Origin of the sequence: Candidatus Filomicrobium marinum (genome assembly GCF_000981545.1) — a bacterium.
In the GTDB taxonomy this organism is placed as follows: Bacteria; Pseudomonadota; Alphaproteobacteria; order Rhizobiales; family Hyphomicrobiaceae; genus Filomicrobium; species Filomicrobium insigne.
Genome location: NZ_LN829119.1, coordinates 3432043 through 3489713, shown reverse-complemented (window position 1 = coordinate 3489713; position 57671 = coordinate 3432043). Strand labels below are relative to the sequence as shown.

Here is a 57671-nt window from a genome sequence, read left to right as displayed (position 1 = left end):
GCCCACCTGAGAGATCGGCTTCATCTTGGCTTCGCGTGCGATCTCAATGTCTGACTTGACGGTCATGCGTTGTCTTCCTCCGCAATTTTTCTTTTCGGAAGGCTGCGCTGAGCGAGCCCTCCAAATCGGTCAAACGAATTTGTCTGTGTTTTAAAGGGTAAGGAATGGTTCGCCCTATGGCAGTCGCGTGCACGACGTAGCTCGTGTGTCGCTTGCCTGCCGGCTATGGTCGCGATCTGCGCCTTGCCAATGTCGCCTGGCACTGGGGCGCGGTGAATTCCGCGCGTCGTGGGGAGCCTTGGTCTGGTGGTGGTGTCGGCGGTGCTCAATTACCGCTTGGGTATTCGCCTTGGCGGGCAGGATGAGGTGGAACGGCACCTTTACGGCAATGGTCTGGCGTTCTGGCGTGCGGACGCCATGCAGGTGGAACACCATCTGCGCGGTTGGGGCGCGGGCGATGTCAGACCCAGTGCGGACGCCGGTTGGCGGCCATCGGTGACGTGATGGTTGGCTCCTGCTGGACGATCACCGCTTACGTCTGCTTATCAGTGCATCGTGTAAAAAGATGCTTCTCAGCATTCTCGACAACAACGGTGTTCCAATCTTCCGGATGACTAGAAGTAATCGGACGGCGCTGAGGCTAGAATGTCACGGCCAAACTTGCGCTGAAGCTGTGATCGTCGGCATCATCGGAGATCTGCCCGAGATAGTGCACGCCGAAGTTAGTCGTTTCACCCAATGCGCCGTCAGCTCCGAGTTCCACCACAAGGGCATCCTGGGCAATCGGAACGCCGGTAACGGCAAAGGGCGTGCCTCCCACAAAGGCCATCTTCGCCTGCGCCACGGTGTCACCGAAGGCGTGCCTCCACCCGATGCCACCGCTCAAGCGGATGTTGGTGTTGGTCCCGAAAGCCGTGAATGTCTCGGCGCGTAGGCCAAGAGTCGTAAAGGTGGTGTCCATGCGGGAACTGGCGGCGGTGAGCGCGGCAGCACCTCCCTGCTCCGTGAATTTTCCGCGGTTCAATTGCACATGGGCGAGCGCCGCATAGGGCTCGTAGTTAGCCCACGGCGTCCTGATCCGATACGCGCTCTCGGCGAAGCCTTGGGCTGTCGCGGCATTCGCATCTCCGGACGGGTTGTCGGAAAATCCGGTGAAGCCGATCCTGCGCCGCGTTTCGAGGTCGTTCCACGTATATGCGCCGCCCGCCCGCACATTGAGGGGCCCCCACGCACCACCTGAGTACACGCCCGCGGACCAGTTTTGAGAGGACGCAGAGGATGCGAGGTCATCGACCGAAACATGCGTGTGTCCATAGCCACCCACGATCCCGGCTCGAATGTTATTTGAGACCGGAACATCCGCGCCGGCAAAAATTCCGCCGGACGAGCGGTCTGCGGAAGCTTTTCCACTTTCGCCCGCGGCCCTACCGAACGCACCAAGCAGCTGCCCCCAGTATTCGATGCTGGAAGTGTTGCGAGACGCAGAATTGTTCTCTGCCTCAGGAGTTGATACGACCCGCGCTCCGACGCCTCCGAAGAGACTGCGCAGCCGATCGATTGCGGCGTCGCGGATATAGCGGCTTTCTTCCATCAAGCTAGCCAAAATCGATGGATGGGCTTCGCCGGAAAGCTGATCCATGGCGCCTGTGACTTCGGCATTCGATAGGTTCGTCACTGCGTTGAAGAGCGCGCCAGAGCCCAAACCGGATAGGCTGTCCGCCACTGCGCATTGGTTGGCTGAGAAATCCGAAAGACACATGTTCGCCAGCTGAGACGTCAGATAGACATTGTTGGCATCGTACGACAGCGCAAAATTCAGAAACGCGAAGTCGTCAGTCAGATTAACGAAGGTGCCCGTGACGCCCCCCGTCGTAGTGACGACTGTGTACGTTGTTCCAGGCGTGTAAGTGGCACCGGTATCCGCGCCATTTTCAGGCTTTACATGCGCGGCAGCACCGTTGATCGTGACCGTTCCGGTTGCGTTGACGAGGTCATTGTTGACGCCCGCGACATTTCCTCCGTCGTTGAGTTCGATCTCATAGGTCGAGCCTGGGGCGAAATTGTAATTGACGGCATTCGTCGTGCCGACTGAGTTTCCCGGAGCGAGTATTCCACCTGCGGCGATATTCAGCGTATCGAGTAGGCCGTTGCCGCCGAGCACCCCGCCGGCAAGTGTCAAGGTGCCCCCAAGTGCCGTGTTGATCACGAGCTTGCCCTCGGAAACCGTGGTTGCTCCGGAAAAGGCCGAATTGTCAGCGGTTAGCTCAAGCGTTCCGTCGCCTCTTTTTTCGAGCGTACCAGTACCGATGATCAACCCGGCGTATCCGCCGTTTGCGAGTTGATTGAAGACAAGCTCGCCATTGTTGACAATGCCCGTGGTCTGGCCCGCTGCGTGCGTAATGAACGTGCCGCCGTTGATGGTCACGCCATCGTTGACAACGCCGGTGTTCGTAAATGTGCCTGCGTCATTGACTAGACCGCCGTCCAGGGTTCCGGCGTTGGTCACGGCGCCTTCATTTTTCATCCCGCCTTCGATGATGCCGTTGTTGACGATCCCGCCAAAGTTGTTGAGCGGGTTGTCCACGCTGAGCGTCCGCTCCTCGGCGACGTAAATTCCGGCTTGAGCAGCCGATGTGTTGGTGAGGTTCCTAACTCCCGTGAAGTTACCCCCGGCGACATTAAGAACCGCGTTACCCTCGTTGGTGAAGGGCGCGCTGATCAGAGGGTCATAGCTGTCGAGGTCGCCCGTAACATTGAAGACGCCACCGCCTTGGTTGGACATTTTGCCGAACAGCTCTCCCGAGGCATTGACGGTGCCCTGGTTGGTGAGCCCCTCGCCCCCGCTAACGGACATCAAGTTCGAAGTGGTGAGCGTGGCGCCTGCCTGGTTCACGAATGCCTTTGCTCGCAGTTCGCCGCGATTGACGACCACGCCGCCGGCCGCGTTGTCGAACGTTTCACCAACCCTGAGATCACCGAACGTGCCAATATCGATGCCAGCCTCACCGTCAGCTTGGTTTCCCGATGATGAGTTCTCCAACGTGCCGGTGACGCTCAGCCAACTGTTTCCGATCCGTAAAACGCCGCTTCCGCGATTGACGAATGTATCGTCGGAACGACCGCCAAAGACGGTGGGAGAGATGCTGTGCGACAGCACCACCGTACGTCCTTCGTTGATAATCTCGGCCGCGTTGAGAGTTGAAATGCCGCCGATGTTTATCCTGCCGCCCTCAAGGTTGGTCACCGTCCCGGCGCTGTTGACATCCGCAAGCTCCATCGTACCCGCATTGGTGATGCCGTCGCTACCCGTCACATTGAGCGTTGACCACCCCATCATGGTGAATGCGCCGTCTGCACCCACCTCAATCGCCGCCGTCGACACTTCGGACGAGAGACCGATGTGGAGGTTGCCGCCGGATACGATAAAGCTGCTGCCGTTGTCACCACCATTGTCATCGCCGAACGCATTCTCAAGATAGAGTTCGCCACCCTCCATCTCCACGGCGCCGATGAAGCCGCTATTGTCGCCAGTAAGGTTCGTTCTGCCGGCAATATGCTGAACGGTGCCGGCTCCGATCAGCGGCGTCGCGAAATCGTAGTAGGGATTGCCGGGCCGAGTGTGGTTGAAGACCACGCGGCCATCACCGAGACCGAATTGGATCTTTCCGGCTTGCAGAGTTCCGGGCGCGACAGCATCGTCGCCCGCGGCCGCGCCGATGTTTAGAATGCCAACGGCGTTCACGGATTCATCGCCTAGAAAGACGGTCCCGTTCCCATCTTCGGTTATGATCGTGCCGCCATTGGCAACGGTTAGAATGCCGGTGCCTGTGCGGCCAATTTTAAGGAACTTTCCGCTCACCCATTTCGAGCCGGCACCATCCACGAGTACTTCGCCATGACCGCCATTGTTGGTCCCCACATGTGAACCGAACGAACCAGCGTCCTGGTCGCTCATCACAACGGCGCCGTCCAGTATGTTGAGGACTCCGGTGCCGAAATCTCCGATCATGAATTGTTGGCTGGCTGTCCACGTCGATCCGTTACCGGAAATGGTCACAACCGCGAAGGATTCGGACGACGTTCCGATATCAGCGTCCTTGCTCATCACAGTCGCGCCGCTTGTGATGTCGAACGTGGTGATGTGGTCTGGATGAGGCGTGTAGTTGTTGTTGGACGACGGGCTATAGTTGCTCTCGACGTTGATGCCGTACAGTGTCGAAAGGGAGGATCCGTCACCGTCAACAGTGACGGTCGCTAGCCCGGACGATGAACCCACATAGCCAAAATTAACATAACCACCGAATTCGACGATGGCGCCGTTCTCTATCGTCAGTGTGCCATCGCTATCCAGTCCGATCCAGAGATTACGGTCTCCAGTCAGTTCGGATCCATCACCGCTGACGGTGACCGTTCCCGTCGACCCAGATCCGACGGTCAACCTCTCTTCAAAATGCGCGGCGCCCCCGTTCTCGATGGTGATCGAGCCTTCGCTATCGCGACCGACGTAGGCGCTGTCCTCCACGGTCCACGGATTTGGCTGAGTGCCGCCTGCGCCACCGGTCACCACGTAATCGCCGTCAATATTTACTGACTGCGCTGATGCCTTTCCCGCGATCCCTGACGCCCCGATTACTACGAGAGCAGCAGTGAACGCGGTTGTGCGCCAACGGTGCCGCCGACCGGGTTTGCCCTCATCGCCGTTAGGGCACTCGGGAGCCACAATCAGTCTTGCGAAGGTTCGTGACCAGATGTTCCGGCAGGTCTGGTCCATACGAGGCGCCCCCTCAAAGAATCCGCGCAACCCAATCAGCAGTCTGCGCACGGTCAAATCACGGGCGCGGGGCAGTGTTCCCCCGATTGCGTCCGTCGCTGCCCTGCAAAATGGAACGCGGGGGCGACACCGGCAATTCGGTTAGGCGTGCTAATTGACCTTTAAGGAATCCGGATTTAGCCCCTGATTCGCCAGCGCTTTTGTTCGGATCTACGTCCTTGTTTCCGGGCTCAAACCATTTCGACTAGCACATGCGTGCTATTGGCCGCCGTTTTACGCCGCTTTAGGACCTTTACTGAATGGGGTGGGGCGGGATGAGTTTGAGGAAGATTGTTATCGCGGACGGCATTCCGCTTTTTCGCGATGGGTTGCGTCGTCTTGTTTTGCGCTATGTGACCGACGCATTCGTGCTGGAAGCAGACGATTTCGACTCCATGTTAAGGGTCGCATCCGAAAACCATCCAGCTCTCTTCGTTTTGGATCTTCTCCTCTGCGGTCACGAATATTGTGCCGCCATCAGTCGATTGCGTCAGCACTGTCCCGATAGTGCGATTTTGGTCATTGCCGCCGACACTCAAAAAGCCCAGATCAAAGCTATCATCGAGCATGGCGCAGATGGGTGTGTCGCGAGGTCGGTGAAACCGGAGGTTATGGTTGAAGTGCTCACTGCCACGCTCGGTGACGAGCCCGTTGGCCGTGTCGAACTTTCCGAGTTATCTCCGCGCCAACGCCAGATCCTGGAGCAGCTTGCTCTGGGGCGAACGAACAAGGAAATTGCACTGGCCCTGGGTATTTCCCACTATACTGTGCGTGTGCATATCTCTTCCCTCTTTAGACTGTTGGGCGTCAATTCGCGGACGGCAGCTGTGGCCGCGGCAAGTGGATTGAGACTATAGGTTTCTCGAAAATTCTCTGTTCAACGTGATCACAGCTGCAATTCAACGCGACGTTCAGCCCATGTCAGACCGGATTCTCATCGCTGACGACCACCCTGTTTTTCGAGAGGGTATGCGGCGCATCGTGCAACGTGCCGTCCCGTCTGCGCACATTATCGAAGTCGGAACGACGGCCGAACTGCTGCGGGAAGCGGGAAACGGTCCTCCTCCTTTTCTGATGCTTCTCGACCTCTGCTTTCCAGGCTTCGAGGGGGAAGACAGTATTCGCACCTTGCGCTCAGATTTTCCTACAACTTCGCTCGTCGTGGTGTCGATGTCTGACGACAGCGAGACGGTCGACGGTGTCATGAAAGCCGGAGCTGATGGATTCATCAGCAAGGCCGTTTCGGGACAGGATATGGCGGCGGCGGTCTCCGACGCCTTAGCAGGCGATATCATCGTGCGCATCGAAAGCACGATCAGCGCCAACGGCCCCTTACCGTCTGATGTGCTCGCGCGACTGTCGGACCGTCAACGAGAGGTCTTGCGTTTGATTGGTACAGGTCTCTCCAACAAAGAGATCGGACGGGAACTCAATATTTCGCCTTACACGGTACGCATTCACGTGTCCGCCGTGTTGCGTTCGCTCGAGGTTTCGACCCGATCAGCCGCGGCGCGGGTCGCAGCTGAACTCGGACTATTGTAGTACTTGCCCGACACCGCCGAGAGCAGCAGCGACCGGAGCTGCGACGGGTTCACGGGCTTTGCCAGGACAACAATGCCTGCCCGCGCCGCGTCGGCTCGTAACTGCTCGCTGTCCGAACCGGTCATGATCGCGGCTCCGATTATCTTTGGCGTCGCGGCGCGCAGACGGGTGACAAGGTCCAACCCGGTCGTGCTTCCGCCGAGATCTTGATCGCATAGAATGAAATCCGTGCTGTCGACCTCCGCTCTGAGACTGTCGATCCGGCCTGTCGCCCGCGACGAGCATCCCCAACGGGCGAGCACTTGCGCAGTGCTTTTTCGCACGGCGCGGTCGTCGTCAATCACAAGTACCCGCAAACCTTCGAGAACGCGGTGATGGTCGCGAGCGAGCTTCACGGCAGCCACTTTCCGACTGGCAATCGGCATGAGTTCCTCGATCCAGAAAGTGGTTCCATGTCCGACGCGTGACTGGACGCGGACAGTGAGATCCATCAGGTGCCCAAGCCTGCGAACGATGGAAAGCCCAAGTCCAAGCCCTTCGATCGGACCACCCCGGTGGACATCCAACCGCTCGAACTCGGCAAAAATCTTTTCGCAACGCTCCTCCGGGATACCCGAACCTTGATCGACAACGGCAAGAGCCAGCTTCCCCTGGCGACGCTTGACGCCAACGAGCAGCTTCGCGTTCGGTGCATACTTAATGGCGTTCGAGACAAGATTTTGCACCATAGCCTGCAACAACGCCGGATCAGCGTGCACCCAATGACGCGTGGACACAAAGCGCAGCTCGGCGGAACTCTTCCTCGCGCTTTCCTGCGACTGGCGCACAACTTCGCCAAGGATGTCGTTCAAGGCGAAGTCCACCGGTTCGGGCTTGACCTGACCTGCTTCAATCGCGGACAGATCAAGTAACGAGCGGCAGAGCCGAGAGAGCGAGCTGACCGACTGGTTGACGCTTGCCAAAATCTCCGACGCGTCCGTTCCCAATCGCATCCCTCTCAGACATTCGACGAAGAGGCCAATTGCGTGGATGGGTTGGCGCAGGTCGTGACTGGCCTGTGCCAGAAAGCGAAGCTTTGCATCATGCGCTTCCTTGAGTTGGGCAGAGGTCGCGAAAAGCTTGGCGTTCTTGCGGGAAAGGTCGCGTGAAATCGCGACATTATCGGACAGAAAATCGAACATGCGATGCATGAGGATTGTGAGCGTCACCCCATAGAGCAGCACCATTGTTGCAATGGCAAACATGGAAGGGTTTTGCGCGTAGACGAGGAACGACGCGGCCAGCTGCGGGACAGACGTCCAGATCGACAGCAAACAACTGCGTGGCAAAGCGTGCTGGGAGCTGACGGCGCCTAATGCGGTCCCTCCAAGCGCCAGGGCATAAAGCACGCTGAGATCCAACTCTCCCTGAGCCGCAGAGGCAAAGGCCCCTGCACCCCATACGAGCCCGATAGCCGCTGTGATTGCCGAATGAGCTTTCCCGAAAGCGCTGCGCGGGACACGGGGAAACCAGCCTTTCGCATAGGTATGACTGAGGCCTGCGAGCGCGAGCGAGAGTGCCGCCATCGCGGAGATCCAAACCAGACTCCATGACCCGACATCCCGACGGATCAGCACCACGAACGTGAGTGCACAGACGGATAAGTGGACAATCCAGCTGGCCCTGCCGATGGAGAACAGATAGTCGAGCTGCCAATCGCTTTGTCCGTTGTCTTGGTTATCAGGTGAATTCGATACGCCCATGACAAAGCCCAATAACCGGCGGCGATAGGATCCACGGAGCCGCAAACATACACCTTTGATATCGAGGCAATCATCCCTGCGATACTAGTTCTCGTTCTTCTTTGTCCATGGGCTAACGAGTGAAAGCTTGGCTACTGCATCGTAAGTGGCACATATGTCGGCTATGGATCGGTGATCGGTATAGTGCCGAAGGGCGCCCAATTCGGCTTAAGATGCACCAAGCACCGTCCGCTTTCTCGGCCTTGCGACGGCAGTGTCGTCCCAATAATAGCCGCCATCGGCAAAGCAAAGCGCCCTTATCTCAAATGTTATATCGACGACGTCCGGATTCTAGGGCATCGCTTTAGCAGGCGCTCTCGTCGTACGCATCCTTTCGGTCGCGCAGTTTGCGCTTCAGATATCATACTTGAATACTAGAGAAACGATTGTTTGGAACATTGCGGTCAATGACGAGGGCTCCTTGGGGAAAGTTTGACGCTTCAGCTGGGACGAGACATCACCTTGCTCACCATTGCGCTGATGTAGCGGCGATCTTTCGCAGACTGGTCATGCTGCCGGCATTCAGCGCCAGGCTGGAGCAGGCAGCCGGAGATGCTATCACTGACATCCAACTTGAGCGGCTGACAGCTCTCGTCTTTCTGCACGACGCGGGTAAATTGCATCCAGGCTTTCAAGCGCGCGGCTGGCCTGGTGAAAGCTGGGGCGTCAATCCCCATGGTCATGTCCACGAGGGGCTAGAAATTTTTCTAGCCAACGACGGCGTCGCCAACCTGCCACTCGCGCGCTCACTCCACATCGACTCACTCGTCGGATGGGGTATCGCTGAAAGCCTGCTACGCGCCGTCATATCGCACCATGGTCGCCCGGCACGAAACCAAGTCCGCAACCTCAGCGACGCGAAGCAGTGTTGGCGGTCTAGAGGACCCTATGATCTCGAAGCGGTAGGGCAAGAGATGGGCCGCATCATGTGCCAATGGTTTCCGGCGGCATTTGAGCATGGCGGCACGGAACTGCCTTGCGATAACGGTCAGTTCGAGCATCTCATATGCGGTCTGACGACGCTGGCCGATTGGCTTGGCTCGTCGGCCCAATGGTTTCCGCACATGGCGCAACTAGACGGGACTTACATCGAGACGGCACAAAAAGGAGCCGAAAGGGCGTGTATTGCGGTCGGGCTGGATGCTTTGCGCCAGCGTAACGCCCGCAACTCGGCCATCTGCTTTAGTGACCTGACAGGTTTCTCGTCACCCAATCCGCAACAAGCGCTTGTCGGCGAGATCGATTTGAACGCGCGGGCCGTAATACTTGAAGCGGAGACCGGGTCCGGCAAAACGGAAGCTGCGCTTTGGCACTATGTGCGGCTGTTTGAGGCAGGCCGCGTCGACGGACTTTACTTCGCGGTGCCGACGCGCGCGGCCGCTGTCCAGTTGCATGCCCGGATCGTCAACGCTGCCAAGCGGGTTTTCGGAAAAGACACGCCTCAGCCGGTACTCGCCGTGCCTGGCTACATCAAGGCGGGCGATGTTGAGGGAACGGCGCTGCCACACTGGCGCGTGCTTTGGGATGATGCCGCGCGTGGTGAGCCGGAAAAGCAGCATGCTCGGTGGGCTGCTGAGCATTCGAAGCGCTATCTCGCCGCGCAGATTGCGGTCGGGACCGTCGACCAGGTCATGATGGGCGCGCTGACGGTCAAGCATGCTCACCTGCGTGCCGCCAGCCTGTCGCGCAGCCTCCTCGTGATCGATGAAGTGCATGCCAGTGACGCCTACATGACCTCTGTGCAAAAGGCGCTGCTTGACAGCCATGTCGCTGTAGGCGGCTATGCGATGCTGATGTCGGCAACACTCGGTTCGACGGCACGGGCCAAGTGGCTCGGACACTCCGCGCCCGATTTTGCAGCCGCCTGCGCCATACCCTATCCAGCTTTATGGACCTCGGAGACAGACACGGCCCAATCACCCGAGGCACCGCCCTACAACTCCAAGCACGTCGCCATGGAAACGCTGGTGACCATGGCCGCCGAGGCGACAGCCGAGCGTGCGCTGACCGCTGCGCGCCGGGGGGCGCGTGTCCTCGTCATCCGCAACACGGTGGATCGCGCGATCGAGACACTGTCGGCACTTGAAGCACTCGCCGAGCCCGTGGATCACGGATTGCTGTTTCGGGTTGGCAATGTTTCGACGCTGCATCACAGCCGGTTCGCACCAACCGACCGCAAGCTCCTCGATCAGGCCGTCGAAGCCGCTTTGAACACGGACAAGCATCGGGCGCCCGAGGGCCGCATCGTCATCGGGACGCAGACGCTTGAACAAAGCCTCGATATCGACTCTGACCTCCTCATCACCGACCTCTGCCCGATCGACGTCCTGCTACAGCGCATCGGCCGACTGCATCGTCACAAGCTTGCCCGGCCCGCTGGCTTTGAAGAGCCGCGCTGCATCGTCATGGTGCCGGAGGGCGGGCTTGCGCTGTTGCTGAAGCCCGCCTTTGAGAACGGTCTCGGTGCGTGGCGTGCCGCGGGAGGGCTGCAAGGCGTGTACCGCGATCTTTCGGTGCTGGAACTGACCCGGCGGCTCGTAGAAGGCGACCCGGTCTGGACAATCCCGGAGATGAACCGGCCATTGGTCGAAAGCGCGCTGCATCCCCAGCAGATCAAGGCTCTGCATGAAGAACTCGGCCCAGCCTGGTCGGCCTATCGAGACGACGTGGTTGGCAGCGAGCTTGGCGACCGGCTTGCCGCAAGCGGCGTCCTCATCGATCGCACAAAGCCGTTCGAAAAGTGCGCCTTTCCTGACGGCGCGGAACAGAAGATCCGCACGCGGCTTGGCGAAGACAACGTCCGGCTGCTCCTCGCAGAGCAAGTTCCTGTCGGCCCGTTCGGCGAGCCAGTTACCGAACTCGTCCTCCCCGGCCGATGGTGCCGCGAAATTTCTGGGGAGGACGCACCGCTAGAACATTCAAAGAACTGCAATGCTATCGTACTCTCCATTGGAGATGCCGCGTTCCGGTATGATCGGTACGGACTGGCACGCCAGAGGGACGGGGATAATGGCTCACAATCTGCTGACGGAATCGCTGATCCGGTTCGAGACGACTGAGGGGCAACAGACGGGGTCCCTACCCGACGTCTACGCTGCGCTGATGGCCGATCGCGTAGAGAGTTTTCCGGCCCTGCGCGCGCATCAGGAGCCGGCCTGGCACTTGTTCCTGGCTCAACTTGGTGCCATTGCCTGTCATCGCGCGGGGCTGGACGCGCCGCCGGACGACGACGCGGCTTGGCAAGACATCATCGGCTGTCTGACGCGGGCGGAGTTTCCCAACGATGAGCCGTGGAGCCTCGTCGTCGAGGACTGGTCGAAGCCGGCTTTTCTGCAGCCGCCGGTGCCTGAGGGTGTTACGCTGAAGGATGATGCGGTACTCGCGCCCGATGCGCTCGACATGCTGATCACCTCGCGCAACCACGATCTCAAGCAGGAAGTGGCGCAAGCTGCTTATGACGATGACTGGATGTTTGCCCTAGTCAGCTTGCAAACCATGGAGGGTTACGGCGGCCCAAAGAATTACGGCATAGCGCGAATGAACGGGGGCTCATCGAGCCGCGTGCTGCTGTCGCTTGCCCCGATGTCGCAAACCGTTGGAGAGCCGAGTGTTCGGTACGGCCGCCGCCTGAAACGTGACCTAACGCAGCTTCTAAGGCGCCGCGAAAGCATCCTGGAGCAAACAGCAATCCCATATCGAGAAACGTACGGTATTGCTCTTACTTGGGCTGTGCCCTGGCCCGAGGGCGAGCAACTTGCACTCGAGGATCTCGACATCTGGTTCATCGAGGTTTGCAGACGAGTCCGCCTCGAAGACTCTGCATCTCGATTGTTCGCCAAGGTGGGAAACTCATCTGCCGAGCGCGTCAGGGCCAAACATCTCAATGGCAACATAGCCGATCCTTGGGCTCCGGTGCATCCAGTCGAAAGTAAAGCGCTATCGATCACTGAAAGGGGCAACTTTCACTACCGGCGCATTGTGGAGCTCACATTATCTGGTGAGTGGCAGTTACCTCCCCTTGCCGAATTGGGTGCAGACGAACTTGACACGACACCGAACTGGTTGCTCGCATTCGCAGCGATTGCGCGCGGAAATACGGTGACTGGGGGTTTCAAGTCCCGGACCATCCCGCTCGATGGACGCACGGCGCGCCGCCTGGGCGCACAACGTCGAGAACTCCACCAACTCGCAACCGAACAGATCAGTGAGATCAAGAAGATCGACGACGCGCTCGCGGGTGCTATCGGCGTCTTTGGACGTAGCGGCGTCTATTGGCGTGACGTTCCCAAGGACCGGCGCAAGAAGGAGGGCGAACGGCAACGCAAACGCGCCCAACCCTACCGAGACCGCCTTGATGTCGTTGCGGATCGCGCCTTTTTCAGAGCGCTTTGGGCCCGCTTCGAAGCGCAGGATCAAGGCTCATCGGAAGCCGTGGAAGACGCCCGTCGCGCGTTCTTGCTGCCGCTGATCGATGCCACTCGCGACCTTCTCGAAGAGGGGCTCGCCGACATCCCGTGCCCGTCGATCCACCGCCCGCGCGCCGAAGCCCGTGCGCGACGTTGGTTTGAAGCTCAAATCCGAAGCGATCGAGAGACGAAAGCAGGTGGCTCCGTTGGCTTCCCCGGCTTGTTCGACAAGCGCAATGACACGGAGGTGGCCCATGCAGCCTGAAGCTCAGGAAAGCCGGTCGAAGACGGGTGACACAATTTTCGCCTTTGGCCGGACCCTGGCCGATCTCGACCCTGGTGCGCTCGCTGACATGAGGCGCATGTCGCTCGACGGTAACGCGCACGGCGCGCCCTATTTCTGGCGGCTCGCGTCGCGACACGGTTTCGGAACGGGGGACCGGCTCGCGACGTGGGCGCGCATCGTCCAGATCATGGCGATCCTCACTGACAAGGGGCAGCCCGAGGGAAAGCGCTCACCGCATGCGCCCGCCACGAAGGACAACGGCTGGCGCGGCCTCGGCCAGGCGCTCTGCGACGGCGCCGATCTAAACTGGCCTGGTGAACTACCCCCGGGGTCAAAGCCACGCCCGATGCTGTCGGAACTGCGCTTCGCCCGCCTGCTGGCCGCCCGCGGCCCAATGCGCGCCGAATTGATGGAACGTGCCGCCCGCGCACTCGCCGCGAAGAAACCACCTGGCGCCCAGGTCAACTGCACCGATCTAGCTTACTTCCTGCTCGATCCCGACAATCCGGCACACGCGCGCAAGCTCGCGCGCGACTACTACGCCCGCCTCGATCGAGCTGGCCGAAATGATGACCAGTCCAACAAAGTTGACGCCACCGGAGATGCCGCATGACCACCTCCCGTTTTCTTCAAATCCATACTCTGCATTCCTATTCCGCCGCCCTCTTGAACCTCGACGACAGCGGACTGGCGAAGCGCATCAAGTACGGCGGCGCCATGCGCACGCGCGTCTCCAGCCAATGCCTCAAAAGGCACTGGCGCTTGGCGGACGACCCGCATGCACTGCTGAAAATCGCTGGTGCGGAGGACGCCTTTCGCTCACGTGAACTCGTTACGCTCAAGGTCCTCGAGCCGCTTTCAGCAAGCTACAAGCCATTGACGCTGGCTGTTTTGAACGACACCTTCCAGAAACACGTCTACGGCGACAAGGGCACCGACAAGAAGTCTCGTCAAACGCTGCTCTTGGGCGCGCCGGAGTTACGCTGGTTGGCGAAAGAGGCAGATTCGCTAGCGCCACAAATCGAGGCGGCGCTGAGCGCTCCCAACTCCGATGCAACGGATAAGAAGGCTGTTGCTCAGGCTTTGAAGGACGCTGACGGCATCTTAAAGCCGTGGGTTAGTGACAAGAAAAACAATCTCTCCACTCTGCGCGAACAGAATGCCTTGAATGCAGGCCTCCCCGCCGCACTGTTCGGCCGCATGGTGACGTCCGACCCGGCCGCCAACATCGAGGCGCCGATTCACGTCGCGCACGCCTTCACCGTGCATGAGGAGGAAACCGAAAGCGATTACTTCACAGCTGTCGACGACCTCAAGCGCGACGAGGACGATTCCGGCGCCGACACCATCCAGGAAACCGAACTCATGTCCGGCCTGTTCTACGGCTACGCCGTCGTCGATGTCCCCGGCCTCGTTTCCAATCTCACCGGCTGCGAGCGTCCCGAGTGGACCAGCGCCGACCGCACCATGGCGGCCGAAGTCGTGCATAACCTCATCTACCTCATCGCCGAGGTTTCGCCCGGCGCCAAGCTCGGCTCGACCGCTCCCTATGGCCGGGCCGAGATGGTGCTGGTCGAGGCCGGCGACCGTCAGCCGCGAAGCCTTTCCGCGGCATTCCGCACGCCGGTCAGGGCCGACCTGTACGCGGCCTTGAAGGCAAGCGCGGAACACCTGGCCACCATGGATCGGCTGTACGAGACCGGAGAAGCCCGCCGCACCCTGCACCCCATGAACGAAGACGTGTTCCGGTCGGCCCCGCGCGGCTCATTGCGCGAAATCGCCGAATGGGCGAAGGCTGCGGTCCTCAACGGTGAGGCGACGCGATGAGCATGAGCCCCGCCCGCCGCTGGCTCGTCCTGCGGCTCGAGGCGCCGCTGCTCTCGTTTGGTGCGGTTGCCATCGACAATTACGGCGTCACCTGGGACTTCCCGGCGCTGTCCATGCTGACCGGGCTGTTCGCGAACGCGCTCGGCTATGAGCGTATCGAGTGCGAAGCACATCAGGCGCTACAGGACCGCATCGTCTTCGCATCGCGGCGCGAGGATGAGCCCTATCATGGCGTCCTGACCGACGTCCAAAACGTGCATATGCAAAAAAGCGACAAGGGATGGACCACCCGTGGAACGCCTGAAGGCCGCGATGGCGGAAGCTACGGCGGTCCACATCGCCGCTTCCGTGATTACCACCCCGATGCGCTTGTCGCGGTCGTCCTCACCCTGCACCTGCCACCGGACCATGCCCTCCCCGCCGGCCGCCACCATCCCACTCTCGACGATCTCGCCGCTGCCCTAGACCGTCCCGAGCGCCCGCTGTTCATCGGCCGCAAGCCCTGCCTGCCTGCGTGGCCGCTGAACGCCGGACTGATCGAAGCAGAAACCGCCCACGATGCGCTCCTCAAACTGCCCGCGCTGATGGACCTAAGCAAACGAGAGCCGCGTAAGACCGGTGACCTGCGCGCGCAATGGCCAGCCGGCGACGGCCCCGACCAGGGCGCAGGAGTCGACCGGGGCCTTGCCATCCACGACCGCCGCAACTGGATCTCCGGGCTTCACGGCGGCACGCGCCGCGTGATCGAAGGTCGCTTAGCGCCGCCCGCGCCGCCACCTACAGCAGATGGCGAGGTGGCCATATGAGCAGCCCGCTTCATTTCGCGCGCGTGCCGATCCGGCTCTCAGCCTTGGCCCGCTACGCTGGCGACCGCGACTGGATACCCCGCAAACGGCGTGACGGCCGAGAGGCCGATGCCGGCTTCGATCCCGGCCGGGCCTTGCACCACGTACTGGACGAAACGTTCGGCCCCAACGCGCTCAAGCCGTTCCGCCTCATGGTGCCGCGCCATAAGGATCTGGGGACCATCTACGCCTACACGGCATGGCCTAAGGACGAGCTTCTCGCGATCGCCGCTGAAACAGCGGTGCCCGAGTTTGCCGCGGATCACATCCTGAGGCTTGTCGATCTCGACACCAAGCCAATGCCCGAGACCTGGACCGAAGGCAAACGTCTCGCATTCGATGTCCGTGTCCGCCCTGTCTCGCGCATCCGCACCGAACTGCCCAACCCGAACCCGAAACGGCCCGCCTACAAGCCTGGCTCCGAAGTGGACGTCTTTCTACTCGAAGCGCAGCGGAACCATCCGGACGGCCGCACACGCCTCGTCGATGGCACGCCGACTGCCTCGGGCATGATGATTGCCGGCCGCGACCGTCCCACGGTTTACCGCGATTGGCTCGCAGCCCGCCTCGACGGAGCCGCCGAAGTCGACCACGAGCACACCGACCTCACGGCCTTTCAGCGCTCCCGTGTCTCCCGCGGCGGCGCATCCGTCGAAGGCCCAGACGCCACCTTCCACGGCGAACTCAGCGTCACCGACCCCGAGCGCTTCCACGCCCTCCTCGCCCGCGGCATCGGCCGGCATTTGTCGTTCGGCTTCGGCATGCTGCTCCTGCGCCCGCCCAGACGGAGGTAGTCCCATGCTGCTCGGACGCCTCGGTCTCGAAAAGGCCCGAATTCCGCATGCCGACCGGCACGGGTGCGTATTTCTTGAACGCGGCCGGCTCGAGGTCGAGGATGGCTGCCTGCGGTTCGTCTGCGCCGGCGGTGGCGCACTCGATGCCGGCGACTACCAGCTCCCGCACCAGTCCGTTTCGATCATCCTGCTCGGCCCCGGCTCGTCCGTGACCCATGACGCACTCCGTATCCTCTCCGCCCACGGCTGCGCACTCGCGGCCATCGGCCAGGGCGGCGTCCGCTTCTACACCGCACCGCCGCTGCTTCCCGACTCTTCCGCCCTCGCACGCCGTCAGGTCACCTTCTGGGCCGACCCGAAGGAGCGCGTCGCCGTCGCCCGCCAGATGTACACGATCCGCTTCGGCGAGGAGGTGAAGGCGCGCACGATAGAAATGTTGCGCGGCATGGAAGGCGCACGCCTGAAACGCCTCTACGAACTGACCGCGCAGCGCTACGGCGTCCCATGGAAAGGGCGCCGGTATGACCGCGCCAACCCGAATGCAACCGACATCGCGAACCAGGCGATCAACCATGCGGCAAGCGCGGTGGAGGCTGCCGCTGCGATCGCGGTCGCGTCGACAGCAACGATCCCGCAGATCGGCTTCGTGCACGAGGACAGCGGCCAGTCGTTCATTCTCGACATCGCTGACCTCGTCCGCCACGACGTGACTCTGCCGATCGCGTTCGGTGCGGCAAAGCAGGCCTTGCAAGAACGCGACGAGAACCTCGAGCGGCTTGTCCGACGGCGTGCCGCTGAGACGTTCAACAAAGACCAGACCGTGGCTCGGCTGATCAATCACATCAAGGCGATCCTGGCCCCGCCGCTTTCGGGCGACATCTCGCGACCTGAGCCGGCGTCGGAGCCGAAGCCCGTTACCGAGCCCTCGAAGGGTTCGCCTCCCGATCCCGAACGGAGGGAGGCTTGAGCATGCCGCTGTGCATTGTCGTCACGCGCGATGTCGAGATGCGCTATCGCGGCTTTCTGGGCTCGATCATGCTGGAGGCCTCGCCGGGCGTCTACGTCGGTCCACACTTGACGAAGGGTGTACGGGAACGCGCGTGGAGCGTTCTGGAGGACTGGCACGCCAGCCTGCAGTCGGGCAGTATCGTGATGATCTGGCGCGATACGTCGGCGCCAGGTGGGCTTCAGATCAAAACGCTTGGTGAGCCGCCGAAGGACATCATCGAGCACGAAGGTGCCCTGCTCGTTCGCCGGCCGTTTCGCGCCACTTGACGCGTGTTCTTTGACATCTGTAAAGATATCAATCTCTTGCGTGCAAGAGGCTCCTCCGCCCACGCGGAGATCGACCCTCAAAACAGCTTTCTACCGGGCCGGGTCGCTAGGCTCCTCCGCCCACGCGGAGATCGACCCCCGGCGTCGTCAAGCTTGACATTGACCGGATCGGCTCCTCCGCCCACGCGGAGATCGACCCGGAAAAGGGTTGGTGCCGGTCTTGTCTTCATCGGCTCCTCCGCCCACGCGGAGATCGACCCCACGGACGCGCTATCTCAGCCACTACGAGGAAGGCTCCTCCGCCCACGCGGAGATCGACCCCCCGCCCGAATAGTCTTGCCAGCCGGTACCCCGGCTCCTCCGCCCACGCGGAGATCGACCCGAGCATCCGAACTGGAAAGTCGTAGGCGGTTGGGCTCCTCCGCCCACGCGGAGATCGACCCGTCCTTACGTCATGAGAACGCAGCGGCAACAAGGCTCCTCCGCCCACGCGGAGATCGACCCCTTCGCCGCCATTCTCTCGACAGGCCCGCAGCGGCTCCTCCGCCCACGCGGAGATCGACCCCTACCCCAGTTCAGGAGGCTCTAGGAGGCATCGGCTCCTCCGCCCACGCGGAGATCGACCCGCCGACACTTTGTCTGCGGTGATGTCTTTCAGGGCTCCTCCGCCCACGCGGAGATCGACCCGGCACCGCTGCAACCTCCATTCCTCAAGGCACGGCTCCTCCGCCCACGCGGAGATCGACCCAATCCTATTCCCAACGCACTCCTTTACTGTTCGGCTCCTCCGCCCACGCGGAGATCGACCGGGACAGTAGCTCCGGCTGGGTGGCTGCTTTGTGGCTCCTCCGCCCACGCGGAGATCGACCCCTCCCGTAACACCTCCAGCGATTGCATTGGCGGGCTCCTCCGCCCACGCGGAGATCGACCCTGTCATTACCCCGTTGCCCTCTTTCTAGCCCTGGCTCCTCCGCCCACGCGGAGATCGACCTGCGAGTGAGCGCTTCCACAAGTGCGTGGTGGCGGCTCCTCCGCCCACGCGGAGATCGACCCTTGAATGTCTTCCTGAATATGGGCTGCCACCCGGCTCCTCCGCCCACGCGGAGATCGACCCTATGTCTCCATCAGCATTCCACTGCGCGAGGTGGCTCCTCCGCCCACGCGGAGATCGACCCCATTAGCCGAGACGTTTTCGCGAAATTTGACTGGCTCCTCCGCCCACGCGGAGATCGACCCAGAGTCGAAGCGCTCGCCCCGGTGTTTGCCGAGGCTCCTCCGCCCACGCGGAGATCGACCCTCTGGCTGTATTTCTGGGATCTGAGCTTCAGTGGCTCCTCCGCCCACGCGGAGATCGACCCGGAAAGGGCAGGCCTGGAATGGAGTGGCAGGGGGCTCCTCCGCCCACGCGGAGATCGACCCCACGATCAACGGGCAGCTTTTCCCGCTCCACCGGCTCCTCCGCCCACGCGGAGATCGACCCGATCGATGTGATAATCGCAACCACCCAACAGGGGCTCCTCCGCCCACGCGGAGATCGACCCGCAGCCAAGTCGTTGGAAGCACCCGCATCTCAGGCTCCTCCGCCCACGCGGAGATCGACCCTCAAAACAGCTTTCTACCGGGCCGGTCGCGACGGCTCCTCCGCCCACGCGGAGATCGACCCATCCCCACGCGCAAATGTAATCCCGGCGATATGGCTCCTCCGCCCACGCGGAGATCGACCCGCCTGCGGAGCTAGAAGCGCTCAACAAGGGTGGGCTCCTCCGTCTAAGCGGAGATGACGCGAGTCAAGGTCCTCCGGGATAGCGCTGCCAAGCGCTATTCCATGACTGCTCAAGGGAGTGGAGCAATCATGGCAGTTCGCCGATCTCTAAACAGATCGATGAGCTGGAGAATTTTCTGCTTTCTTGGCACACAAGAAGTCACCGATAGCGGTGGTCGCTCGGATGATGATGTCGGCCGTGTATTGAAGAGCTGTCGATTAAGCAAAATGGGTCGGTGTGGTTTGGGACAATAGTTGACGGCTCACTAGGCGCGGCCGCGTGATGCCGTATCCGATGCATTGGTAAGGTTGACATAAGTCCATGACATCCGCTTGCGCTGCTGGCTTATGAGCCTGCGGTGTCGGTCAATGACCGCTCGGTCGGTCTGTGCACGGATGAGGCTGTCGAGGTGGTCCTTGATGGCGTTTCGGGGTGGTCGTGAATGCGGCTTCTGGGGCCTCCCCAATCCGGTGCGTGCGGTCGAAAGTGCTGTGCGCGTGTGGGGCACTGCCGGAATGGAAAGGGCGGGGAGGATGGGCGGCACCTTCCGCGCGGCCGCCTTCGCGGCGCGCTCTGTGCGCATATCGTTGATGGTTTCCGTGAGGTCGTGCTTGGTGGCGAGGCCCCAACCCATGAGGGCGCGCGTGATATCGACCGCATCCACGTCAAACCAAGGCCGCCGCAATGGGCTGGTCAGGACGATATCCGGCAGTGCCTCTCGCCGGCGAACCATGCCGTTGGCGGAAAGGGCAAGCCCCAGGCTGGACAAGGTGGCATAGCCTTGGACGTTCCCGAGGACCATGCCCTTTCCCTTGGGTTCGAAGGCGAGCCCGTGTTCGGCAGCCAGCAGGTTGAGGTCTTCGATGGTGGTGGCGTGATCGAGGTTTGTTGAGAGGTAGTCCCCGAATTCGCGGGAGGCGCGCTTGCTCCATTTGGTGCGCGCAGTGTTGGCCCCCTTCCCTGCCGCCCGGAACGATTTGCTGTCGGGCAGCTGGGGAAGTTCATCGGTCAGCTCGGGGTCGAAACTGTGGGCGGGTATGTACTCGAAGCCGTGTTCCTCGGACAGCTGCCGCATGATCTGGTCGAAGCGGGCAAAGTCGTTGGTCGTTTTCCAGGCCTTGCGGGTTTCCGGGTGGACGCGGTTGAGCATGATGTGGAAGTGGCGGTGGGATGTGTCGCCGTGGCCCATGATCAGGGCCTGATGCTCCGACAACCCGGCCAGGTCGAGCGTTCTCCGAGCGATGTCCTGCATGATTTCACCGGATGGCCGCTCGCGCTCGTGCCATGCCACCATCAGGTGGTAAACGGGTTTCGCGCACCGCGCGGAACGTGAGGCGGTGGCTTCCATGTAGCGGGCCGCAAGCAAAGGATCGTCGGTGCCGAGGTTCTGCGCGAAAAACCACCGGACCCGGTCGGGATGGGGTTGGCCCCCCTTCCCGTTCAAGAGGTAACGTGCAAGGGCACGAAAATCGCTCGACGTTGGCGCGACCTTCGCCAGCATCAGAGTTGCGCCACTTTCTGGTTGATGGCGTCGATGCAGCTGCGGATTTCCTGCATGGGTACGGCGACATAGCCAATGTTGGCCTGATGGGCGAGCTGGTTCAGGTTGTTGCCGATACGGGCCAGCTGGTGGACCAGTTCATCGGTGATGCCGTGCGGATGCGGCAGCCGCACGGGAATCCCCTTCAGGTGCGCCTGCAAAATCGTTCTGGTCAACCGGGATATCTTGATGCCGCGTTCCGCGGCGATGCGGTGCATCTGGCGATGGTCGTCTTCACTCAGTCTCGCCTTCAGGAATCGTGGTTTGACCACCTTTTCTTCCTTGTCGGCGCGTTTTGAACATCTGCGCGGCATCTTAATGGCTTTCCTTGAAAGGAACGGAGCGGGGCGCCGGGGCTTGCCCCGGCGCCACAGCGCCGAAGGCGCCGCCTTTGACCAAAATTGTGGTCAAAGGCATACCTCGCTCCGTTCCTTTCAACCTTCTCTTAGCTTCACTTTGCATACCAGCGGTATGCCCTGTGTATGGGCAGCATCGATGCATCGACGCCACGTTCCCTGCCTAGGTGAAAATCATCCCCCGCCATCACAAGGACTTGCGCCGCGTCTGGATGGCATGAGGGTGCTTTTGGGAGAGGCAAGTGCATGCAGGAACCGGAATACAGACCCTGCGCACGGGTGGCTTCACGCCCCCCGAACCCCCCGTGAAGTAGTTACAGCCGGTGATGGAGTGTATACAACAGATGGGTGCTTATGGTGCAGGCGCGAGGGGTTTCGGACGCATTCGGTATTGCTAGGATGGCAGTGCGGTACAGCTTGAAGAGGCGATGACCGTGCCGGTGATGGGCCACCGAAAGGACTGCGGCCTTCGCCATTCGGCCCCGCCCTAAGCGTGGGGCCTTATTTGTTGAGACGGGTTGCGATCATCGTTTGCCGCGCGAGCGTCCTTTGTCGTGGTAGGCCTTGAAATCGCTCGCGGTAAAGTCGGCCTTGGTGCGTTTGAGCCCTGGCAGAGTTGGCATGTAGCCGGTTTCGATGACCTCGCGCTGGGGTGAAGGGATGCGCTTGTCATGCAGCGCGGATGTTGTGTGCAGTTTCGCGATGACATCGAAGGGCACAGTCATGAGGTCGCGCAGCTGCACATGAAGGGCTTTGGCCAACTCGGATAGCAGCCCGTAGGCCCATTGGCGCATGGCGTCGGGATCGGACATGTGGGCTGGCGCTTCTGAGGCGTCGAAGGCAAATGTCCAAGCGGGCGTGTCGTCCTTTTGCTCAAGCCAAGCCTTGAGGGAGAAGTTTCCGCCGAGATAAACGCGGTGCTTTCCCTGATGGTTGACGGTGTGGGTGATGATCATGAGGGGAGCCTACCCCGCTAACCACGTGAGTCGGCAATGTGAATTGCCCACGACGTAGGCAGTTAGCAGTTTAAGCAATACAAGTTCAAACGGGAGTGTTGCAGGCAAGCCTACATGCGGGGAGAGCGTTTTCGGCTCTTGGTTGGTTTCGGAGGGTCCATTTTCGGTTCGAAGCCCGGCAACGCGAAGGGAAGTTTGTCGGATTTGACGAAAGAGAGCTTGATGGGCCGGTCGGGGGCATCGAGGTAGGTCCAGGTTCCCGTTTTCAGGTCCAAAGTAAATTCGCGGCCATCATCGACGTAAACGCGGTGATGGTTGAGGTTCTTCTCGATTTGGGCTTCCTCGCGGGCGTTGATGGCGAGCCCGAGGTGATGGGAGGCTTCGCTCAACCGTTCAATCGCTTCGACGATCTTCGGGTCGTCGGTTTTGAGGCGGTGAAGCGTTGCATTGAGGCCGATATCGATGGTGGAGGCGATCATGTCGCGCATGTCTTCGCTGCGCTCATCCTTGCCGATGGCGTTGGCCAACGTTTTTCGTGCCGTGCGATACTCGTCATGCGCGGCGGTGCAGGCGGCTTGAAGTTCTGTCAGGTCTGGTGGGGCCACGTTGTGGACTCCCGTGTTGCGAAGCGGCGATCACGTTGTAATCTGCAAGCAGAGGGATGCAAACGCAAGAGCAATGGCCCGTGGCGGATATTCCTGAGAGAAAGACGCTGCTGCAAACGGCACAGGCAGCGGCATATCTGCATATCAGCCCACGGACCCTTGAGGATTACCGGATCAAGGGCGGTGGCCCGGTGTTCATTCGACTTGGTCTGGGGAAGCGGAGTCCTGTTCTGTATGATCTTGCGGATCTGAATGCGTGGCTTGATTCCCGGAAGGTGGCGGCAACGTTTGAAGAATCATAGCGCCGGGCGGGATATTTTCGATGGCTTGTCCGGTTTGGTCGCCACCATAATTCGCGAGGCGATGAAACAGAATCGAGCGGCAGCCCAAGTTGCCCTTTGCCAACAAAGAACTGCCGGAAGAAGACCAGCACGCTTCATCGAGGTCGCCGAAGCAGAACTCCTAGTCTTCATGAAGGCAACTTCGCCTGCTGCGGCATCAGACCAAGCGAGTACGCCGCATGGCGAGAGGTATGGGAGCGCCGAAAATAGCCGGTAACTTGTGGACCGTCGGCAGCTACTTTTTGCCCGCTGAGCATTAAAGGCATATCGTATCCCAATGAAAAAACGCGGGGGAAAATTCGAACTTAGCGCTACTGATCTTGTCGGACATTTGAACTGTCGGCATCTGACGTCGCTTGACCGTTCAGTTGCCGAAGGCACGCTTGCCAAACCGAAGGTTTGGGACCCGCTCCTCATGGTGCTCGCCGAGCGCGGCACGAAGCACGAGCAGAGTTATATCGACCATCTCGAGGCATCGGGGATCGAGGTTGTCCGAATCGACGGTGTCGATGTGTATGACAAGGCCGTCACCGAAACGCTTGATGCCATGCGTGCTGGCGCGCAAGTCATAGCGCAAGGCGCGCTTTCGGATGATGGCTGGATCGGACGCGCCGATATCCTGAGGCGCGTCGATGATAGACCCAGCAACTTAGGTGACTGGTCATACGAAGTGATCGACACCAAGCTCGCACGTGAAACGAAAGCAGGTGCGGTCCTGCAGCTCGCGCTCTATTCGGATCTGCTGACTCAAGCTCAAGGCGTCGCGCCCGAATATATGTACGTCGTTGCGCCTTGGTCGGACTTCGAACCCCGGCGCTACAGGTTCGCGGACTCTGCTGCATACTTTCGCAAAGTGAAGCGGGGCCTAATCGATGACCTGGCAGCCAAAGAAACTGCAAAGACCTACCCTGATCCGAAAGAGTATTGCGACATCTGCCGATGGCGGGAGAGCTGTGATAAGCGCCGCCGTGATGATGACCACCTTTGCCTTGTCGCCGGAATCTCCAAAGTCCAGATCAATGAACTGAAGCGGCGCGAAGTCTCTACGGTCGAGCAACTGGCAACGATGCCCTTACCGCTGAGCTGGAAGCCCGACCGCGGTTCGGCTGACTCGTACGAGCGCATTCGGGAACAAGCGCGCATCCAGGTCGAAGCGCGGCAAAGCGGCGAGCGCAAGTTCGAACTTCTGCCGGTCTTGGAGGGCTTGGGGCTCACGCGACTTCCCGAACCATCACCCGGTGATATCTTCTTCGATCTTGAAGGCGATCCGTTCGTTGGCGAACACGGGCTCGAATATCTCTTTGGCTATGTGTTCGAGGAGGACGGTTCTTTCCTTTATGTCGGCGATTGGGCCTTCACCCGCGAAGATGAAAAGAAAGTGTTCGAGCGGTTTGTCGACTTCGTCATGGCTCGGTGGGAAACTTACCCCGACCTTCACATCTACCACTACGCACCTTACGAGCCCGCTGCGATGAAGCGCCTTATGGGGCGCTATGCGACACGTGAGGAAGAAATTGACAGGATGTTGAGGGCAGGCCTGTTCGTTGATCTCTACCAGGTCGTGCGGCACACGGTCCGAGCGAGCGTGGAAAGTTATTCGATCAAGCAGATGGAACCGTTCTTCTCGTTTGTTCGCGAGAAAGACCTTGCCGATGCCGGGACCGCGCTTGCTGCAATGCAGACTGGCCTTGAACTCGATGACACGGCGTCCATCTCGGAGGAAACGAAGGAAGCCGTTCTCGCTTACAACAAGGACGACTGCCTTGCCGCCGAAGGATTGCGAAACTGGCTCGAGGAACTGCGAAATCAAGTCGTCGCAAGAGGGACCGATGTTCCGCGTCCCGAGGCCGGTGACGGCTCGCCGAATGAGCGCATCACCACCTGGATTCTGAAGATTAATGCGATCATCGATCGGCTGACCGGCGACATACCCGTCGATCCGGACGAACGGAACGACGAGCAGCAGGCGAGATGGATACTCGCTAACATTCTCGATTGGCATCGAAGGGAAGAAAAAGCGCTCTGGTGGGAATTATTCCGCTTGTCCGACCTCTCGGCAGAAGATCTGCTGGATGAGCGTGCCGGGCTGTCTGGCCTGTCCTATGTCGGGAATGCGGGCGGTACCAACACAGCGCCGATACACCGCTATAGCTTTCCGCCGCAAGAGACGGATCTGCGCGGTGACGAAGAGCTTCGCTCGCAAGGCGGAGAGAAGTTCGGAACGGTCGCCGCGATCTCCTTCGATGACCGAACGATCGACATCAAGAAGCGGAAAGATTCTGCCGGCATCAATCCCGTGGCGATATTTGCCCATAAGGTTATCGATACGCAGCCAATGAAAGATGCGCTGGTCCGGCTTGGCGAATACGTTGCCGATAACGGTATCGAGGGCGATGGCCCGTATCAGGCGGCGCGCGATCTCCTGCTGAGGATCGCCCCGCGCACCGGCGGCGAACCTCTCCATTATGAAGGTGAAGCGGCCAGCGCAACTGCCGTCAGACTTTGCAGCCATCTGGAGGGTGGCGTCCTGCCAATCCAAGGTCCACCAGGAGCAGGCAAGACATACAGCGGCGCGAGAATGATTTGCGAGTTGGTCCGTCAGGGAAAGACGGTCGGCATTACGGCGAATAGTCACAAGGTCATTCGCAACCTCATCGACGGCACGATTGAAGCTGCCGACGATCTGGGCATTGGAGTCCAATGCTGCCACAAGGCGGACAAGGTTGGCCAACCTCAGCATCGGCTCACCTTCGCAAAGCGGAGCGAAGACTTGATAAATGCGCTTGGCGGCAACGTGAATGTTGGCGGCGGGACTGCGTGGCTGTGGGCAAGGCAGGACGCCTTCGAAATACTCGATGTGCTGTTCGTAGACGAGGCCGCCCAGATGTCTCTCGCTAATGTTCTGGCGGTTTCGCAAGCAGCCAAGACCGTCGTTCTGCTCGGGGACCCGCAACAGCTCGACCAGCCGATGCAGGGCACTCATCCGGAAGGTACAGACGTTTCAGCTCTGACGCACATACTTGGCGATGCCCACACGGTGCCGGCTGACCGCGGACTCTTCCTCGAACAGACCTGGCGTTTGCATCCCGACATCTGCGCCTTCACTTCTGAACTGTTTTATGACGACAAGCTTACTTCGAAGCCCGGGCTCAGGGCGCAAGTCATCGAGTCAGACGGCGCAATCAGCGGCTCCGGGTTGCGCTATGTTCCGGTGCACCACACGGGCAATCAGAACTGCTCACCGGAAGAGGCCGAAGAGGTAAGCAAGCTCGTCAACCAAATCCTGGCCGGCAATGCGACGTGGATCGACCGCGACGGAAACGAGCACGGACTGACGCTAGACGATATCGTCATCATCACGCCGTACAACGCACAAGTCTTCGAAATTCAGCAACGACTTCCCGGCGCTCGCGTCGGGACCGTCGATAAGTTTCAGGGGCAGGAAGCGCCGATCGCCATCTACTCAATGGCAACGTCAAGCCATGCGGATGCCCCACGAGGGATGGAATTTCTCTACAGCCTGAATCGTCTGAACGTGGCGACGTCACGAGCCAAGTGCATCTCGATCATCGTTAGCTCAGCGCAGCTCTTCGAAGCTGAGTGCCGAACACCTAGACAGATACAGCTGGTCAATGCGTTCTGCAGGTACGTAGAACTGGTAAAAAACCTCTAAAAATCCACAAGGAACTCAATGGCGTGTTTCTATATTACTGGAGCTGGCCGAAGGGCGGTCTAGCGTTCTGTATGATCTTGCGGATCTGAATGCGTGGCTTGATTCCCGGAAGGTGGCGGCGACGTTTGAAGAATCAAAGCGCCGGAGAGGATGTTGTCGATGGCTTGTCCGGTTTGGCGTGAGGTCTCTTTGGCTCTCTGGTTGAAGATGTGCAGGTAGAGTTTGGTGGTTTCGATGCTGGCATGTCCGAGGAGTGCGCCGACGGCGCGAGCTGAAGCACCTTGGTCGCCGGCGAAACTGGCAAACGAATGCCTGAAGTCGTGCAGGCGGAAACCCTCAAGACCTGCGCGCTTGCGGATCTTGTCCCAGGGCTTTTTGATTTCGCTGATGCATGACCCGGCTTTACGTCCGACCATGTAATAGGGGTTTCCGTCGACCTCCGGAATGGCATCCAGGATGCTCATGGCGAAGGGACCCAGGTGGAGGACCTTTTTGCCGGTTTTGCTGTCGGGCAGGTGGGCGATCATGCGGTGGCGGTCGACGTAGTTGCGCTTGAGCGTGAAGATTTCGCTGCGCCGTGCTCCGGTGAAGAGAAGCAACAGGATGGTTGCCACCTGGATGCGGGAAGCCTCGTTCCGGAGTAGTGCTTCGTGCATGGCTTTGGCCAGGCGTTTGAGATCGTCTTGCGATAGGAATTGGGCGCGGCTGATTTCTTTGTATTTGCGAACGCCTCTGGTGGGGTTCAATGCTTCGGGGATAAGCTCCTCGATGATGGCCCAGTTGAAGACGAGACTGATAAGGGCGCGCGCATGGTTTGCTGCGCTAGGGACCATGATCAGGGATTGATGGAACGCCGAACAATCCGCTCGTTTGAAGTCCTTGAGGGGCTTATCCTTGAAATAGGGAACGATGACCCTATTCGCGATGCGTGTGTATTCCTTGAGCGTGCGCGGTTTAATGAAGGGACCGTGGGCGACGGCGAACCTGTCGAAAGCTTCCTTGAACGTAAGGTAGGGATCTGCGGTTGCGGGCGAGGCGACTGTGCGTTGGAAATGTTTATCGACGTTGCGCAGGATATCAGAGGCACGCTGTCTCGCTTTGTCGGCCGACCATGCGGGATGTGAACCGATGGTGATCCAGCGCTGGCTTCCCCTGTAACGGGTTTTAACAAAGAAAGTGATGGTGTTTTTGCGACGTCGTGCGCCGAAGCCCCTGAGGTTGGTATCGCGGATGGTGTCGCCGGGGCCTAGGGCCTTTATGGTGGTTTGGGTAATGGACTTTATGATGTTCATCTGCCGCCCTGTTGGGTTGAGGGTTGCCTGATGCTGTATTGGTCCGGGCTACCACGTGGTTTCGTGGTGAAGGTGCTGCGGGCTACCAATGGGCTACCAGGGCAAAGCGGTAACAGGGCGTATTGTACGTGGTCGGATAATATTGGCCAGCCTGAAAAACCATGGAGAGTCAGTATGATACCGTATTGTTCCGTAACTCTCCGGAATGGCGATGGACGACTTCTAAGCAGTAGGTCGCAGGTTCGAATCCTGCCGGGATCGCCAATGAATTCATTGGCTAATTTAGTGACCGATTTTAGGGGCGCTGGGCCCAGGCTACCAACGGGCCACCAGGGCGAAGCGCCTTCCTTCCGTAACAATCCGTACTCTTACCGTGGTTTGCAGGTCGAAATGTAGGTTTGCGGCCTGCGGCGTTGCACGCGTGCTGTGCCTGGGGTTGTGTTCCCCCTCTTTGGAGGTCTAGCAGGCCAAGACAATTTAGAGAACGCTTCGCGTCCTTGAGGGCCAGCGTTGAACAGCGAGCCCCTCCGGTTGTCACGGAGCGGGTAGGTCAAAGCGTCTGCAACTACGTATCCGGGAAAAGCTGCTGGTGCCGCTGGCAGTGATCAAGTTGGCGGAGGGCGGTTCAACCAACAGATTCTGCGAGGGACAAGTGCAGAGGGGTGCGGCCAACAGGATCGCGGCGCTCAAGTTGCGCTTCACCGTCGACATCTGGGAAGCGATCGTGGCGTCTGCCCGAGGCGTGAAGGCGTTGGTGATTGATGGTCCGATTTTGCCGGGTTTCGGCGGTGCTCAACTACCGCTTCGGCATTCGTCTTGGCGGGCAAGAAGAAGTTGAACGGCACCACTATAGCTTCGGATTGCGGCTCGCGGACATCGGGAAGGCCCTGATGCCGCTCCGGAGCAGTGTCATCGCTCAACCGAATGGTTGACTTTCCGATAGGGCGGGGATATTCAACCAATGGGTTGAGGGAAAATGTTGCAAGCCCGCGGCCCTAAGGACACCAATTTAATATTGGATGAGGAAACAAAGATGGCAAAGGGCCAACTAGGGCTAGCGCTGACCTTGGTCAGTATGTTTGCGACAACTGCTATCGCCAATGATGACGTCGCAAAAAATACGAGCGATCCAAAACAATGGGCGATGCAATCCGGTGATTATTACAATCAACGGTATTCCAAGCTGGATCAAATCAACACGACTAATGTCAAAGATCTCAAGGTCGCCTGGACTTTCTCGACGGGCGTGTTGCGGGGCCACGAAGGTTCGCCGCTCGTGATTGACAATGTCATGTACGTGCATACCCCGTTCCCAAACAACGTCTATGCGTTGGATTTGAACAGCGAGGGGAAGATTCTCTGGTCTTATGCCCCTAAGCAAGACCCCGCAGTGGTCGCAATAATGTGCTGCGACACAGTGAATAGAGGTGTCGCTTACGCGGATGGAACGATCTTTCTTCATCAGGCCGACACTGCTGTCGTAGCTCTCGATGCGAAAACGGGGAAAGAAATCTGGAAGGCAGTGAATGGCGATCCCAAAAAGGGTGAGTCGGGGACTGCTGCACCGCTTGTCGTCAAGAACGCAGTGATCGTTGGTAATTCTGGCGCTGAATTTGGTGTGCGCGGTCACCTGACGGCTTATGACATCAAGAATGGGAAACGCCTTTGGCGTGCCTACGCCACAGGTCCGGACGATGAAATTCTGTTTGACCCCGAGAGGACAACATCCCTGGGTAAGCCGGTTGGCCGGGATTCGTCCCTCAAAACCTGGAACGGCGATCAGTGGAAGATCGGCGGAGGAACAGCGTGGGGTTGGTTCTCATACGATCCCGAACTCAATCTGATCTATTATGGGACGGCAAATCCGTCGACTTGGAATCCTGCACAGCGTGCTGGTCCGGATGGGAAGCCCATCGACCAAAAATGGACGATGGCGATAATCGCTAGAAATCCGGAAACTGGTGTTGCGGCGTGGGCCTATCAAATGACACCGTTTGACGAATGGGATTACGACGGTGTCAACGAAATGATACTTGCGGACATTCCGGTAAATGGAGAGGTTGTTCCGGCGCTAGTCCACTTTGATCGAAATGGCTTAGCTTATACGATCAATCGAAAGACGGGAATTCCGCTCGTTGCTGAGAAATTCGATCCGGTTGTCAACTGGACGTCTGGTGTGGACTTGGATCCCAAGAGTTCAACATATGGGCGTCCGAAGGTCGTCGCCAAGTATTCAACATTCCAAAACGGTGAAGATGTAAACGTGAAGGGAATTTGTCCGGCTGCGCTTGGAACAAAGGACCAACAGCCGGCGGCATTCTCTCCAAAGAGTGGTCTCTTCTACGTGCCGACCAATCACGTCTGCATGGACTACGAGCCGTTCCGGGTGAGCTACACTGCGGGTCAGCCGTACGTTGGCGCGACGGTGTCGATGTACACTGCTCCCAACAGTCATGGCGGCATGGGTAACTTTATTGCTTGGGATGCTGGGAAGGGAGAGATCAAGTGGTCGGTCCCTGAACAGTTCTCGGTTTGGTCTGGCGCGCTTGCTACTGCTGGTGACGTTGTTTTCTACGGCACTCTTGAAGGATACCTGAAGGCTGTCAGTGCTGTAGACGGCAAGGAACTATTTAAGTTCAAGACCGCATCCGGCATCGTTGGCAACGTGTTCACCTACGAGCACAAAGGCAATCAGTTTGTTGGTGTCTACTCGGGCGTCGGCGGTTGGGCCGGCATCGGTTTGGCTGCCGGTTTGACTAATCCCAATGATGGTCTGGGTGCAGTCGGCGGTTACGCTGGCCTTAAGCAATACACAAACCTGGGCGGCAGCCTGACGGTATTCTCGCTCCCTTAGCGCTTCCTCCTAAAATCGCGGTTGCGAGATTTGACTAGTCCGGCGCAATGCGTCGGACTATTTTTATGTCTTAAGCATTTGGAATTGCAATTACGAGCAACAAAGATTTGTACGAATCTGTTTGCGAAAACTTGTCTTAAAGACCGGCGCTTCTGAGGTTTAAACCGTGATCAATCTCGGCTCAAAGCTTTGTCGAGATCCGTTTCAACGCCCGCTTCATCTTCGGACACTACATCTGAGAACGCAGCGAGATACTTCCAATCCGTTCGAGGAACTGGATGCTTGCCATCTGGTACGAAAGGCGACTCCGCAACGAGAGCCATTTTATGAATATACCGAGGGCAATTGGGAAATACCGCATCGATTGCAATGCGTACGATTGACCGCGCGCCCGGGTACCGACTAAAAAGCTTATCGTTTTCCGTGAATATCTGAGCGCGTCCGTTCACCCGTAATCGCGCTTGCTTTTCAAAATCGACGAATAGCAAGCCGACTCGGCCATTCTCGCTAATATTGCCAACAGAAATTAGCATTCCATTCCCGTCAAAGTCTGGAAATGCTAATGTCTTATTGTCGATGATGTTAACAAAGCCTCGGGCTCCGCCCTTATAGGAGCAGCTAGGCTGTCCATCCGCATCGGTCGTGGCTAGGAAAAACATATTCTGTCGAGCGATAAACACGGCGTCCACGACATTTAATTCGTGTTTTACCGTGAGCGCCTGAAGGCGATCGGCTAGCTTTCGAGTGCCATTACGATCCTGGAGACGACGGTGCTCATCAGTAAAAAACTCTCTGCTAGGGTTGTCGGCTTCTTGCTGATCAATAGGAAGGTGGAGCCTGGAAGTTGGTTCCAATTTTTCCAAGCACCTGCTCCAGTTGATACGGTAGAGCTCGGCGGCCTCGCGGTCAGCGAGCTTTTCGTGGCTGAGCGTCAGTTCAGTGACATCGGAACTTCTACGCCGAAGATCTGCAATCACTAAGGACGTGGCGCCTCGCAGTGCTGAAACGGGCCCATCATATGTCCAGGTAATAGATACTCGTTTGTTCTCAATGATCTCGATATACGTGCCGGTTATAGAATATGCGCTGCCGTCGCCATGGAGGCCGTCGATACGGTATTGCCCCCCTGGTCGGAGGTCTGCAGTGACGGCTGTGACGCTATCAGCTCCTGGAGCCAACCATTGCGCAATTAGCCTCGGCTCGGTCCATGCAGCAAAAACGGCTTCTGAAGAGGATTGAATTTTTCGAACCAGAGTTACCGCGACATTCTTCTGACGGTTTCGCGCGCTAGTTCTCATCTTTTTTACCCTCTCGACGCAGTACTTCTTCGAGTGCATCCAGTCGTTGATTCCAGAAGCGTTCGTATCCAGAGAGCCAAGTGTAGGCCTCGTTCAACGCATCTGCGTTTAAAGTGCAAATGTGATTGCGGCCCCTTACCTCCCGGTAGACTATACCTGCCCGTTCAAGGGACTTCACATGCTTGGAGATTGCTGACAGCGACATTGAGAATGGAGGAACCAATTCTGTGATGCTGTAGGGCCTGACCGCAAGCAGGCTGACTATCTCCCGACGGGTCGGATCGGATAGAGCATGGAAGACGCAGTTGAGGCGATCGGTTTCATCATACATTGCTTAAATGATCATGTCGGCGGGGCCAGCTGCAGTGTCTTGATTACGGCGTTATGGGGGCGTCGAAGAGCGACGCGCCAATTACATATCGTAGGGCAATTTGACTAGAAGAGCCAGAGGTCGGGAGCTTTGTTCGTTGCGCGGTTGATCCTCAGCACATTTAAGATTCATGCTGCTGGCAGTTCGCCAAAACGTTGCTTTAGTCGATCAGCAAGAAAATTTACGAACGCTCGGACTTTAGCGGAGAGATTGTGACGCGCCGGATAAACGGCGTAGATGTCAGCGTCTGGTTGGGAGTAGCGAGGCAGCACAAGCCGAAGCCGATCCGCCTCCACGTGGCGCAAGATGTCCCACTCCGACCGCAGCATCACTCCATGCCCATCGAGCACCCACTTCAACGCGATCTCGCCGTCATTGCTGCTGAGCGCTCCTCTTACCTTGATGGTCGCTAAACGGTCGTTTCGCTGTAATTTCCAAAGGTCGTAGGTTTCGTTGTCCTGTCGCAGAACAATGCAGTTGTGGTGCTCAAGGTCCTCGAGGCGCTGAGGTGCACCGTGCTGTTCGAGATAACTCGGCGCAGCGCACATCAGCCGCCGATTGCACTGGAGCTTGCGCGCAATCAAACGCGAATTTGGCTGACTTCCGAAGCGTATTCCGAGATCAAACCGTTCCTCCACGAGATTGAATGGCGCATCGCTGAGGACGAGCTGTATTTCCACGAGCGGGTGGCACTTCGAGAATTCCGAGACGATCGTGGCAACGTGCTCACGTCCGAATCCGAACGTCGCGTTGATGCGCAGCAGGCCTTTCGGGGTCGCGCTCGCGTCGGTCAACGACTCGTTCAGATCATCGATGTCTCGAAGAATCTGGATCGCACGCTCGTAATAGGCTTCGCCTTCGCCCGTCATACTGACGCGCCGCGTGGTGCGATTGAGAAGACGGACGCCAAGCCGGTCTTCCAGTTTAGCGAGCCGCTTGCTGACCGCAGGCGGCGAGACGCCGAGTTCCAGCGCCGCCGCAGCGAAGCTGCCCTTGCGCGCGAGGAGAATGAAAAAGGCTAGGTCGGTCTCGGCCGTCATTCGTAACTCCAGGTTCATAATCAAGTGAACCGAATGAAATTATCATCTTTTTAGGCTGCATTATTGTTAATCGCATCGCGCGCATCAGGGCGCGGACAACGGGCGAGGGATCGGCGATGTACGCCGGCAGAGACCCGTAAAAGTCGGAGGAAACGTCGGACTTGGCGAAGGTCACTTCAGGACGTTCTGGAGGCCAACAAGATCCGATTCAGATGATCATGTCCGGCCGTACCGCGGCTGAACTGTGCCAGCACTTGGAGTCGGTCTCACGGAACCGGACAGCTGCTCGGCCGAACGGTCAATCATGTCTTCAAGGAGGAACCCCATGAAAACTCCAACAAGAGCGATTGCTACGGCGATTGCCTTCGCAACCCTAGGCGTCGGTTCGGTGCTGGCTGCGGACTTTCCGAGCAAGCCGATCGACTACATCATTCCGTTCAATGCTGGCGGCGAGTCCGATATTTCGGCGCGTTTTCAGCAATCTGTTTGGGAAAAGCATGCCGGCAAGCCGGTGGTGATCCAATATATGGCGGGTGCGGGAGGTGCGCAGGCCTGGTCGAAGCTGAACGGCATGGAATCCGACGGCCATACGATCATGGGCATCAACCTGCCACATACGGTGTTGCAGCCCATGATCAAGGATGTCGGCTACAAGACCGACGACCTGACGCCGGTTCATTATTTCCACTACACGCCAAACGCGATTTTCGTTCCGAAGGACAGCAAGTTCAAAACGCTCAAGGACCTCGTCGAATTCGCGAAGGCTAACCCCGGCGTCGTAACATTCGCAGGTTCCGGGTCTAACTCCGCAAACCACCTCGCGGCCGCGCAATTCAACGAACTGGCCGGAGTAAAGACGACCTATATTCCCTTCAGTGGCACTGGGCCGGCCATCACCGCGCTCGTTGGAAGCCAGACGTTGGCAGGCTTCAACTATGCACCGTCGGGTATCAAGCAAGGTGATGCCATCCGGATGCTTGCGGTCGCTTCCGAAGAACGCATGCCGGCTTTCCCCGACGTGCCGACGTTCAAGGAACTGGGCTATGACCTCGTTGGTGGAGCCTACCGTGGCGTCTCGGTGCCCAAAGGGGCATCCGACGAGATCCGAAAAAAGGTGTCCGATCTCGTCGCGGCAATCAATGCTGATCCGGAATTTCGCGAGAAAATGGAAGCCGGCGGATTTGTTCTGACCGATGTCACTTACGACAAGGTCGGGGCGTTCGTCGAAGGCAAGAAGGCAGAATATGCCAAAGCGGCCGAACTGCTCGGTTTGAAGAAGAAGTAATCCGCACTTCAAGCACCGAGAGGGAAGGACGCCACCGCCATGGAACTCCTGGGGTACCTCATCGATTCGCTTACGCCGTTCAATCTCCTTCTGGCGCTGGGCGGGGTAATTCTGGGAACAGTCGTCGGCGCTTTGCCGGGGCTGTCGGCAACCATGGCGGTGGCCGTCCTTGTGCCTTTCACCTTCACGATGAATCCGGCGAGCGCACTGATTGCTCTTGGCGCCATCTACACAGGGGCGATCTATGGGGGCGCGTTCGCCGCGATCCTCGTCAACACGCCGGGTACGCCGTCGGCGATCGCCACGACCTTTGATGGTTATCCAATGGCCAAGCGCGGCGACGGTGGGCTTGCCATAAGCATCGCGACTATCGCCTCCGTTGCCGGCGGCATCGTCGGGGCGCTGAGTTTACTGCTCCTGGCTCCGCCACTCGCCCAAGTCGCTCTCAAGTTTGGCCCGCCGGAATACTTCTGGCTTGCCGTATTCGGGCTCACGCTGATCTCGGTGCTTTCGGTCGGAAATACGATCAAGGGATTGATCGGCGCGAGTATCGGCCTTCTGATGTCCATGATCGGTGTCGCGGTCGTTGGCGGCGATGTGCGCTACACGCTGGATACCCAGATCCTCCTCGGTGGGATCGACATTACTTCCGGTTTGATCGGGCTGTTCTGTATTCCGGTGATCATCGACTTGGTGGCAACGCGTGATCCGCATTTGAAGGTTTCGGATGGTGATGGCGGAATTCGCTTGGGAGAAGCGTTCCGAACTACGCTCCGGGAGAAGTTCAACCTGATCCGTAGTTCTGTCATCGGAACCGTCATTGGAATTCTGCCAGGCGCCGGAGGGTCAATTGCTGGACTCGTCGCATATACCGAAGCGCGCCGCAGTTCGAAACAATCTTCGGAATACGGGACAGGGCATCCGGGAGGGATCATTGCGACGGAATCCGCCAACAACGCCACCGTCGGCGGCGGCTTCATCCCCACGCTGGTGCTGGGTATTCCCGGTACACCTCCTGATGCGATCATTCTCGGAGCGCTTCTCGTTCAAGGCATCAAGATCGGCCCGACGCTTTTCAATGATCAGGCTGGGACCGTTTACACGTTCATCTTCGGACTATTGATTGCGACGCTTCTGATGCTGCCGGTCGGTCTTTTGATCGGGCGTTATGCCTATCGTTCCATCATCTCTATTCCCAAGGCTCTGCTCACTCCGACGATCGCGTTTCTTGTCATCATCGGCAGCTTCGCGATCCATAGCGATATCAGCGACACCTACATGATGATTGTGCTTGGCGTGATCGCCTGGGTGCTGGAACGCTTCGGCTTCGCCGCGTCACCGATCGTGTTGGGCTTGATTCTCGGAAAGATTGCAGAGCAGGGATTCGTACAAAGTTATCTCATTGGCAGTGCGTCTGAGAATGTCTTCGGCATGTTCTTCGGCAGGCCCATCAGCATTGCGTTGATCGTAGCGGCAGCCCTTACCTTGTTCTATCCGCTGATCGCGGACCATATCATGCCGAAGAAAGCCATGGAGATTGACCTCCCGAGATCAGCGGAAGAAGACGCACGTCCAGTCAAGCCTCTAAAATACCGCGATTATCCGGGCATGACGATTGCTGGATTGCTCATCGTCATCGGTGTCCTGGCAATCATGGGCACGGCTGACATGAGCCCCCTGGGCTCGGTGTTTCCGACCACCATTTCCGCAGCAATGATCGCCTTCTGTTTGGTTCTCATCGCAGTGAACTTGCTGCGACCCGCTGCGCCAGCTGACGGTCTGCCGGATGATCGACCGGTCGCCTCGAAACCATCGACGTGGCGGCGCGTTGCGGTGACCCTCGCACTGGCCGCGTGGGCTGTCGCCATCGACCAGATCGGCTTCATCGTGGCAAGCCTCGTCGGATTCGTAGTCGTTACCTTCATCTCAAATCACGACAGGATCGGCGTCTTGCGCTGGCTTGCATACCTGATCGTGGCCTGTGGCATTGTCGCGGGATTTTACCTGCTGATGTCGGAGGTGCTTCTGATCCGGCTTCCCAAGGACGTGCTGTTCTGAGGCGAGGCTCTATCGACAAATCTGCAAGATCAGTATCGGAGAAGAAAATGCGCACGTACAAAATTGCTGCGATTCCAGGCGATGGCATCGGGACAGAAGTCGTCTCGGCGGGAATCGAAGTCCTTAATGCGCTGGCAATGCGCGACGGCAATTTTGAGTTCTCTTTCGACCATTTCGACTGGGGTGGAGAGCTCTATAAGAAGACCGGTCGCATGATGCCGGAGGATGGCCGAGACCAGATCCGTGACCATGACGCGATCCTTTTCGGGTCGGCCGGTCACCCAGAGATTCCCGACCACATCACGCTGTGGGGCTTGAGACTCAACATCTGCCAACCCTTCGACCAGTACGCCAACGTGCGCCCTACCCGCATTCTGCCGGGGATCAAATCTCCGCTCCGCGGCGTCACTGAGAAGGAGCTCGACTGGGTCATCATCCGCGAGAACTCAGAGGGCGAATATGCTGGTGTCGGCGGCCGGGTGCATCAAGGTTCGCCGCTGGAAGCGGCGACGGATGTCGCGATGTTTACGCGCCCTGGGGTGGAGCGGATCATCCGTTTCGGTTTCAAGCTGGCACAATCACGTCCAGCGAAACATCTCACCGTCGTTACAAAGTCCAACGCGCAGCGCCACGCTATGGTCATGTGGGACGAGATTGCCGCTGAGGTCGCCAAGGAGTTTCCGGGCGTTACTTGGGACAAGATGCTGGTCGACGCGATGACCGTGCGCATGGTGATGCAGCCAGAATCACTCGACACGATCGTGGCGACCAACCTACACGCCGACATCCTGTCGGATCTTGCCGCCGCACTTGCCGGCTCGCTCGGCATTGCGCCGACGGCGAACCTAAATCCCGAACGGAACTTCCCTTCCATGTTCGAGCCCATCCATGGATCGGCGTTCGACATCACGGGTAAAGGTGTTGCCAACCCTATTGGGACTTTCTGGACGGCGGTCATGATGTGCGAACATCTCGGCGAGAACGATGCCGCGAACCGCCTGATGAAAGCCGTTGAACGCGTAACGGCGGACGAGCGTTTCCACACCCCAGACCTCGGCGGTAAGGCCCGGACCGCAGACGTTACGGCGGCGGTGATCGACGCGATCCAGGGGGAAAACGCCTGACATCCGGATCTACAATCGAGGCGGCCATGAAGACACCACGAACGCTCTACGACAAGATCATCGATGCGCATACAGTGAGAACGCTCGATGATAAGGGGCTCATTCTGCTCTACGTCGACCGAACGATTCTCAACGAATACACCAGTCCTCAGGCTTTCACCGGTCTGCGGAAAGCCGGCCGCAAAGTATGGAATCCCAAGGCCGCTTTGATGGTCGTCGACCACGTTAATTCAACGGCTGCCCATCGCACAGATCGTATGCCGGATGCCGGGGGGCAGCGACAGGTGGAATACTTTGCTGAGAATGCCCGAGACTTCGGCATCGAGCTATTCGACATTCTGGATAAACGGCAAGGGATCGAGCATGTCGTCGCCCCCGAACAGGGGCTTGTCATGCCCGGCATGGTGGTCGCCGCCGGAGACAGTCATACTACTACCTACGGCGCGCTCGGCGCGGTTGCATTCGGCATCGGCACCTCCGACATTGAGCATTATCTGGCGACCCAGACCCTCGTCTATCGTCGTCTAAAGACCATGCGCGTGTCGGTGACTGGTCCCCCGGCGGTCGGCATTACCAGCAAAGATATCGTTATGGAGGTCATCCGGCGCATCGGTGCAGATGGAGCGACGGGCTACGCCGTGGAATTTGCTGGCGATACCCTTTACGCGATGAGCGTTGAGGCCCGGATGACGGTCTGTACCATGATCGTTGAAGCAGGAGCGCGTGGCGCTGTGATGGCCCCTGATGAAAAGGTCATCGCGTACATCCGCGGGCGTCCCAGAGCGCCGCGAGGAGCGATGTGGGAATCCGCAGTCGAGAGTTGGCATCTGCTGAAGTCCGATGCAGATGCGCGGTTCGATCGGGAGCTGAAAATCGACGCTGCTGACGTTGCCCCCATGGTGACGTGGGGCACGAGCCCTGATCAGGCCGCAACCATAACGGATGTCGTACCGCACCCGGAAACGCAGATCGATGTGACGAGACGTAAGGCGGATTTGCGCGCGCTCGAATACATGGGCCTGATGCCAGGAACTCCGATCGCTTCCATTCCCATAAGTCACGCCTTCATTGGCTCTTGTACCAACTCGAGGATCGAGGATTTGCGTGATGCGGCCCAAGTTCTAGATGGGCGGAAGGTGGCTCAGAACGTGCGTGCGATTGTCGTGCCGGGTTCGACCCAGGTCCGTACTCAGGCGGAAACTGAGGGAATTTCTCAGAAGTTTATCGATGCCGGGTTTGAATGGCGACAATCGGGATGTTCGATGTGTCTTGCCATGAACGACGACGTGCTGAAACCCGGCGACCGCTGTGCCTCTTCCACAAATCGTAATTTCGAAGGACGTCAGGGGGCCGGCGCGAGGACGCACCTGATGAGCCCCGCGATGGTCGCTGCCGCTGCCGTCGAGGGGCACATCACCGACGTTCGAAAATTCAGAAGCGGAGCATAAACTATGGAGCCCTTTCACACTGTAACGGGGCCAGCAGCTCCGCTTTTGGCGCCAAACATCGACACCGATATTATCATGCCGAAGACGTTCTTGAAGGGGGTGGATCGCGAAGGGCTCGATGTCGGTGCGTTCAATTTGCTTCGCTTCGCGGACGGCAAACCAAACCCGGATTTTGTTCTGAACAAGCCCGGCTACGAAGGATGCCGGTTCCTTGTTGTGGGGCCTAACTTCGGGTGCGGCTCGAGCCGCGAGCATGCTGTGTGGGGATTGTCGCAGCTTGGCATCCGAGCGCTTATCGGAACAACGTTCGCTGGCATTTTTAATGACAATTGCAAAAACAATGGCCTCCTGACGATTGTCCTACCTCCGGAAACCGTTGCAATGCTCGCTCACTATGCAAGCAATCCCGAGCGGAACACGTTCACCATCGATCTCGCACAGCAAACGATCTTTCTCGATGCCACCAGCGAGGAGATTATGTTCGACATCGATGCTACGCGGAAGGAGATGCTGATCAAAGGCCTGGATCCGGTGGGCGTAACGCTCGAACACGCGGACGAGATTCGAGCATTCGAAGCGCTCCACAAGGAGAATCAGCCCTGGTTCTTTTAAAAAAATCGAACGATTTGCTCTTGATCACCGCCTGATGAAGGGGGCCACGTTGGCCGATGAGAAAAATGCATCGGAATCGCCGAGCTCGAACCGTGGCGTTCGCCGAGTGCCTGGGAATGCAATCTCGATGTGAGAGCGAATTGTCTTGAGCACGATAAGGATCTCAGAGGTCGATTTATTGCGCGCGGGCAATGGACGCATCGTAGATGCGGACATAGCTGACGAGCCCCATTTCGTCCGTCTTTTGTCCCACGTCGAGGCGGCCTACGATGCGAATTGGACCGTCAATGTATTCGGTCGAGTTTGAGAGAAAGACGGGCATGAAAGCAGCCCAGTCAAAGCTCGACGTGTGAAAGGGACAGAGAGCGGTCGGCTCACGGATCAGCATGAAATGCATGCCATCACGCGGAAGGATGCCGTCCATGAATCCGAGAATTTCAACTGTATTGCCGTGAAGAGCCTGGATGGATTCGGAGAGGTTAAACTCAGGCTTCATCCCCGGGCCGACCTGATACGTCTCGCCGACGAAAAAGTCGGTAAATTTAACACGTGTCATCGCAGCCGATGATTTGCTCGTCATGGTCGCTCCCATCATTAGGGCAGATACGAAAAATACGATGATTTGGTTTTTCATAGTGCCTCATGTCATGGCTGCGAGGCCTTTGGCGACGTCCTCGCGCAAGGCCAAAAGCGCTGGGATGAATCCGGCGAGCAATCCGAGTGCCATAGCGACAGCGATAGCCGAGATCTCTGCCAAGCCGGCTTGGCCAATGGTCAACAGGTAGCCGTTGGATTGTTCCAGTTGCCACGCTATGGCGACGGCCATTAACCGACCGAATGCGACACCGATGACGGCGCCAAGGCCGGCGATGAATAGTCCCTCAATGGCCATGACGCCCAACACAGTTGCGCGCGAAGCTCCAATGGCCCGCAACGTGGCGATCTGTCGGCGTCGTTCGACCGCTGCAGCAAAGAGAGAGATCATAATACCGAGGCAAGCTATGAGCGCTGCGAGCCATGCGATGGATGTGACGAGCGATTGTCCTCGTTGCAGGTAGCCGAGCACTTGGGTCGCTGTGCGCCCCGGAAAGATCGGCTGTACATCCATGCGCTGTGCCATGAGAGCATTGAGGCGCGCCACGTCGGCATACCCGCGGCCTTCGATGAGCACGGCTGTAATCTGACGGCCTTCATGATCGTGTGCGTCTGACGACGCGTCGTGAAACTGGCCGTGAATTCGCCAACTGGTATCTAGCGTTGTGAAAATCGCACGATCTGTCGGTGCGCGTGTTTCTTCGAGAAGGCCCACCACGGTATAAGGTTGCGCTTTGTGATGGTCGGAGAGATCTTCCGGCAATTCGACGAAACCGTGCGCGGCTGTGAACGTGTCGCCTATTGTGAGCCCGGTCGCTCGCGCGACGGCCGCTCCAAGGGAGGCTTCAAACGCGTGTTCCGGCCATCTGCCTTTTAGGAGGGTTTGTTGAGAACTGCGCCGGTTTCGTCTGATAAGATGGAGATAATCGGGTGTCGTTCCGACGATCAAATGGCTTTTGAAGCTGTCTCCGAAGTTGAACGGAACAGCGAGCGTTACGCCTTGATCGGCGTGCACCTGTTCATAGATCTCAATGGGGATGTTGCCTGTTGGGGCTTCGGCAAAGAACAGCGTCGATAGGACAGCCTGTATCTGGCTCCCTTTCGCGGCAAGCAATAACTGATATCCTCCCGCTGTTTCGCTCGCGCTTTGCCGTGCGGCTTTGGACAGCGTGGTGGTGGCGACGACAATCGAGATGCCGAGAGCAACGGCCAGCGCCGTAAGCCCGTTGAGCAAAGGGCGGGCACGCAGGTAGCTCAACGCCAACCAGACAGAGGTCATGAACTCACCTCCATGGCTCTGTTGATGGCTGACATTGTGAGCGTGTGATCGAGTTCCGTCAGCACCGCGGGATCATGGGTGGCGACCACCAAGGTTGCGCTGTTTTCTTTGGCAACCGCGATCAACAACCGCACGATGCTTAATCCTAGTCCCGGCTCAAGGCTGGCTGTTGGTTCGTCTGCAAGCAGCAGACGAGGATGCCCGGCAATGGCACGCGCAATCCCGACCCGCTGCATTTGTCCGAACGAAAGCTGATTCGGCTTTTGTCGGGCCTTAGTGCCAAGTCCCACGCGATCCAGAAGCTCTTGTGCTCGTGCGCGGCGGAGCGAGGCGGGCATCGAGCCCGAAAGTCGCATCGGAAGTTCAACGTTTCCAAGAGCACTCAACGCAGGAATGAGATTGAAGCCTTGGAAAACGTAACCAATTTTTTTGGCCCGGAATCTATCCAGCGCGCCTTGCCCTAGCCCCGTCAGTTCCTCTCCATCCACGCGGATGCTGCCGACAGTGGGTCTAAGAAGGCCGGCACACAGATTTAGCAGCGTGCTCTTTCCGCAGCCGGAGGGACCGGACAACCCGATCGAGAGGCCTGCAGGCAGAGCCAGCTCATCGATATCAAGAACCGTGAACGACATCCCACCTGTCCGGTAACTTATCTTGAGCCCAGACATCTCAACGATCGGTGCTGGACCTCCGTTTTGAGAGAGGTCCAGCACGCGGGTTTGCGCTGTATCTGGCACAGGATTGCCTACTGCAACGCTTCTGACAGCACGCGTCCTTCGCAGCCATTTGGCGGGCGAACGTTGAGGATGAAGGCCAGCGTACGCGCCAGATCAACGGTTTCCGAGTCGCCGTACTTTCCAGCCTTTATCCATTTCGGGCCGTACATGACGAGCGGCACGTTGGTGTCGTAGGACCAGGGCGATCCGTGGGTTGAAGCGTAGGCCGTAGGCTTGGCGAACAAATACCAGTTGGGCTTGTTCATGATGACGATGTCGCCGCTGATCTGCTGGTGCCAAGCGAGCGTCACTTGCTTGGCAAGTTTCGTGTTCGGCATACGACCTTCTTCGAGTTGCGTGCGGGTGAATACAGCCTCCACGCCTGGATAGCTGCGCAGAAATCTCTGTGCCGTATTCTCGACAGCCTCGCGGTCAAGGTTCTTGCTGTCGACCAGGTCGTAGTCGAGGTAGAGGTTCGGATTCCACCAGGTCATGATGTACTTGCCCTCTCCATACTTCTCGGAGAGCGCAGTGTTGGTGGCTTCGATCAACTTCTCTGGATCGATGCGACCAGCATCGAGATTCCTACTTGCGCTGAATTCCGGAATGTTCATGAAGCCGTGGTCTGCGGACAGCGTGATAATCACGTTGTCTAGACCCACTTCCTGGTCAAGGAATTCGAATAGCTCGGCGAAGACGCGATCTAGACGAACGGTCTGATCGTGTGACTGCCGGCTCTCCGGACCGAACAGGTGGTTGGCATAGTCGTGGCTGGTCCAGCTCAATGCGAGCAAATCAGGAACGCCGGCGGGGTTGTTGCCGAGGTTCTCTCCCTTGATCGCGGCCTTGGCGAAATCCAGCATGAGGTTGTCACCGTATGGCGACCAGATCATCGCGTCGTAGTAGCTCTTGCTGGGTTCGTTCGCTCCGCCGCTGATCGGATGGGGAAACTTCGTGCCGAGCCCTTTGTAATTCGTCGACCATGGCCGGTCATCGGGAGCTGACCTTGCGTAGGCTTCTTCCGGCAACAGGAGTGTCCACTGCTGGCCGAAGTATTTGTCCTGCGGCTTATCCTTGTAATAGGCTTTCCACCACTCTGGATAATCCGGCATATAGTAATTTGAGGTGATGAAGCGGCCGGTTTTTGTGCTGTGCATGTATGCCGTGCCGTTTTGACCGGCGAGGCCAATCGCGCTGCGGTCCTTGCCTGCGATTGCGATCACTTTCGATTGGCTATTTGCGTATTTCAGTTCGTCACCGACTGCCGTCACTTTGATGTTGAACGGAGATGTTCCTGCGTGCTTGGACGTTTCTTCGTCCAGGTATTTGTAGCGGTTATCTTGTGTCGAATAGACCCGCTCCCGTGTCTTTCGGTCAATCCAATCATTCCCAATTACGCCGTGCTTGTAGGGGTGCGCACACGACAACAGCGTCGCGTGCCCCACGCCGGTATAGGTGGTGGCGTGGCTATAGTGGTTGTTGCCGTACCACGCGCCCTTGTCGAGAAGCAGCCGAAAACCGTCCTTGCCGTATTGATCGTAATATTTGACGAGCTGCTCCTGCGGAAATCCGTCGACCGCCATGAAAACGATTAGCTTTGGCGGAGCCTCGCCAGCAGTTTCAGTAGCATAGGCTTTGGTGGTTCCGGTCGTGCAAAGTAACAAAGCACTTGCGCCTAAACCCAGAAGAATATCGGTAAATTTCATTGAGCACTTTCCTCCCGACATGCGTTGCTTGCGACGGTTTTTGCGAGCGCGCTATTTTGATTGTTGGCGTCAGCGCATAGCGGACTGAGTGTTATTTCCCGCCCTTTTGCTGGCGCTTGGAACTCGGCCGAATTGTCCTTGCTTGCTTGAGGACTGCGCAGCGTCATTGAGCAACACGTGCGCAGTGACGTGGTTGCCGTCTGCATGTTTTCAGTTCGGTGCGGGGGGTGTCTAACCGGCATGCGAGATAGTGCGGCCTATCTCGAATGGCAGGGGTCTAAGACGTTCGCCTAACCAAAAGGCATATGTCTTTTGGCTAGCATCCCAGAGGTCATCGTCTTCTTTCGCCGTTCCGGAGGCGTCTTGCAATGCAACATGCTTTTTGTGTGCAATGGTGCGTGCGCAGGCTTAAGCTTGGCGCGCACTAAGGCCCGCATTGCGGGGGCGCACGTGTCCGATATGATCTCTTATCTTCTGGAGTACATCGCTGCCTGTGCAGATTCCAGGGGCTCTACGCCATGAACATCCTCGTTGCCGACGATCATCCTCTCTATCGTGAGGCCCTTGCCTCTATATTGGATGGCCTTGGACCGAATATCCGTATTTTTCAGGCCGAAACGTTCGACGAAGTGATCGACTGTGTCTCGACCATCAACGTTGATCTCGATCTGATTTTGCTCGACCTGTACATGGGGAGCGGTGATTGGCATTCGGTCGTCGAGAAGCTCCACGTTTGCCGTCCAACTACCCCTGTCATCGTTATTTCCGGGTCCGACTCGCGAGTGGATGCCGAGCGCGCGATGAAGGCAGGGTGTTACGGTTACATCCCAAAATCGATGAAGAAGGATGAGATGCTTAGCGCCATCAGGCTCATCCTGACAGGACGGGTCTGCATTCAGCCGCGCAATGACGGACGCCCAACCAACCAATCCGATCCTCCAGCGATTAAGCCCGATTCAGAAGACGCTCGTATTGCGCTGCTCACCAGCAGACAGCGAGATGTGTTGGCCGAGATCGGAACCGGAAAATCCAATAAGCTCATTGCTCGTTCGCTCGGGATGACCGAGGGAACCGTAAAGCTGCACGTCGCGGCTATATTGAAATGTCTTGGGACGGAAAACAGAACGCAGGCCGCCCTGGTCGCTCATCAACTCAACGCGGCTCCGCATGGATCGGAAAGCAAATGAGTTATGCACGCTCCTATTTTGAAAACTGGTGATGGGGCGTAGGCCCATGCAAAGAGGCGATGTCGCTGAAGGTGTTCCGTTTGGTCGTATTCCACGTGGCTGGATACGCAAACTGAAGCATTTTTTCGGGATACTGCTTCTGTTTGCGCAGATCGATGTGGTTTGCGCCGGCGATATCTCTGGTCTGCCTCATTATCGATTCGGCGTTACACCATGGCAGCATGGTCAGTCCAACGACGATATTCGTGTGCTTTACAAGCCATTGCTTGAATGGCTTGGGCAAAGGGTAGGTGCTGAATTCGTGATCGTCGGTGCTGCTGGCTATGGCGAGACCATTGAGCTTCTGGCCAATGAATCCATTGATCTCGCGGCAATATCACCAGTGCCCTTTGTCCTAGCTAAGCAGCGAAACCCGCGTGTCGCGATGCTTGTGACTGAACTCAGTTGGGACTTCGGAAACCAGAAAAAGAGCCCGTCATATGAAGGGTTTATTATCACGCGCTCTGATCGAGATGACATAACGGGTCTGGAGTCTTTACGGGGCAGCCGCTTCGGGTTTGTCCGGAAGCAATCGACGAGCGGATATGTCTATCCGGTGGCCTACTTCATCCGCCACGGCATCGACTATAAGGCCTTCTTTAGCCGGGTGTACTTTCTGGGCAGCCAGCCGAGAGTCACCGATGCCGTTGCCAGCGGCAGCATCGATGCCGGCGCCACGTGGGACTACAATCTTAAGCAGGCCATCAGCAAGCACGGTCCGATCTTCAAGATCGTGGCCAAGACAGGAATGATCCCCAATCTTGGAATTGCCGCCAACACGACTGTGCCAGAGGCAATGCAGAACAAGATTCGCAACGCGTTGCTCATGGCAAATGAAGTACTTTTCCGAGGGCTTCCGGCTGCGGGATACGTTGTCAAGGACGACTCCTATTATGATCCCGTCCGCGATGTCGTTCAGCTTGTAGCAAGAGCGCCTGGCTTGATTGGTGAGGAGAAGTAGAGCGTGAGATGCTGAATTCACCGATGGAAGCTTCATATTTGCGAAGCCCGACCGGCCAAGCTTCGGTGAGACGGCGCAAGCCAGCAATCGGTCTTGCCGCTAAGGTGCTCGCGCCCATAACGGGGCTCACTCTTCTCGCTGCCACCCTGGGGGGACTGATCCTCAACGAGGAGTACAAGGTTTATCAATCAAGCGTCGCTCAGAAGAAAGCAGAGCTGACTTGGCGCGTACGCACACTCTATGAAGGGAACCGCTCCAAGCTGCTGGATGTCGCGAAGTTACTGGCGAACAACCCAAGTGTGCAAAATGGCCTGTTGATCGGAGATCAGTACAACCCGCTGAACACGATCATGAATTTTCTCGGTCATTCCAGCATCGACATCATCAACCTCTACGATCTCGACGGTCGTGCGTTCGCCCGCGCACAGTCACCGAGTTACTTTGGCGACTATGATGAATTTGCGCCTATCGTCCGTGAGATCGTAGCGGGTACGGCCAGTGAAGAGCCCAAGACGGTTTCAGGTATAGCGCCATATAAGGACGGATTGGCGCTTGTCGCGATCCGTGTCACGCAGGGCGTGAGTGGGGCAACAGGTGTCGTTGTCGTAGGTCAACGACTGTCACCGCAATTCCTGCAGTCCTTCGCTCCTGCCAACCACACGTCTGTCGCGCTATATCAAAGCGGCAAATCCTTCATGTGGACGGATGACGTCAGCGCTTTCCCCGCGGATGAGGGCGCTCATACCGCTTACACAGAACGTGCTGTTGCCGGGGGGGCGCCATATCGTATTGAACTCGTGACGAACGATCTTGCGCTTTTCGGCCCGTTCTGGGGTGCGCGTGCCAGTATTCTTTCAATTGCAGCCATTGCTGCGGCCGCTTCCGTCATTGTCACATTTATTTTCATGTTCATGACGGTCGTGCGCCCCGTCCGACATTTGATCGCTGTTGCCGAGAAACAAGTCTCGGGAGATCTGACTGCGCGCGTGCATTTGCGTAGTCAGGATGAGCTTGGACGGTTGGGGGATATCTTAAATCTTTTAACCGGAAACCTGAGGGCCTCTCTGGCGGAACGCGACCGGACCAACGAACAACTTGAGGCGCGTGTGGAGAGGCGCACCGAGCAGCTGCAGCGCGAGCTTGTCGAACGCGAGCGCGCTCAGGCTGAACTCGTTCGAGCTAAAGAGGAAGCGGAAGCGGCGAATGCGTCGAAGTCGCGTTTTCTTGCCGCCGCGAGTCATGATCTTCGCCAGCCGGTGCATGCGATGACCCTATTTGTCTCGAACTTGGTGCAACAGGTTGAATCGCCCAAAGCCAAGCAGACGGTCATCAACGTCAATGCTTGCGTCGAGACGCTTTGCGAAATGTTTGAAAATATTCTCGATGTTTCAAAGTTGGCATCTGGCGTCATCAAACCGGAGACCGAAGAATTTCCCGTCTCGCGATTGCTCGACCGTCTACAACGCGAATTCGAGGGGCTCGCCGCAGAAAAGGGCGTAGATCTTAAATCGATCCGTTCGACGCTCCTGGTGAGGAGCGATCCAGCTCTCCTTTATCGCATACTCAGCAATTTGCTTTCCAACGCGATCAAGAACACGAAAGAGGGGCGCGTCCTGATCGGGTGTCGTTCGCGAGGTGATTCCGTCGAGATACAGATCTGGGATACCGGAATAGGCATTCCTCAATCCGAGATCGTGCACATTTTCGAAGAGTTCTACCGAGGCGCCAACAAGCCGGACCATAGGGGTGGAGTTGGTTTCGGCTCCGGACTGGGCCTTGGACTTTCTATCGTGGAACACACCGCCAGGCTCCTCAATCATGCCGTGCACGTTGCTTCAGTACCCAACAAGCACACGCGATTTTCCATCACGCTTCCGCGCGCGGCCGGCACGCCTCCGGCCCGTCAAAACCCGACGGCAAATAAACATCTTGATGTGGCTGGAGCTTTGGTGCTCGTCGTCGATGACGACGTTCTTGCTCTCAAGGCAGTCCAATCGACGTTGGAAGATTGGGGATGCACGGTCATCACCGCTCAAACATCGGACGACGCATTGGCCATCCTTGCAGCAGGTGATCCACTACAGGCGATCATCGTCGATTACCTGCTACAGAATGATGACACCGGAGTGAATTTGTTACGCAAAATGGAGGATGAACTGGGTCTCCGTATTCCGGCGATCATTCTGTCTGGAGTCTCAAGCCGACTCCTGGAGCAAGAGGCCGAACGAAACGGCTACAAACTTCTCTACAAACCCACTCAGCCCTTGCGCCTTCGACAAGCCCTGGCGTCATCGGTTCTTGCCGGACATACGGTCGCCGATATGCCCGTGCGCAGAGCCGTTGACTGAGACGCTACCCTTTTTGGCAACCTAACTACGCCTTAGTGACCGTGGGTGACCGAGGTCAGATGAGCGCTAATGCGCTTTAGGTCTCTGAGGAGGTCTAGATGCAAGGAGCTCGTCCGAACGCTTTCGGTGCGGCCTTCGCGTAGACGTTCGAGATGGGAGCTTTCGGAGAAGCGACTGTATTGCTTCACCTCCACGTCAACGTCTCGAAGTTTCTGCGCTATCGAACGGTCTGAGGAGACGAGAAGACCGCGCGCTAACTTCAGTTCCTCGATGACCAATCCATAGAGGTTTGAAATTTCGTCGAGCCCTTCGTCCGACAATGTGAGACGCCTTTTGTTTTTGCGGCGGATCGCGTGCGCGATATTGGTGCTTACGATATCGCCGATGTGCTCCATGTTTATTACGAACAGCGAAATCTCGTAGCGCTTCCGTTCTTCTTCGTCCGTCAATTCCTCACGACCGAGCCGAGCCAAGTAAAGCTTTATCTCATTTTGTAGTTGGTCGATTTGATCATCCATTTTGACCATTTCAGCTCTGCGGTTCTCATCGCCTGAGTTGAAGGCCTTCAGGCCAGTTTGAAGCATAGCTTCGATCATCTCCGCGACAGTCAGAGCCTCTTGTGCCGCGCACGCCAGGGCCAAAGGAGGCACCGATAGTGACGCGTTATCAAGGTGGCGAGCGGTGCTTGTCTCTGTCGGATCGACTGGGAGGAGCCAAGCGAGTCCGCGGCCAATCAACTGCACGAGAGGTAGTGTCACGACAGCGAGGAGCAAATTGAAGATGACATGGAAATTTATGATGGCTTGGCCAGCAGAGCCGGAAATCGGGCTAAGCCACGACAAGAGCGGATGAATAAACGGCAGCATTGCGAGGCCTCCCATGCCGCGCACCAAAAGATTGCCGAGTGTCACCCGTTGTGCCGCTGGCCCGAGAGGGAGCGATGTCAGGAAGGGAGGCAACGCGCCGCCAACGTTTGCACCGAGTACCATCCAGGCTGCCAGGTCCGTAGACAGCACCCCAGTCGCATTCAAGGACATCAGCACAAGCACTGTCGCGAGACTTGAAGCGAAGATGGCAGCAATTGCTGCGCCCAGAACGAGCGCGAGGAAGGGCGCGCGCTCAAGTAGTGACATAACCAAAGCCAGAGCCGGGGAATGACCCATCGGCTCAGTCGCGCTGGCAAGTAGTCGGAGGGACAGCAACATTAGGCCCAAACCGATCGCAGTACGTCCGAGCGCCCGGCGGCGCGAATTATCCGTTGAAAGGAAGGCGGTAACCCCGATTATGAGCAGTACGGACGCAAGCCAGTGAAGATTTAAAGCTAAAATCTTTGCGGCGATGCTCGTGCTTACATTAGCGCCGAGCATTACTGCTTGAGCCATCGCCGTGGTGATGAGTTCCTTGCCTGCAAAGGCAGCGACAATCATTGCAGTCGCTGTACTGCTCTGCATCGCAAAGGTCGTGGCAAGTCCTGTTGCAAACGCAAACACGGTGTTACCCGTGCTACGGGCAAGCCAATGGTGAAGCCTCGCTCCAAACGCTCGCGAAATTCCGGTCCGCACCATTCGGACGCCCCATATCAGCAGGGCGCACGCTCCCAATATGTCTAACAGAACCAGTTCAGGCATGGCTTAGCCTCCACCGGCAGCCAATATATAACTAACTTGAACTGAGGAGTAATGAATATGTTCCCTTTTAAAGCGGAACGGCGCGCGTTTACACACGGGTCTCAGTGGATTTTGTGTCTGCAGAGTGTCAATCGGCCTGTGGCAGGTGCGCGGGCTATGCCGTCGCGCTACACCTCATAAATGTCGTAGAGAATTGGTGTCCGTGAACTCAGAACAGGTCAGCCTTATTTATGCTAACGAAGGTGGATGATAGAATTCAGCGCGGAGTTCTCGCGTTGCGAGTTACCGCACGGGTGTCTCTCTGTACGCCGCATATTCGAACGCGCCTCTGACCTGACGTTGGGTGCGCAAATCCACCATGCTCCTCCTCCTATTCTTTGGTTGATTGCTATGTCGTATCCTGAGCCTGCGGGCCCGCCTGCTCGCAAGTTTTATGATGTCGTCAAGTTCGCGATCTCTCGCGTTTGGCACTCGCCGTATATTCTGTTGGCCCTTGCCGTGCTCTTTTGGTCCGGAAATTTCATCGTCGGTCGGGCGACTACCGGCATCGTGCCGCCTATTGCTCTTGCATTCTGGCGTTGGACGCTTGGGCTTATACTTGTCGTCGCTGTTGGCGCGCCACAAATTCGACGCGACTGGCCTATGCTCAAGAAGCACTGGCCTATCCTGCTGCTGCTCGGTGGTTTCGGTATCGCCGCCTTTAATACGCTGGTTTACGTCGGTTTGCAGACGACGACGGCCGTCAACGCGTTGCTTCTGCAGTCGGCGATGCCCGTCATCATTCTGGCCGCCGTATTTCTCCTCTACGGAGAGCGGGCCAGCGTCCGGCAGGCGTTGGGCGTATTGATTTCGATCTGCGGCGTCGCAGTTATCGCGGCAAGGGGAGATTGGGGCGCGCTAGCGGCTCTGTCGCTCAATTCGGGCGATGTGTGGGTGCTTGCGGCGGTCGCCGCCTACGCGATGTATTCGGCGCTGCTGCGTAAGCGCCCCGCCGTCCATCCGCTGAGCTTTCTCGCGGCGACATTTGCGATTGGGGCAGCCATGCTGCTGCCACTTTACGTTTACGAGCACCTGACGGTTGCACGGGTAGAGCCTGTTTGGGCAGCTTCCCTCGCCGTTGCGTACGTAGCGGTTTTTCCCGGCTTCCTGTCTTACTTATTTTTCAACCGCGGCGTGGAGTTGGCAGGCGCCAATATGGCCGGGCACTTCGTGCATCTCATGCCGATCTTCGGCAGCGGCCTCGCCATCCTTCTGCTTGGAGAGCGTTTTGCTTCCTTCCATCTCGTCGGCGCCACGCTTATTGGTATCGGATTGGGGCTGGCCACCATACGACGCTCATAGTTTCCTGCGGATTGCAGCTAGGCTCAAGCGCGCCGCCATCTTGACGTCCGACAAAACCTGCTCAGTTTCCGTGTTCGTGCAGTGACGTAAACGGGGGAACCCTGCGCTTCTGAGCGCAGGGCGCAATGAGTTGTGAGGGAAGGCAGTGAACAGGCGTTCGTTGCCCGTATCCTGCAACCGCTCATCAACGGGTATCTTCTGAGATTTTTTCCCAGAAGTCGCTTTCGCAGGCTTTCGCGTATTGGTTTGCGGAGATGCTGCCGTCCTTTGTATCACCGACAGTGATACCTCTAATATTCATATCGTCTCTGAATTTCCTGGCTTCGTCGCCTTTCAGATAACCGTCCGAGTTCAAATCATATGCGTTCCAGGTTTTGTCGCAGTCTTCTTCAGCGTAGACAGGATGGAATGTCAGAGCTGCTAGGGTGGCCGCAAGGATAAATGTCCTCATTTTATGAACTCCGAAAAATACAAAAAAGGTCAGGGCAATGAGTTCGTGAAACGGGGGAGGGTTCACGAACGTGCTAATGATGTAGTTCATACAACGCGTTGTCACCATAGCTTCAACCAAGTTATTCCGGTAATTGCTTGAAGCGGTTAACGCGCCGTTTTCTTCGCGGTGGGCGTTTGACCTTACGTCTCGCACGAAGATCGGGGACGCCAACTGGTGTGATTGGCGAGGGCGTGCAACAGTTGCCCAAGTTTAGCGGTTTATGTTGGGTCGGATACTTGATGTACTCAGTTTGCGGTGCTCAACGGGCGCGCGTGAGCGCTTAGATGCGGAAGGTGCGACGTCACTGTAGCGACACCAAATTCGGTCGAGGCACGATATCTGCCGGAATTGACTGTCCGAGCCGTGATGACTGGCATGGTGATCGGCGCGCTTCTCACGCCGTGCAATGTCTATAGTGGTTTGAAAATCGGCTGGACATTCAACATGTCCGTCGCTGCGGGGTTGATTGGTTTCGCATTTTGGACCGCTGCTGAACGGTCCGGTTTTGGACGCCCGTGGGGGCTTCGCGAAAATAACATCAACCAGACGGCGGCTTCGGCTGCAGCTTCGATTATTGCTGCGGGTCTCGCAGCTCCTATCCCTGCCCTCGCGCTTCTCACGGGACAGACGCTCTCGTTTTACGTGCTTAGCTTCTGGTTGATTGTCGTGAGCCTTCTTGGGATCGTCGTTGCTGCCGGGCTTCGCAATCAGCTTCTTTTGCGCGAACGTTTGCCGTTTCCTTCCGGTGTCGTTACGGCTGAGACGATGGGGGAGATTCACAAGGGCGGAGAGGAAGCTCATGCCCGATTGCGATTGCTGTCATTCACTGCTGCTCTGAGCGCGAGCCTAAAGCTGCTTGTTACGCGGCTGAATGTTGGTCCGTTGGCGCCGGGCTTACAAGCAACGATGACCACGGAGAGTGGCAGGAACATTTCTGTCTCGGCGTCTAACCTCGGCCTAGCGCTTGACCCATCGCTGTTGATGGTGGGGTTTGGCGCCATTGCCGGGCTTCGCATCGGTGTTTCGATGCTTCTCGGTGCGGTGATTGCGTGGGGAGGTCTCGCCCCGTTGGCTCTGAGCTACGGCTGGGTCCAACCTGCCGATGGTGATGCGGTGTGGTTTGCTCCGCTTGTTGAGTGGCTTTTGTGGCCTGGTGCGACGTTGATGGTGACAGCGTCCCTGACCGCATTCGGCCTCTCGATGATACGGATGGCCTTGCAGCAGCGGGCGCAACGTATGGACGATTTCGCGGTCCAGGAACGGCCGATCAATATGCGTGTATTGTTGGCCGCGTTTGTTGTGGTGCTGGGATTGTCGGTGACGGCCCAGAGCACAATATTTTCCATCGGCTTGTTCGAGGCCGTCATTGCTGTCCTTCTGAGTTATGTTTTGGCGGTTGTGGCGGCACGCGTTTCGGGGGAAACCGCCATCACGCCGATCGGGGCGCTGGGAAAGATCACTCAGCTCACGTTCGGCGCGATTTCTCCAGGGAATGTTACAGCGAACCTCATGACAGCCAACGTCACGGGTGGGGCAGCGGGGCAATGCGCCGATCTCATGCATGATCTGCGTACGGGCCAACTCATTGGGGCGACACCTTCGTTTCAGATTGTCGCTCAAGTTTTTGGAGTGTTGGCCGGAGCGTTTGTGGCCGCGCTCACATACCTTGTGTTGATCCCAGATCCACAGGCTCAACTTATTACGGCAGAGTGGCCAGCGCCCGCGGTCGCGACTTGGAAGGCTGTTGCGGAGGTTCTCGGCGAAGGCCTTGAGGCGATGCCGCCTGGCGCGATTTCAGCGATTGTCATTGCGGCGATTGTCGGTATTGGCCTCGCTGTGGCCGAGGCTTTCGCTTCAGAAACTTGGCAACGCGTTATCCCGAGCGCTTCCGCGATTGGACTCGCATTTGTTATCCCGGCATGGAATGCGTTTTCGTTGTTTTTGGGTGCTGCAGCCGCTGCCGTTATTGCGCGGCTTTATCCCGAGTGGTCTAAGCGGCGCATCGTTGTTGTCGCGGCTGGATTTATCGTCGGCGAGAGCCTTGCCGGCGTTATAGGGGCTTTGGTGAGCCTCGCGGGATGATATGCAAGTTCCGGTGGCACTTGCTTCCATTCCTCTGAGAATTCTGTCCCGAGACAAGTTTTTCGTCGACGTATATTCATCGTGCATTTGCTGCGTTAGGGTGCAATGCAAAGCCTTCATAATTTAAAAAACGGGAAACGATGGAGAGAACGCCAATGAGCCGTCTTTTCGGGCCACAGCATCGCGCGCTTCAAGACGAATTCCAAAGCCGCCAATTGGCCGACCGTATTGAGCTGGTTGCAGCCAGGACAGAGGTGGACGATCTGACGAAGGCTTTCATTGAAAGCCGTGACATGTTTTTCCTGTCAACGCTTGACCACGGCGGACGACCTACCGTTTCTTACAAAGGGGGCGATCCTGGTTTGGTCAGGGTGATTGATCCCACGACCGTTGTCTTTCCTAACTACGACGGCAACGGCATGTATTATTCGATGGGCAATCTGAACATGAACCCAGAGATCGGTATGCTGTTTATTGCGTTCGACAAACCGAACCGTTTGCGTCTGCAGGGGCGGGCGGAGCTCGTCCGTAGCGGACCGCTTCTGGAGATGTTCAATGAAGCCGATCTGGCTGTCCGCGTTTCCATTTCCGAGATCTGGACCAATTGTCCACGCTACGTGCATCGCTACGAGAAGGTGAAGTCTTCGCGTTATGTGCCGCGTGATGGCGTTGAGACCCCGCTGTGTGGATGGAAGCGGATCGACGAGATCCAGGACGTGTTGCGTCCTGCTGAGACTGCGGCGGTTGAAAAAGAGGGACAAATCACGGCCGAGGATTGGATGGAACGCGTGATCAAAGGTGATGAGAGCGCGTAAAGGGCTTGCGAGGTCCGGCTGATACGTTTCAGCGGGATTAAGCTGTGACGTGGAGGAACGCGGTGGTTCAGTTGCGCGGACCTAACTCCGCGATATCGTCGGGTTCCAAGATTTCCGGTTGCAGCCCGATTGTGCGGTTGATCCATACGGTTACGAACCACAGTGCGATGCCAATGCCAATAAGAACGGCGGCAATGAGGTATTGATCTGGGTTGCGACCGGTCCACGGCCCGATGAGGAAGCCGCAGGACAACATGCCAAGTATGGGCACTATCGTTGGGGCCCGGAAATGTCGGTGGTCTACGTTCTCCTTGCGGAGGATTAGTACGGCTACGTTGACGACGGTGAATACACACAGAAGCAGGAGTGCTGTGGTTCCGCCGAGTGCTGGTATTTCACCGACAAACGTAATAAGGGCGAAGGCCAGTAGCGTTGTGAAGGCGATGGCGACATAGGGTGTTCGGCGCTCTGCGTGGACTTTTCCCAGAACGGGAGGCAACACGTGTTCCCGGCTCATGCCGTAGATGAGGCGGCTCGCCATCATCATGTTGATCAACGCGGTATTGGCGACCGCGAACATGGTGATCAGACCGAAGATCTCGATAGGAAAGCTGGGCGCTCCCGCTTGCACGACCTGCAAGAGCGGTGTCTCGCCCTGACTTAGTTGCTCGGGTGGAACGAGCGTAATCGCAGATATGGATACGAGGACGTAGATAATTGCTGTGAGGAGTAATCCCATCAGCAGAATTCTGGGAAATATGTGGCTCGGGTCCTTGGTTTCCTCGGCCATGTTGACGGAATCTTCGAAACCGACCATGGCGAAGAATGCCAGCGTGGTGGCGGCGATTACCGGCCAAATAAAGCTGCCGTCTTCGGAGGTTTTGAACTCCATGGCACGGGAGACATCTCCCTGGCCCGCTCCGATCGCCCACAAGCCGATCGTGATGATGATGAGCAGTCCTGTGAGTTCTATGACTGTCAGTGCAACATTGACCTTTAAACTCTCACCCACACCACGGAAGTTGATGAGGGCGATAGCCAGCATAAATGCCAGCCCAACTAGCGTGATACCGGCTCCCTGATCGAGGCCTAATCCAAATGCGTTCGAGAGGTTGGCGGCGAAAGCACGTGATGCTGTCGATGCAGAGGTTATGCCGGAGCACGTGACGGCAAAGGCTACGATAAACGTGACGAAGTGGATGCCGAATGCGCGGTGAGCGTATAGTGCAGCCCCGGCCGCCCGCGGATACTTCGTGACGAGTTCGAGATAGCTAAACGCGGTGAGCAGCGCGACGGCGAAGGCAACGAGAAACGGGAGCCAAACAACGCCGCCGACGTGTTCGGCAATTTGTCCTGTAAGGGCATATATGCCTGTGCCGAGAATGTCGCCAATGATGAACAATAAGAGCAACCACGGCCCCATCACCCGCTTTAATGTGGGGCCTGCTGCTTCAGCGGAGTGGTCGGCTGGCTTGCCGAGGTCCGTCATGAGCTATCCCTCAAAACCATCTCTCGTGCCCGGATCGCCCGGCTGCCGCGAACCGATTGTCTGGGGTAATAGTCTAAATTGCTAGAGTAATTATCCGCCGGTCAAGCGGTTGCATGCTTCGTTGAGCAAACGATGTTGGATGATCTGTGAGAAGGGCCTGTTCGGGCAGCTAGGACTGTCGGGCCGCATTAAATCTCGCGAAGCCTGCTTCGAGATCGGTTTTGAGATCGTCGACGTCTTCCAGACCAATGTGGAAGCGCAGGGCCTGCCCATCATATTCCCACTTCGTAGCAGTGCGATACGATCTCGGGTCGAAAGGAAGGATGAGGCTTTCATAGCCGCCCCAGGAATACCCCATTCCGAAAAATTCGAGGCTATCAACGAAGGCTGCCACGGCTTCCCTAGGTGCGGGGGTTAGCACCGCGGAAAAGAGGCCGGAGGCACCGGTAAAATCGCGTTTCCAAATCGCGTGACCGGGATCGTTCGGGAGACCTGGATGCAGAACGCGTTCGATCTCGGGGCGTGCCTCCAGCCATGAGGCGATCTCAAGAGCCGAACGAAAGTGCCGTTCGAGGCGCAAGGGGAGTGTGCGCAAGCCGCGCAGACCAAGGTAGGTTTCTTCCGAACCGGGGCAAACGCCAAGCGCGCCGTGCATGCGCAGTACTTGAGGCTTGGCGCGTGTATTGGTGGTTATCGCACCGAGCATCGCGTCGGCATGCCCGACGATGTATTTGGTTGCGGCTTGTATCGATACGTCCGCACCGTGGGCCAACGCGTCGAAATAGAGTGGGCTCGCCCAGGTGTTGTCGGTT

Annotated in this window: 45 protein-coding genes and 1 CRISPR repeat array (2 of these 46 only partly in view); of the genes, 26 read left to right on the top strand and 19 right to left on the bottom strand. The window is 58.0% G+C overall.

Annotation, left to right across the window (positions count from 1 at the left end):
• Nucleotides 1–66, bottom strand: partial view of a formate--tetrahydrofolate ligase gene (locus YBN1229_RS16290; RefSeq protein ID WP_046500948.1) — the 5' portion only. 1611 nt of this gene lie to the left of the window's left edge; the window shows 66 of its 1677 coding nt (coding positions 1–66); the start codon lies at nt 64–66; the stop codon falls past the left edge of the window.
• 240 nt (nt 67–306) lie between these two features.
• Here YBN1229_RS16290 and YBN1229_RS16285 point away from each other — a divergent pair, with 240 nt between their 5' ends.
• Nucleotides 307–504: a hypothetical protein gene (locus YBN1229_RS16285; RefSeq protein ID WP_046478304.1), complete on the top strand. Its 198-nt coding sequence runs from the start codon at nt 307–309 to the stop codon at nt 502–504.
• Between the two features lie 136 nt (nt 505–640).
• Here the strand turns inward: YBN1229_RS16285 and YBN1229_RS16280 are convergent, their stop codons facing one another.
• On the bottom strand, nt 641–4771 hold the full coding sequence (locus tag YBN1229_RS16280) for an autotransporter domain-containing protein (RefSeq protein WP_046478305.1): 4131 nt from the start codon (nt 4769–4771) through the stop codon (nt 641–643).
• Between the two features lie 314 nt (nt 4772–5085).
• Here YBN1229_RS16280 and YBN1229_RS16275 point away from each other — a divergent pair, with 314 nt between their 5' ends.
• Both YBN1229_RS16275 and YBN1229_RS16270 read left to right on the top strand, forming a co-directional pair.
• Nucleotides 5086–5667, top strand: coding sequence for a LuxR C-terminal-related transcriptional regulator (locus YBN1229_RS16275; RefSeq protein ID WP_052744022.1), 582 nt, complete (start codon nt 5086–5088; stop codon nt 5665–5667).
• Between the two features lie 61 nt (nt 5668–5728).
• Entirely contained in the window at nt 5729–6352 is a 624-nt protein-coding gene (locus tag YBN1229_RS16270; RefSeq protein ID WP_046480281.1) for a LuxR C-terminal-related transcriptional regulator, read from the top strand.
• On the opposite strand, the gene YBN1229_RS16265 is transcribed toward YBN1229_RS16270, so the two are convergent.
• Nucleotides 6268–8094: an ATP-binding response regulator gene (locus YBN1229_RS16265; RefSeq protein ID WP_052744021.1), complete on the bottom strand. Its 1827-nt coding sequence runs from the start codon at nt 8092–8094 to the stop codon at nt 6268–6270. The genes YBN1229_RS16270 and YBN1229_RS16265 overlap by 85 nt on opposite strands.
• A 446-nt stretch (nt 8095–8540) precedes the next feature.
• Between YBN1229_RS16265 and YBN1229_RS16260 the strand changes: the two genes are divergently transcribed.
• From YBN1229_RS16260 to cas2e, 8 genes are read left to right on the top strand one after another with little or no spacing between them, the layout of a single operon-like run.
• Nucleotides 8541–11192 (top strand): CRISPR-associated helicase/endonuclease Cas3, encoded by a 2652-nt coding sequence (locus YBN1229_RS16260; RefSeq protein ID WP_076605316.1) that lies wholly within the window; start codon nt 8541–8543, stop codon nt 11190–11192.
• Nucleotides 11143–12804: a hypothetical protein gene (locus YBN1229_RS16255; protein WP_076605317.1), complete on the top strand. Its 1662-nt coding sequence runs from the start codon at nt 11143–11145 to the stop codon at nt 12802–12804. The genes YBN1229_RS16260 and YBN1229_RS16255 overlap by 50 nt, the downstream gene beginning before the upstream one ends.
• The gene (locus YBN1229_RS16250; protein ID WP_160298727.1) at nt 12776–13438 is read left to right on the top strand and encodes a type I-E CRISPR-associated protein Cse2/CasB; all 663 of its coding nucleotides are present in this window, start codon (nt 12776–12778) and stop codon (nt 13436–13438) included. The genes YBN1229_RS16255 and YBN1229_RS16250 overlap by 29 nt, the downstream gene beginning before the upstream one ends.
• Nucleotides 13435–14652, top strand: a complete 1218-nt coding sequence (cas7e, locus tag YBN1229_RS16245) for a type I-E CRISPR-associated protein Cas7/Cse4/CasC (RefSeq protein WP_046478308.1) — start codon at nt 13435–13437, stop codon at nt 14650–14652. The genes YBN1229_RS16250 and cas7e overlap by 4 nt, the downstream gene beginning before the upstream one ends.
• Nucleotides 14649–15458 (top strand): type I-E CRISPR-associated protein Cas5/CasD, encoded by an 810-nt coding sequence (gene cas5e, locus YBN1229_RS16240; protein ID WP_197540857.1) that lies wholly within the window; start codon nt 14649–14651, stop codon nt 15456–15458. The genes cas7e and cas5e overlap by 4 nt, the downstream gene beginning before the upstream one ends.
• Nucleotides 15455–16291, top strand: a complete 837-nt coding sequence (locus tag YBN1229_RS16235) for a type I-E CRISPR-associated protein Cas6/Cse3/CasE (RefSeq protein WP_046478310.1) — start codon at nt 15455–15457, stop codon at nt 16289–16291. The genes cas5e and YBN1229_RS16235 overlap by 4 nt, the downstream gene beginning before the upstream one ends.
• A gap of 4 nt (nt 16292–16295) precedes the next feature.
• Nucleotides 16296–17258: a type I-E CRISPR-associated endonuclease Cas1e gene (gene cas1e, locus YBN1229_RS16230; RefSeq protein WP_082101180.1), complete on the top strand. Its 963-nt coding sequence runs from the start codon at nt 16296–16298 to the stop codon at nt 17256–17258.
• A 2-nt stretch (nt 17259–17260) separates the two neighbouring features.
• A complete protein-coding gene (gene cas2e, locus YBN1229_RS16225; RefSeq protein WP_046478311.1) occupies nt 17261–17566 on the top strand; it encodes a type I-E CRISPR-associated endoribonuclease Cas2e in 306 nt (101 codons plus the stop codon).
• A gap of 48 nt (nt 17567–17614) precedes the next feature.
• Nucleotides 17615–19290: a CRISPR direct-repeat array (repeat unit 29 nt; unit sequence GGCTCCTCCGCCCACGCGGAGATCGACCC).
• A gap of 304 nt (nt 19291–19594) precedes the next feature.
• Here the strand turns inward: cas2e and YBN1229_RS16220 are convergent.
• The 4 genes from YBN1229_RS16220 to YBN1229_RS16205 form a co-directional block, all read right to left on the bottom strand.
• Nucleotides 19595–20830, bottom strand: coding sequence for a relaxase/mobilization nuclease domain-containing protein (locus tag YBN1229_RS16220; protein ID WP_046478312.1), 1236 nt, complete (start codon nt 20828–20830; stop codon nt 19595–19597).
• On the bottom strand, nt 20830–21183 hold the full coding sequence (locus tag YBN1229_RS16215) for a MobC family plasmid mobilization relaxosome protein (RefSeq protein WP_046478313.1): 354 nt from the start codon (nt 21181–21183) through the stop codon (nt 20830–20832). Before YBN1229_RS16215 ends, YBN1229_RS16220 begins: the two co-directional genes overlap by 1 nt.
• Before the next feature lie 566 nt (nt 21184–21749).
• Nucleotides 21750–22181, bottom strand: coding sequence for a hypothetical protein (locus YBN1229_RS16210; protein ID WP_046478314.1), 432 nt, complete (start codon nt 22179–22181; stop codon nt 21750–21752).
• A 110-nt stretch (nt 22182–22291) separates the two neighbouring features.
• Nucleotides 22292–22786: a hypothetical protein gene (locus YBN1229_RS16205; RefSeq protein WP_046478315.1), complete on the bottom strand. Its 495-nt coding sequence runs from the start codon at nt 22784–22786 to the stop codon at nt 22292–22294.
• An 80-nt stretch (nt 22787–22866) separates the two neighbouring features.
• Here YBN1229_RS16205 and YBN1229_RS16200 point away from each other — a divergent pair, with 80 nt between their 5' ends.
• Together YBN1229_RS16200 and YBN1229_RS16195 are read left to right on the top strand one after the other, a co-directional pair.
• Nucleotides 22867–23088, top strand: a complete 222-nt coding sequence (locus tag YBN1229_RS16200) for a helix-turn-helix domain-containing protein (protein ID WP_244466778.1) — start codon at nt 22867–22869, stop codon at nt 23086–23088.
• A gap of 316 nt (nt 23089–23404) precedes the next feature.
• Nucleotides 23405–26800 carry a TM0106 family RecB-like putative nuclease gene (locus YBN1229_RS16195; RefSeq protein WP_046478317.1) on the top strand — a complete coding sequence of 1132 codons (3396 nt, stop codon included), beginning with the start codon at nt 23405–23407 and terminating at the stop codon, nt 26798–26800.
• A gap of 59 nt (nt 26801–26859) precedes the next feature.
• Here YBN1229_RS16195 and YBN1229_RS16190 read toward each other — a convergent pair whose 3' ends face one another.
• A complete protein-coding gene (locus tag YBN1229_RS16190) occupies nt 26860–28092 on the bottom strand; it encodes a site-specific integrase (RefSeq protein ID WP_052744018.1) in 1233 nt (410 codons plus the stop codon).
• 761 nt (nt 28093–28853) lie between these two features.
• On the opposite strand from YBN1229_RS16190, the gene YBN1229_RS18930 reads away from it, so the two are divergent.
• Both YBN1229_RS18930 and YBN1229_RS16180 read left to right on the top strand, forming a co-directional pair.
• A complete protein-coding gene (locus YBN1229_RS18930; RefSeq protein WP_160298726.1) occupies nt 28854–29024 on the top strand; it encodes a hypothetical protein in 171 nt (56 codons plus the stop codon).
• A 101-nt stretch (nt 29025–29125) separates the two neighbouring features.
• Nucleotides 29126–30946, top strand: a complete 1821-nt coding sequence (locus tag YBN1229_RS16180) for a methanol/ethanol family PQQ-dependent dehydrogenase (protein WP_046480287.1) — start codon at nt 29126–29128, stop codon at nt 30944–30946.
• A 170-nt stretch (nt 30947–31116) separates the two neighbouring features.
• Here the strand turns inward: YBN1229_RS16180 and YBN1229_RS18580 are convergent, their stop codons facing one another.
• From YBN1229_RS18580 to YBN1229_RS16160, 3 genes are all read right to left on the bottom strand, one after another.
• Nucleotides 31117–32283: an SRPBCC domain-containing protein gene (locus YBN1229_RS18580; RefSeq protein WP_082101179.1), complete on the bottom strand. Its 1167-nt coding sequence runs from the start codon at nt 32281–32283 to the stop codon at nt 31117–31119.
• Nucleotides 32234–32575, bottom strand: a complete 342-nt coding sequence (locus tag YBN1229_RS16165; protein ID WP_046478318.1) for an ArsR/SmtB family transcription factor — start codon at nt 32573–32575, stop codon at nt 32234–32236. Before YBN1229_RS16165 ends, YBN1229_RS18580 begins: the two co-directional genes overlap by 50 nt.
• A gap of 167 nt (nt 32576–32742) precedes the next feature.
• The gene (locus YBN1229_RS16160; RefSeq protein ID WP_046478319.1) at nt 32743–33654 is read right to left on the bottom strand and encodes a LysR family transcriptional regulator; all 912 of its coding nucleotides are present in this window, start codon (nt 33652–33654) and stop codon (nt 32743–32745) included.
• 325 nt (nt 33655–33979) lie between these two features.
• Between YBN1229_RS16160 and YBN1229_RS16155 the strand changes: the two genes are divergently transcribed.
• The 5 genes from YBN1229_RS16155 to leuD are packed head-to-tail and all read left to right on the top strand — an operon-like array spanning nt 33980 to nt 40181.
• Nucleotides 33980–34939 carry a tripartite tricarboxylate transporter substrate binding protein gene (locus tag YBN1229_RS16155; RefSeq protein ID WP_046478320.1) on the top strand — a complete coding sequence of 320 codons (960 nt, stop codon included), beginning with the start codon at nt 33980–33982 and terminating at the stop codon, nt 34937–34939.
• A 39-nt stretch (nt 34940–34978) separates the two neighbouring features.
• Nucleotides 34979–36997, top strand: coding sequence for a tripartite tricarboxylate transporter permease (locus tag YBN1229_RS16150; protein WP_046478321.1), 2019 nt, complete (start codon nt 34979–34981; stop codon nt 36995–36997).
• A 47-nt stretch (nt 36998–37044) separates the two neighbouring features.
• Nucleotides 37045–38121, top strand: a complete 1077-nt coding sequence (locus YBN1229_RS16145; protein WP_046478322.1) for a tartrate dehydrogenase — start codon at nt 37045–37047, stop codon at nt 38119–38121.
• A 26-nt stretch (nt 38122–38147) separates the two neighbouring features.
• A complete protein-coding gene (leuC, locus tag YBN1229_RS16140; RefSeq protein WP_046478323.1) occupies nt 38148–39569 on the top strand; it encodes a 3-isopropylmalate dehydratase large subunit in 1422 nt (473 codons plus the stop codon).
• A gap of 3 nt (nt 39570–39572) precedes the next feature.
• Nucleotides 39573–40181 carry a 3-isopropylmalate dehydratase small subunit gene (gene leuD / locus YBN1229_RS16135; protein WP_046478324.1) on the top strand — a complete coding sequence of 203 codons (609 nt, stop codon included), beginning with the start codon at nt 39573–39575 and terminating at the stop codon, nt 40179–40181.
• A 175-nt stretch (nt 40182–40356) separates the two neighbouring features.
• Here the strand turns inward: leuD and YBN1229_RS16130 are convergent, their stop codons facing one another.
• From YBN1229_RS16130 to YBN1229_RS16115, 4 genes are all read right to left on the bottom strand, one after another.
• Nucleotides 40357–40761, bottom strand: a complete 405-nt coding sequence (locus YBN1229_RS16130) for a hypothetical protein (protein ID WP_139165366.1) — start codon at nt 40759–40761, stop codon at nt 40357–40359.
• 60 nt (nt 40762–40821) lie between these two features.
• A complete protein-coding gene (locus YBN1229_RS16125) occupies nt 40822–42054 on the bottom strand; it encodes an ABC transporter permease (protein WP_046478325.1) in 1233 nt (410 codons plus the stop codon).
• Entirely contained in the window at nt 42051–42686 is a 636-nt protein-coding gene (locus tag YBN1229_RS16120; protein WP_160298724.1) for an ABC transporter ATP-binding protein, read from the bottom strand. Before YBN1229_RS16120 ends, YBN1229_RS16125 begins: the two co-directional genes overlap by 4 nt.
• Nucleotides 42687–42799: 113 nt before the next feature.
• Nucleotides 42800–44476, bottom strand: coding sequence for an alkaline phosphatase family protein (locus YBN1229_RS16115; protein ID WP_052744015.1), 1677 nt, complete (start codon nt 44474–44476; stop codon nt 42800–42802).
• Between the two features lie 518 nt (nt 44477–44994).
• Between YBN1229_RS16115 and YBN1229_RS16110 the strand changes: the two genes are divergently transcribed.
• Genes YBN1229_RS16110 through YBN1229_RS16100 form a run of 3 tightly spaced genes read left to right on the top strand, consistent with a single transcriptional unit; the run spans nt 44995 to nt 49011 of the window.
• Nucleotides 44995–45663, top strand: a complete 669-nt coding sequence (locus YBN1229_RS16110) for a response regulator (protein ID WP_046478326.1) — start codon at nt 44995–44997, stop codon at nt 45661–45663.
• A gap of 46 nt (nt 45664–45709) precedes the next feature.
• Nucleotides 45710–46663, top strand: a complete 954-nt coding sequence (locus tag YBN1229_RS16105; protein WP_046478327.1) for a phosphate/phosphite/phosphonate ABC transporter substrate-binding protein — start codon at nt 45710–45712, stop codon at nt 46661–46663.
• Between the two features lie 8 nt (nt 46664–46671).
• Complete coding sequence (locus YBN1229_RS16100; protein ID WP_052744014.1) at nt 46672–49011, top strand: ATP-binding protein; 2340 nt, start codon at nt 46672–46674, stop codon at nt 49009–49011.
• Nucleotides 49012–49043: 32 nt separating this feature from the next.
• Here the strand turns inward: YBN1229_RS16100 and YBN1229_RS16095 are convergent, their stop codons facing one another.
• Entirely contained in the window at nt 49044–50639 is a 1596-nt protein-coding gene (locus tag YBN1229_RS16095; protein ID WP_046478328.1) for a Na/Pi cotransporter family protein, read from the bottom strand.
• Nucleotides 50640–50885: 246 nt separating this feature from the next.
• Between YBN1229_RS16095 and YBN1229_RS16090 the strand changes: the two genes are divergently transcribed.
• Entirely contained in the window at nt 50886–51980 is a 1095-nt protein-coding gene (locus tag YBN1229_RS16090) for a DMT family transporter (RefSeq protein ID WP_197540858.1), read from the top strand.
• Nucleotides 51981–52164: 184 nt separating this feature from the next.
• Here the strand turns inward: YBN1229_RS16090 and YBN1229_RS16085 are convergent, their stop codons facing one another.
• Entirely contained in the window at nt 52165–52431 is a 267-nt protein-coding gene (locus tag YBN1229_RS16085) for a hypothetical protein (RefSeq protein WP_152024988.1), read from the bottom strand.
• Nucleotides 52432–52821: 390 nt separating this feature from the next.
• On the opposite strand from YBN1229_RS16085, the gene YBN1229_RS16080 reads away from it, so the two are divergent.
• Both YBN1229_RS16080 and YBN1229_RS16075 read left to right on the top strand, forming a co-directional pair.
• Entirely contained in the window at nt 52822–54555 is a 1734-nt protein-coding gene (locus YBN1229_RS16080) for an OPT family oligopeptide transporter (RefSeq protein WP_210165788.1), read from the top strand.
• A gap of 155 nt (nt 54556–54710) precedes the next feature.
• Nucleotides 54711–55370, top strand: coding sequence for a pyridoxamine 5'-phosphate oxidase family protein (locus tag YBN1229_RS16075; protein ID WP_046478331.1), 660 nt, complete (start codon nt 54711–54713; stop codon nt 55368–55370).
• Between the two features lie 67 nt (nt 55371–55437).
• On the opposite strand, the gene YBN1229_RS16070 is transcribed toward YBN1229_RS16075, so the two are convergent.
• On the bottom strand, nt 55438–56859 hold the full coding sequence (locus YBN1229_RS16070) for an APC family permease (RefSeq protein WP_046478332.1): 1422 nt from the start codon (nt 56857–56859) through the stop codon (nt 55438–55440).
• 169 nt (nt 56860–57028) lie between these two features.
• A protein-coding gene (gene metC, locus YBN1229_RS16065; RefSeq protein ID WP_046480294.1) for a cystathionine beta-lyase crosses the window boundary here: on the bottom strand, nt 57029–57671 show its 3' portion. 551 nt of this gene lie beyond the right edge of the window; the window shows 643 of its 1194 coding nt (coding positions 552–1194); its start codon lies beyond the right edge, outside the window — the gene reads right to left on this strand; it ends in the stop codon at nt 57029–57031.

Excerpts from the sequence above, each read along its gene's own strand:
- YBN1229_RS16075 (WP_046478331.1), top strand. The coding sequence starts at position 54,711 with ATGAGCCGTCTTTTCGGGCCACAGCATCGCGCGCTTCAAGACGAATTC.
- YBN1229_RS16215 (WP_046478313.1), bottom strand. The coding sequence starts at position 21,183 with ATGCCGCGCAGATGTTCAAAACGCGCCGACAAGGAAGAAAAGGTGGTC.
- YBN1229_RS16095 (WP_046478328.1), bottom strand. The coding sequence starts at position 50,639 with ATGCCTGAACTGGTTCTGTTAGACATATTGGGAGCGTGCGCCCTGCTG.
- YBN1229_RS16115 (WP_052744015.1), bottom strand. The coding sequence starts at position 44,476 with ATGAAATTTACCGATATTCTTCTGGGTTTAGGCGCAAGTGCTTTGTTA.
- YBN1229_RS16105 (WP_046478327.1), top strand. The coding sequence starts at position 45,710 with ATGCAAAGAGGCGATGTCGCTGAAGGTGTTCCGTTTGGTCGTATTCCA.
- leuD (WP_046478324.1), top strand. The coding sequence starts at position 39,573 with ATGGAGCCCTTTCACACTGTAACGGGGCCAGCAGCTCCGCTTTTGGCG.
- YBN1229_RS16070 (WP_046478332.1), bottom strand. The coding sequence starts at position 56,859 with ATGACGGACCTCGGCAAGCCAGCCGACCACTCCGCTGAAGCAGCAGGC.
- YBN1229_RS16210 (WP_046478314.1), bottom strand. The coding sequence starts at position 22,181 with ATGATCATCACCCACACCGTCAACCATCAGGGAAAGCACCGCGTTTAT.
- cas1e (WP_082101180.1), top strand. The coding sequence starts at position 16,296 with ATGCTGCTCGGACGCCTCGGTCTCGAAAAGGCCCGAATTCCGCATGCC.
- YBN1229_RS16270 (WP_046480281.1), top strand. The coding sequence starts at position 5,729 with ATGTCAGACCGGATTCTCATCGCTGACGACCACCCTGTTTTTCGAGAG.
- YBN1229_RS16260 (WP_076605316.1), top strand. The coding sequence starts at position 8,541 with ATGACGAGGGCTCCTTGGGGAAAGTTTGACGCTTCAGCTGGGACGAGA.
- YBN1229_RS16235 (WP_046478310.1), top strand. The coding sequence starts at position 15,455 with ATGAGCAGCCCGCTTCATTTCGCGCGCGTGCCGATCCGGCTCTCAGCC.
- YBN1229_RS18930 (WP_160298726.1), top strand. The coding sequence starts at position 28,854 with ATGGTCCGATTTTGCCGGGTTTCGGCGGTGCTCAACTACCGCTTCGGC.
- YBN1229_RS16190 (WP_052744018.1), bottom strand. The coding sequence starts at position 28,092 with ATGAACATCATAAAGTCCATTACCCAAACCACCATAAAGGCCCTAGGC.
- YBN1229_RS16155 (WP_046478320.1), top strand. The coding sequence starts at position 33,980 with ATGAAAACTCCAACAAGAGCGATTGCTACGGCGATTGCCTTCGCAACC.
- YBN1229_RS16145 (WP_046478322.1), top strand. The coding sequence starts at position 37,045 with ATGCGCACGTACAAAATTGCTGCGATTCCAGGCGATGGCATCGGGACA.
- leuC (WP_046478323.1), top strand. The coding sequence starts at position 38,148 with ATGAAGACACCACGAACGCTCTACGACAAGATCATCGATGCGCATACA.
- YBN1229_RS16100 (WP_052744014.1), top strand. The coding sequence starts at position 46,672 with ATGCTGAATTCACCGATGGAAGCTTCATATTTGCGAAGCCCGACCGGC.
- YBN1229_RS16090 (WP_197540858.1), top strand. The coding sequence starts at position 50,886 with ATGATAGAATTCAGCGCGGAGTTCTCGCGTTGCGAGTTACCGCACGGG.
- YBN1229_RS16180 (WP_046480287.1), top strand. The coding sequence starts at position 29,126 with ATGGCAAAGGGCCAACTAGGGCTAGCGCTGACCTTGGTCAGTATGTTT.
- YBN1229_RS18580 (WP_082101179.1), bottom strand. The coding sequence starts at position 32,283 with ATGCACTCGAAGAAGTACTGCGTCGAGAGGGTAAAAAAGATGAGAACT.
- YBN1229_RS16120 (WP_160298724.1), bottom strand. The coding sequence starts at position 42,686 with ATGTCGTTCACGGTTCTTGATATCGATGAGCTGGCTCTGCCTGCAGGC.
- YBN1229_RS16150 (WP_046478321.1), top strand. The coding sequence starts at position 34,979 with ATGGAACTCCTGGGGTACCTCATCGATTCGCTTACGCCGTTCAATCTC.
- cas5e (WP_197540857.1), top strand. The coding sequence starts at position 14,649 with ATGAGCATGAGCCCCGCCCGCCGCTGGCTCGTCCTGCGGCTCGAGGCG.
- YBN1229_RS16265 (WP_052744021.1), bottom strand. The coding sequence starts at position 8,094 with ATGGGCGTATCGAATTCACCTGATAACCAAGACAACGGACAAAGCGAT.
- cas2e (WP_046478311.1), top strand. The coding sequence starts at position 17,261 with ATGCCGCTGTGCATTGTCGTCACGCGCGATGTCGAGATGCGCTATCGC.
- YBN1229_RS16085 (WP_152024988.1), bottom strand. The coding sequence starts at position 52,431 with ATGAGGACATTTATCCTTGCGGCCACCCTAGCAGCTCTGACATTCCAT.
- YBN1229_RS16165 (WP_046478318.1), bottom strand. The coding sequence starts at position 32,575 with ATGTATGATGAAACCGATCGCCTCAACTGCGTCTTCCATGCTCTATCC.
- YBN1229_RS16110 (WP_046478326.1), top strand. The coding sequence starts at position 44,995 with ATGAACATCCTCGTTGCCGACGATCATCCTCTCTATCGTGAGGCCCTT.
- YBN1229_RS16220 (WP_046478312.1), bottom strand. The coding sequence starts at position 20,830 with ATGCTGGCGAAGGTCGCGCCAACGTCGAGCGATTTTCGTGCCCTTGCA.
- YBN1229_RS16250 (WP_160298727.1), top strand. The coding sequence starts at position 12,776 with ATGACACGGAGGTGGCCCATGCAGCCTGAAGCTCAGGAAAGCCGGTCG.
- YBN1229_RS16280 (WP_046478305.1), bottom strand. The coding sequence starts at position 4,771 with ATGGACCAGACCTGCCGGAACATCTGGTCACGAACCTTCGCAAGACTG.
- YBN1229_RS16130 (WP_139165366.1), bottom strand. The coding sequence starts at position 40,761 with ATGACGAGCAAATCATCGGCTGCGATGACACGTGTTAAATTTACCGAC.
- YBN1229_RS16125 (WP_046478325.1), bottom strand. The coding sequence starts at position 42,054 with ATGACCTCTGTCTGGTTGGCGTTGAGCTACCTGCGTGCCCGCCCTTTG.
- YBN1229_RS16275 (WP_052744022.1), top strand. The coding sequence starts at position 5,086 with ATGAGTTTGAGGAAGATTGTTATCGCGGACGGCATTCCGCTTTTTCGC.
- cas7e (WP_046478308.1), top strand. The coding sequence starts at position 13,435 with ATGACCACCTCCCGTTTTCTTCAAATCCATACTCTGCATTCCTATTCC.
- YBN1229_RS16255 (WP_076605317.1), top strand. The coding sequence starts at position 11,143 with ATGGCTCACAATCTGCTGACGGAATCGCTGATCCGGTTCGAGACGACT.
- YBN1229_RS16160 (WP_046478319.1), bottom strand. The coding sequence starts at position 33,654 with ATGACGGCCGAGACCGACCTAGCCTTTTTCATTCTCCTCGCGCGCAAG.
- YBN1229_RS16195 (WP_046478317.1), top strand. The coding sequence starts at position 23,405 with ATGAAAAAACGCGGGGGAAAATTCGAACTTAGCGCTACTGATCTTGTC.